The organism is Clostridium saccharoperbutylacetonicum N1-4(HMT), assembly GCF_000340885.1.
Lineage (GTDB): Bacteria > Bacillota > Clostridia > Clostridiales > Clostridiaceae > Clostridium > Clostridium saccharoperbutylacetonicum.
Genome location: NC_020291.1, coordinates 1,497,055 through 1,554,725 on the forward strand (window position 1 = coordinate 1,497,055; position 57,671 = coordinate 1,554,725).

Annotated in this window: 57 protein-coding genes (1 of these 57 running past the window's edge); 50 read left to right on the plus strand and 7 right to left on the minus strand. The window is 30.2% G+C overall.

What is annotated here, in order from left to right; translation table 11 throughout:
- The first annotated feature begins 477 nt into the window (after positions 1 to 477).
- The 5 genes from ribD to CSPA_RS06700 all read left to right on the plus strand — a co-directional run bounded on the left by ribD (position 478) and on the right by CSPA_RS06700 (position 5,928).
- Entirely contained in the window at positions 478 to 1,566 is a 1,089-nt protein-coding gene (ribD, locus tag CSPA_RS06680; protein ID WP_015391456.1) for a bifunctional diaminohydroxyphosphoribosylaminopyrimidine deaminase/5-amino-6-(5-phosphoribosylamino)uracil reductase RibD, read from the plus strand.
- Between the two features lie 14 nt (positions 1,567 to 1,580).
- Complete coding sequence (gene ribE, locus CSPA_RS06685) at positions 1,581 to 2,234, plus strand: riboflavin synthase (protein ID WP_015391457.1); 654 nt, start codon at positions 1,581 to 1,583, stop codon at positions 2,232 to 2,234.
- Between the two features lie 50 nt (positions 2,235 to 2,284).
- Entirely contained in the window at positions 2,285 to 3,478 is a 1,194-nt protein-coding gene (locus tag CSPA_RS06690; RefSeq protein WP_015391458.1) for a bifunctional 3,4-dihydroxy-2-butanone-4-phosphate synthase/GTP cyclohydrolase II, read from the plus strand.
- Positions 3,479 to 3,801: 323 nt separating this feature from the next.
- Positions 3,802 to 4,266 carry a 6,7-dimethyl-8-ribityllumazine synthase gene (gene ribH / locus CSPA_RS06695; RefSeq protein WP_015391459.1) on the plus strand — a complete coding sequence of 155 codons (465 nt, stop codon included), beginning with the start codon at positions 3,802 to 3,804 and terminating at the stop codon, positions 4,264 to 4,266.
- Between the two features lie 366 nt (positions 4,267 to 4,632).
- Complete coding sequence (locus CSPA_RS06700) at positions 4,633 to 5,928, plus strand: C40 family peptidase (RefSeq protein WP_015391460.1); 1,296 nt, start codon at positions 4,633 to 4,635, stop codon at positions 5,926 to 5,928.
- A 77-nt stretch (positions 5,929 to 6,005) separates the two neighbouring features.
- Here the strand turns inward: CSPA_RS06700 and CSPA_RS06705 are convergent, their stop codons facing one another.
- Both CSPA_RS06705 and CSPA_RS06710 read right to left on the minus strand, forming a co-directional pair.
- A complete protein-coding gene (locus CSPA_RS06705; protein WP_015391461.1) occupies positions 6,006 to 7,997 on the minus strand; it encodes a KUP/HAK/KT family potassium transporter in 1,992 nt (663 codons plus the stop codon).
- Positions 7,998 to 8,410: 413 nt separating this feature from the next.
- Positions 8,411 to 10,432: a KUP/HAK/KT family potassium transporter gene (locus CSPA_RS06710; RefSeq protein ID WP_015391462.1), complete on the minus strand. Its 2,022-nt coding sequence runs from the start codon at positions 10,430 to 10,432 to the stop codon at positions 8,411 to 8,413.
- A gap of 414 nt (positions 10,433 to 10,846) precedes the next feature.
- Here CSPA_RS06710 and CSPA_RS29995 point away from each other — a divergent pair, with 414 nt between their 5' ends.
- From CSPA_RS29995 to amrS, 3 genes are all read left to right on the plus strand, one after another.
- Entirely contained in the window at positions 10,847 to 11,002 is a 156-nt protein-coding gene (locus tag CSPA_RS29995) for a hypothetical protein (protein WP_015391463.1), read from the plus strand.
- Positions 11,003 to 11,069: 67 nt separating this feature from the next.
- Positions 11,070 to 12,476: an AmmeMemoRadiSam system protein A gene (gene amrA / locus CSPA_RS06715; RefSeq protein WP_015391464.1), complete on the plus strand. Its 1,407-nt coding sequence runs from the start codon at positions 11,070 to 11,072 to the stop codon at positions 12,474 to 12,476.
- 71 nt (positions 12,477 to 12,547) lie between these two features.
- Positions 12,548 to 13,534: an AmmeMemoRadiSam system radical SAM enzyme gene (amrS, locus tag CSPA_RS06720; RefSeq protein WP_015391465.1), complete on the plus strand. Its 987-nt coding sequence runs from the start codon at positions 12,548 to 12,550 to the stop codon at positions 13,532 to 13,534.
- Positions 13,535 to 13,618: 84 nt separating this feature from the next.
- Here the strand turns inward: amrS and CSPA_RS30000 are convergent, their stop codons facing one another.
- The 3 genes from CSPA_RS30000 to CSPA_RS06725 all read right to left on the minus strand — a co-directional run bounded on the left by CSPA_RS30000 (position 13,619) and on the right by CSPA_RS06725 (position 15,800).
- Positions 13,619 to 13,783, minus strand: coding sequence for a hypothetical protein (locus CSPA_RS30000; protein ID WP_015391466.1), 165 nt, complete (start codon positions 13,781 to 13,783; stop codon positions 13,619 to 13,621).
- 853 nt (positions 13,784 to 14,636) lie between these two features.
- A complete protein-coding gene (locus CSPA_RS30005) occupies positions 14,637 to 14,810 on the minus strand; it encodes a hypothetical protein (RefSeq protein ID WP_015391467.1) in 174 nt (57 codons plus the stop codon).
- Positions 14,811 to 15,101: 291 nt separating this feature from the next.
- Entirely contained in the window at positions 15,102 to 15,800 is a 699-nt protein-coding gene (locus CSPA_RS06725) for a hypothetical protein (RefSeq protein ID WP_015391468.1), read from the minus strand.
- A gap of 227 nt (positions 15,801 to 16,027) precedes the next feature.
- Between CSPA_RS06725 and CSPA_RS06730 the strand changes: the two genes are divergently transcribed.
- The 10 genes from CSPA_RS06730 to CSPA_RS06770 all read left to right on the plus strand — a co-directional run bounded on the left by CSPA_RS06730 (position 16,028) and on the right by CSPA_RS06770 (position 23,365).
- On the plus strand, positions 16,028 to 17,032 hold the full coding sequence (locus CSPA_RS06730; RefSeq protein WP_015391469.1) for an FIST signal transduction protein: 1,005 nt from the start codon (positions 16,028 to 16,030) through the stop codon (positions 17,030 to 17,032).
- Positions 17,033 to 17,413: 381 nt separating this feature from the next.
- The gene (locus tag CSPA_RS06735) at positions 17,414 to 18,241 is read left to right on the plus strand and encodes an alpha/beta fold hydrolase (RefSeq protein WP_015391470.1); all 828 of its coding nucleotides are present in this window, start codon (positions 17,414 to 17,416) and stop codon (positions 18,239 to 18,241) included.
- Positions 18,242 to 18,481: 240 nt separating this feature from the next.
- Positions 18,482 to 19,054: a GNAT family N-acetyltransferase gene (locus CSPA_RS06740; protein ID WP_015391472.1), complete on the plus strand. Its 573-nt coding sequence runs from the start codon at positions 18,482 to 18,484 to the stop codon at positions 19,052 to 19,054.
- A 65-nt stretch (positions 19,055 to 19,119) separates the two neighbouring features.
- Positions 19,120 to 19,542 carry a MarR family winged helix-turn-helix transcriptional regulator gene (locus CSPA_RS06745; RefSeq protein WP_015391473.1) on the plus strand — a complete coding sequence of 141 codons (423 nt, stop codon included), beginning with the start codon at positions 19,120 to 19,122 and terminating at the stop codon, positions 19,540 to 19,542.
- 230 nt (positions 19,543 to 19,772) lie between these two features.
- Positions 19,773 to 20,033, plus strand: coding sequence for a CD3324 family protein (locus CSPA_RS06750; RefSeq protein ID WP_015391474.1), 261 nt, complete (start codon positions 19,773 to 19,775; stop codon positions 20,031 to 20,033).
- Between the two features lie 146 nt (positions 20,034 to 20,179).
- Entirely contained in the window at positions 20,180 to 20,416 is a 237-nt protein-coding gene (locus CSPA_RS30475) for a GNAT family N-acetyltransferase (RefSeq protein ID WP_241425107.1), read from the plus strand.
- On the plus strand, positions 20,362 to 20,727 hold the full coding sequence (locus tag CSPA_RS06755; RefSeq protein ID WP_241393467.1) for a GNAT family N-acetyltransferase: 366 nt from the start codon (positions 20,362 to 20,364) through the stop codon (positions 20,725 to 20,727). Before CSPA_RS30475 ends, CSPA_RS06755 begins: the two co-directional genes overlap by 55 nt.
- Positions 20,702 to 21,289 (plus strand): GNAT family N-acetyltransferase, encoded by a 588-nt coding sequence (locus tag CSPA_RS06760; protein WP_015391475.1) that lies wholly within the window; start codon positions 20,702 to 20,704, stop codon positions 21,287 to 21,289. Before CSPA_RS06755 ends, CSPA_RS06760 begins: the two co-directional genes overlap by 26 nt.
- A gap of 62 nt (positions 21,290 to 21,351) precedes the next feature.
- Entirely contained in the window at positions 21,352 to 22,344 is a 993-nt protein-coding gene (locus CSPA_RS06765; protein WP_015391476.1) for a serine hydrolase domain-containing protein, read from the plus strand.
- A gap of 136 nt (positions 22,345 to 22,480) precedes the next feature.
- On the plus strand, positions 22,481 to 23,365 hold the full coding sequence (locus CSPA_RS06770) for a site-2 protease family protein (protein WP_015391477.1): 885 nt from the start codon (positions 22,481 to 22,483) through the stop codon (positions 23,363 to 23,365).
- 82 nt (positions 23,366 to 23,447) lie between these two features.
- Here the strand turns inward: CSPA_RS06770 and CSPA_RS06775 are convergent, their stop codons facing one another.
- Together CSPA_RS06775 and CSPA_RS06780 are read right to left on the minus strand one after the other, a co-directional pair.
- On the minus strand, positions 23,448 to 24,431 hold the full coding sequence (locus CSPA_RS06775) for a PLP-dependent cysteine synthase family protein (protein ID WP_015391478.1): 984 nt from the start codon (positions 24,429 to 24,431) through the stop codon (positions 23,448 to 23,450).
- Positions 24,432 to 24,602: 171 nt separating this feature from the next.
- Positions 24,603 to 25,580 carry a glutathione S-transferase family protein gene (locus CSPA_RS06780; protein WP_015391479.1) on the minus strand — a complete coding sequence of 326 codons (978 nt, stop codon included), beginning with the start codon at positions 25,578 to 25,580 and terminating at the stop codon, positions 24,603 to 24,605.
- Positions 25,581 to 25,877: 297 nt separating this feature from the next.
- Here CSPA_RS06780 and CSPA_RS06785 point away from each other — a divergent pair, with 297 nt between their 5' ends.
- The 32 genes from CSPA_RS06785 to CSPA_RS06935 form a co-directional block, all read left to right on the plus strand.
- Positions 25,878 to 27,446 (plus strand): ABC transporter substrate-binding protein, encoded by a 1,569-nt coding sequence (locus CSPA_RS06785; protein ID WP_015391480.1) that lies wholly within the window; start codon positions 25,878 to 25,880, stop codon positions 27,444 to 27,446.
- 83 nt (positions 27,447 to 27,529) lie between these two features.
- Positions 27,530 to 28,483, plus strand: coding sequence for an ABC transporter permease (locus tag CSPA_RS06790; RefSeq protein WP_015391481.1), 954 nt, complete (start codon positions 27,530 to 27,532; stop codon positions 28,481 to 28,483).
- A gap of 5 nt (positions 28,484 to 28,488) precedes the next feature.
- Positions 28,489 to 29,340 (plus strand): ABC transporter permease, encoded by an 852-nt coding sequence (locus CSPA_RS06795; RefSeq protein ID WP_015391482.1) that lies wholly within the window; start codon positions 28,489 to 28,491, stop codon positions 29,338 to 29,340.
- A 4-nt stretch (positions 29,341 to 29,344) separates the two neighbouring features.
- Complete coding sequence (locus CSPA_RS06800) at positions 29,345 to 30,313, plus strand: ABC transporter ATP-binding protein (RefSeq protein WP_015391483.1); 969 nt, start codon at positions 29,345 to 29,347, stop codon at positions 30,311 to 30,313.
- Positions 30,314 to 30,339: 26 nt separating this feature from the next.
- Positions 30,340 to 31,308, plus strand: coding sequence for an ABC transporter ATP-binding protein (locus CSPA_RS06805; protein ID WP_015391484.1), 969 nt, complete (start codon positions 30,340 to 30,342; stop codon positions 31,306 to 31,308).
- Between the two features lie 143 nt (positions 31,309 to 31,451).
- Positions 31,452 to 32,570 carry a M20/M25/M40 family metallo-hydrolase gene (locus CSPA_RS06810; RefSeq protein ID WP_015391485.1) on the plus strand — a complete coding sequence of 373 codons (1,119 nt, stop codon included), beginning with the start codon at positions 31,452 to 31,454 and terminating at the stop codon, positions 32,568 to 32,570.
- 256 nt (positions 32,571 to 32,826) lie between these two features.
- On the plus strand, positions 32,827 to 33,258 hold the full coding sequence (locus tag CSPA_RS06815) for a GNAT family N-acetyltransferase (RefSeq protein WP_015391486.1): 432 nt from the start codon (positions 32,827 to 32,829) through the stop codon (positions 33,256 to 33,258).
- Positions 33,259 to 33,321: 63 nt separating this feature from the next.
- The gene (locus CSPA_RS06820) at positions 33,322 to 34,443 is read left to right on the plus strand and encodes a 5-methyltetrahydropteroyltriglutamate--homocysteine S-methyltransferase (RefSeq protein ID WP_015391487.1); all 1,122 of its coding nucleotides are present in this window, start codon (positions 33,322 to 33,324) and stop codon (positions 34,441 to 34,443) included.
- 99 nt (positions 34,444 to 34,542) lie between these two features.
- Positions 34,543 to 35,529: a glutathione S-transferase family protein gene (locus tag CSPA_RS06825; protein WP_015391488.1), complete on the plus strand. Its 987-nt coding sequence runs from the start codon at positions 34,543 to 34,545 to the stop codon at positions 35,527 to 35,529.
- 37 nt (positions 35,530 to 35,566) lie between these two features.
- The gene (locus CSPA_RS06830) at positions 35,567 to 36,580 is read left to right on the plus strand and encodes a glutathione S-transferase C-terminal domain-containing protein (RefSeq protein ID WP_015391489.1); all 1,014 of its coding nucleotides are present in this window, start codon (positions 35,567 to 35,569) and stop codon (positions 36,578 to 36,580) included.
- Between the two features lie 23 nt (positions 36,581 to 36,603).
- Positions 36,604 to 37,464, plus strand: coding sequence for a transporter substrate-binding domain-containing protein (locus CSPA_RS06835; protein ID WP_015391490.1), 861 nt, complete (start codon positions 36,604 to 36,606; stop codon positions 37,462 to 37,464).
- Positions 37,465 to 37,610: 146 nt separating this feature from the next.
- Positions 37,611 to 38,351 carry an amino acid ABC transporter permease gene (locus CSPA_RS06840; RefSeq protein WP_015391491.1) on the plus strand — a complete coding sequence of 247 codons (741 nt, stop codon included), beginning with the start codon at positions 37,611 to 37,613 and terminating at the stop codon, positions 38,349 to 38,351.
- Positions 38,348 to 39,106, plus strand: a complete 759-nt coding sequence (locus CSPA_RS06845) for an amino acid ABC transporter ATP-binding protein (RefSeq protein ID WP_015391492.1) — start codon at positions 38,348 to 38,350, stop codon at positions 39,104 to 39,106. The genes CSPA_RS06840 and CSPA_RS06845 overlap by 4 nt, the downstream gene beginning before the upstream one ends.
- Before the next feature lie 71 nt (positions 39,107 to 39,177).
- Positions 39,178 to 40,140, plus strand: coding sequence for a glutathione S-transferase C-terminal domain-containing protein (locus CSPA_RS06850; protein WP_015391493.1), 963 nt, complete (start codon positions 39,178 to 39,180; stop codon positions 40,138 to 40,140).
- Positions 40,141 to 40,215: 75 nt separating this feature from the next.
- Complete coding sequence (locus CSPA_RS06855; protein WP_015391494.1) at positions 40,216 to 40,641, plus strand: GNAT family N-acetyltransferase; 426 nt, start codon at positions 40,216 to 40,218, stop codon at positions 40,639 to 40,641.
- Between the two features lie 124 nt (positions 40,642 to 40,765).
- Positions 40,766 to 41,650: a transporter substrate-binding domain-containing protein gene (locus CSPA_RS06860; RefSeq protein ID WP_015391495.1), complete on the plus strand. Its 885-nt coding sequence runs from the start codon at positions 40,766 to 40,768 to the stop codon at positions 41,648 to 41,650.
- Positions 41,651 to 41,705: 55 nt separating this feature from the next.
- Positions 41,706 to 42,074, plus strand: a complete 369-nt coding sequence (locus CSPA_RS06865) for a peptidase dimerization domain-containing protein (RefSeq protein WP_015391496.1) — start codon at positions 41,706 to 41,708, stop codon at positions 42,072 to 42,074.
- 47 nt (positions 42,075 to 42,121) lie between these two features.
- Positions 42,122 to 43,300, plus strand: coding sequence for a M20 metallopeptidase family protein (locus tag CSPA_RS06870; protein WP_015391497.1), 1,179 nt, complete (start codon positions 42,122 to 42,124; stop codon positions 43,298 to 43,300).
- 27 nt (positions 43,301 to 43,327) lie between these two features.
- Positions 43,328 to 44,506, plus strand: a complete 1,179-nt coding sequence (locus tag CSPA_RS06875; RefSeq protein WP_015391498.1) for a M20/M25/M40 family metallo-hydrolase — start codon at positions 43,328 to 43,330, stop codon at positions 44,504 to 44,506.
- Positions 44,507 to 44,777: 271 nt separating this feature from the next.
- Complete coding sequence (locus tag CSPA_RS06880) at positions 44,778 to 45,602, plus strand: transporter substrate-binding domain-containing protein (protein ID WP_015391499.1); 825 nt, start codon at positions 44,778 to 44,780, stop codon at positions 45,600 to 45,602.
- An 18-nt stretch (positions 45,603 to 45,620) separates the two neighbouring features.
- Positions 45,621 to 46,307 carry an amino acid ABC transporter permease gene (locus CSPA_RS06885; protein WP_015391500.1) on the plus strand — a complete coding sequence of 229 codons (687 nt, stop codon included), beginning with the start codon at positions 45,621 to 45,623 and terminating at the stop codon, positions 46,305 to 46,307.
- A gap of 16 nt (positions 46,308 to 46,323) precedes the next feature.
- A complete protein-coding gene (locus CSPA_RS06890; protein ID WP_015391501.1) occupies positions 46,324 to 47,034 on the plus strand; it encodes an amino acid ABC transporter permease in 711 nt (236 codons plus the stop codon).
- The gene (locus tag CSPA_RS30010) at positions 47,031 to 47,204 is read left to right on the plus strand and encodes a hypothetical protein (protein WP_015391502.1); all 174 of its coding nucleotides are present in this window, start codon (positions 47,031 to 47,033) and stop codon (positions 47,202 to 47,204) included. Before CSPA_RS06890 ends, CSPA_RS30010 begins: the two co-directional genes overlap by 4 nt.
- Positions 47,205 to 47,227: 23 nt before the next feature.
- Complete coding sequence (locus CSPA_RS06895) at positions 47,228 to 47,980, plus strand: amino acid ABC transporter ATP-binding protein (RefSeq protein ID WP_015391503.1); 753 nt, start codon at positions 47,228 to 47,230, stop codon at positions 47,978 to 47,980.
- 55 nt (positions 47,981 to 48,035) lie between these two features.
- Positions 48,036 to 49,484 carry a nitrogenase component 1 gene (locus tag CSPA_RS06900; protein WP_015391504.1) on the plus strand — a complete coding sequence of 483 codons (1,449 nt, stop codon included), beginning with the start codon at positions 48,036 to 48,038 and terminating at the stop codon, positions 49,482 to 49,484.
- Positions 49,485 to 49,488: 4 nt separating this feature from the next.
- Positions 49,489 to 50,757, plus strand: coding sequence for a nitrogenase component 1 (locus CSPA_RS06905; protein WP_015391505.1), 1,269 nt, complete (start codon positions 49,489 to 49,491; stop codon positions 50,755 to 50,757).
- 106 nt (positions 50,758 to 50,863) lie between these two features.
- Positions 50,864 to 51,310 carry a pyridoxamine 5'-phosphate oxidase family protein gene (locus tag CSPA_RS06910; RefSeq protein WP_015391506.1) on the plus strand — a complete coding sequence of 149 codons (447 nt, stop codon included), beginning with the start codon at positions 50,864 to 50,866 and terminating at the stop codon, positions 51,308 to 51,310.
- A 50-nt stretch (positions 51,311 to 51,360) separates the two neighbouring features.
- Positions 51,361 to 52,833 (plus strand): nitrogenase component 1, encoded by a 1,473-nt coding sequence (locus CSPA_RS06915; protein ID WP_015391507.1) that lies wholly within the window; start codon positions 51,361 to 51,363, stop codon positions 52,831 to 52,833.
- A 2-nt stretch (positions 52,834 to 52,835) separates the two neighbouring features.
- Positions 52,836 to 54,134: a nitrogenase component 1 gene (locus CSPA_RS06920; RefSeq protein WP_015391508.1), complete on the plus strand. Its 1,299-nt coding sequence runs from the start codon at positions 52,836 to 52,838 to the stop codon at positions 54,132 to 54,134.
- 112 nt (positions 54,135 to 54,246) lie between these two features.
- Complete coding sequence (locus CSPA_RS06925) at positions 54,247 to 55,608, plus strand: lanthionine synthetase LanC family protein (protein WP_015391509.1); 1,362 nt, start codon at positions 54,247 to 54,249, stop codon at positions 55,606 to 55,608.
- Between the two features lie 246 nt (positions 55,609 to 55,854).
- The gene (locus CSPA_RS06930) at positions 55,855 to 56,901 is read left to right on the plus strand and encodes an ABC transporter substrate-binding protein (RefSeq protein WP_015391510.1); all 1,047 of its coding nucleotides are present in this window, start codon (positions 55,855 to 55,857) and stop codon (positions 56,899 to 56,901) included.
- Positions 56,902 to 57,019: 118 nt separating this feature from the next.
- Positions 57,020 to 57,671, plus strand: the 5' portion of a protein-coding gene (locus CSPA_RS06935) for an ABC transporter permease subunit (protein ID WP_015391511.1). It continues 128 nt past the right edge of the window; the window shows 652 of its 780 coding nt (coding positions 1–652); its start codon is at positions 57,020 to 57,022; the stop codon falls past the right edge of the window.

The following is a 57,671-nucleotide window of genomic DNA, read 5'->3' on the forward strand; positions in this document are numbered from 1 at the left end:
TTTTAAATATATGTATTGCGATTAGAATTAAAGTTAAGCGTTTATAATTTTATTATTATTGAGCGTATTAAGGCAATACTATAATTTATTTGAGCCCTGAATTTATATTGAATTCAGGGTTTTTGATGTTAGTTTGATATTAATAATACTAGGTAATAAAATAAGTTATTGATAAGGTTATATTACTATCAATAGTGGGTATAGAATTACTAGATTATTTATTTATATTATATTGAACATTAAGCATAAATTGTTTTTTGAAAGATAGTTTAAGCTAATTATAACGTCAACTAATAGAAATAAATTGTTTAAAATTTATTATAAATATTATAACTGCTATATCAGAGCTCTGGAGATTCAAATTTTCAGAGTTTTTTTGCGCGTATAAAAATCTCTAATTATTACAAAATTATATATAGATGAGTTTATGAGAAATACAAAAGATGTAAAGAATGATTTAAATGGGAGATGATGAGTTTGGATGAGAAATATATGGATAGAGCATTAGAATTAGCAAAGAAAGGTATTGGTAGAGTTAATCCTAATCCGTTAGTTGGAGCAGTCATAGTTAAGGATAATGAAATAATAGGAGAAGGATATCATGAATGTTATGGAATGGCTCATGCTGAAAGAAATGCTATAAAGAATGCAGTGAGAGATGTAGTGGGAAGTACCATTTATGTGACACTTGAACCATGTGCTCATTATGGAAAAACTCCACCGTGTGTAGATTTGTTAATTGAAAAAAGATTTAAAAAAGTCGTGATTGGAATGTTAGATCCAAATGAACTAGTTGCAGGAAAAAGCATAGAAAAATTGAAACAGCATGGTATTGAAGTTGTAGTTGGAATTAGAGAAGAGGAATGTAAAAAGTTAAATGAAATCTTTATTAAATACATTACATCAAAATTGCCATTCGTAGTACTAAAAAGTGGAATGTCCATAGATGGTAAAATAGCAACATATAATGGCGAATCTAAATGGATAACCTCTAAAGAATCAAGAGAGGATTCGCAAAAGCTAAGAAATAGGCTACATTCCATTATGGTTGGAATAAATACAATTATTACTGATGATCCAGAGCTTACTTGCAGAATTAATAAAGATAAGAATTTAATTAGGATTATTGTAGATACTAAACTTAGAATCTCTTTAGAGTCTAAAGTGATTTTAAATAGTGATAAAAAAACAATTATTGCAACTACTATAAATGCTGATGGAAATAAAAAACAAAAGCTAAGAGAATTAGGAATGAAAATTATAGAAGTACCAAGTAAAAATAATAAGGTGGACTTAAAAGAGCTTATTAATAAACTTGGGCAGGAAGGCATAGATTCAATACTTATTGAAGGTGGTGGAACACTTAATTTTTCTGCACTTGAAGAAGGTATTGTAGATAAAGTGGTTTTTTATATAGCTCCTAAAATATTGGGGGGAACGAATAGCAAGAGTAGCATATCAGGAAAGGGATTTTCGAAACTAAGTGAAGCAGTCAACTTAATTGATATGAGGTATAGAACTGTAGGAAAAGATTTAGTGGTAGAAGGATATGTAGAAAAGAAGTAATTAGGGAGGGTAGGATGTTTACTGGAATAATTGAAGAAATAGGAATTGTACAAGAATTTAATTTCGTAAACGGCTTTGGGATAATACGAGTAGGATGTGTTAATGTATTGGAAGGTACAAAGATAGGCGATAGTATAGCAACTAATGGAGTTTGTTTAACTGTTAAAGAAATAAGTACTAACTCGTTCAAGGCAGAAGTAATGGGGGAAACTTTAGCTAAAAGCAATTTGGGGAGGTTGAAAACAGGAGATAAGTTAAATCTTGAAAGAGCATTAAAATTAAGCGATAGACTAGGTGGACACATAGTAAGTGGACATATTGATGGAGTTGGAAAAATAATTTCAATAAAGGAAGAAAGTAATGGAACGTGGTTTACTATTTCGGCTCCAAAGGAGGTATTAAAATACATCATATATAAAGGATCTATTGCTATAGATGGAATAAGTTTGACGGTTGCTTATGTGGATGACTTAGTTTTTAAAGTTTCAGTAATACCACATACGTTGGACAATACAATTCTTCCAGGTAAAAAAATGGATTCTAATGTGAATTTAGAATGCGATTTGGTAGGAAAATATATAGAAAAGCTTTTTACAGGGAATAAATCAAATGAAGAAGTAGAAAGTAGTAATATTACTATGGAATTTTTAAAAAATAGTGGTTTCTGAAAAACATGTTATAGAGTTATGAAAATGAATTAGTAGTTAGGAGATTAAAAATGAAATTTAATAGTATAGAAGAAGGAATTAAAGATATACAAGAAGGTAAAATGGTTATAATTGTGGATGATGAAGGAAGAGAAAATGAAGGTGATTTAGTAATTCCTGCTGAAATGGTTACTGGAGAAAATATTAATTTCATGATTAAGTATGCAAGAGGATTAGTATGTGCACCAGTAGATGAAGAAATAGCAGCTAAATTATGCCTAAATCCAATGGTTGAAAAAAATACAGATAATCATGAAACTGCATTTACGGTTGCAGTAGACCATAAAGATACAACTACAGGAATATCAGCCTTCGAAAGAGCTTATACAATTAACAAACTTGTAGATTCAAATGAAAGAGATAGTTTTAGAAGGCCTGGTCATGTATTTCCTTTGATAGCTAAACGTGATGGGGTATTAGAAAGAAGAGGACATACAGAAGCGGCAGTAGATTTAGCAAAACTTGCGGGATTTAAAGGTGCAGCAGCTATCTGTGAAATAATAAATGATAATGGCACAATGGCTAGAAGAGATGATTTGATTGGATTTGCAAAAGAACATAGTTTAAAGATATTAACTATAGAAGATTTGATTAAATATAGAAAACAGGATAATTTTAGTGTCACCAAGGAAGCAGAAGCTTATTTACCAACAGAATATGGTGATTTTAAGATATTGGCTTTTAGTGAGAAGAATTCTTCAAAATGCCATCTAGCCTTAATAAAGGGAGACATTACTACTGATGAACCTGTACTAACAAGAGTTCATTCAGAATGTTTAACTGGAGATGCTTTAGGTTCTAGGAAATGTGATTGCGGTGAACAATATGCTGCAGCAATGGAAATGATAGAAAAGGAAGGTCGGGGGATACTTCTTTACATGAGACAAGAAGGAAGAGGAATAGGTCTTTTAAACAAGATAAAGGCATATCATTTGCAAGATACTGGTTTAGATACAGTAGATGCAAATTTGGCTTTAGGATTTAAAGAGGATATGAGAGACTATAAAGTTAGTGCTGATATGCTAAAAATATTAGGAATAAGCAACATTAGATTAATAACAAATAATCCTGCTAAAATTAAAGATCTTGAAAAAAATCATATTAATGTTGTTGAAAGAATTCCAATAGAAATGCCTATAAATAAAAATGATGAGTTTTATATAAGAACAAAAAAGGAAAGAATGAATCATTTAATAAATTTATAATAATTTAATGTATAGATATCCAAGGCAAGAATTAGACATATGCGGAACTACCGAAATTAAACACATATTTATTACAGCGGACTAATGAAATTTTCGCTGGATGGGTTCTAAGTGGAAGGATGCACCCATTTCTGCATGTTCCTAAAGTAAATTTATGACAAGCAGAAAGTGGAACAACCTTCCACTAATAACCATCACAGCTTAATTTCATATGCCGCTTGCACAAATATGTATCTAATTTCTGGTGCGGTGTCGAGATTATAATTTATCAACAATTGATAATTAGAATATATAATAATATTAAGCAATGGAGGAAAAGTGTAATGAATATTTTTGAAGGAAATTTAGTTTCAGAAGGATTAAAGTTTGGAATAATAGTAGGAAGATTTAATGAGTTTATTGGTGGTAAATTATTAGATGGTGCATTAGATGGATTAAAAAGACATGGAGCTAATGAAGCTGATATTGATATTGCATGGGTTCCGGGTGCTTTTGAAATTCCATTAGTAGCTAAGAAAATGGCCCAAAATAATAAATATGATGCAGTGATTTGCTTAGGAGCAGTAATAAAAGGTGCAACTTCTCATTATGACTATGTTTGTTCAGAAGTATCAAAAGGAATTGCTAGTGTTTCTCTTGAAAGTGAAAAGCCAGTTATATTTGGCGTACTTACAACGAATACCATTGAACAAGCAATTGAAAGAGCAGGAACTAAAGCTGGGAATAAGGGATATGAATGTGCAGTTTCAGCAATAGAAATGGCTAATTTGCTTCGAGCTATAAAGTAAAAATGTAAATTGAAGTAGCAAGTCAATTATTGGAATTAATCATATTTTAGATTAACTCTAATAATTGACTTGTTATTTTATGTTGAATATTGTGCTAATATTAATATCAGTGTAATATAATAATATAATGTACATTTATAGGCTATTTTGTAATTTACGCAACAAAAACAATTATACTATCTTGTTAACTAAAGGAATTTCAACATAATCAAAGAATAAGTTAGAATACTCAATAAGAATCTAGATATAAGCAATGTAATATAAGATCATAATAGATAGGAAGATTGTTGAAGCGTGTTATAAATGATATAATTATGTGGTACAAGGGGAAAATAAAGGGGGAAGGGTTAGTTAAACCGATAAGATATGAAAAATAAAATTTTAGCACTTGTTTTAGCAACAGTAATAATTTCTGGTAACTTAATACCAGTATCAGCAACACCAAGCAATGAACAGCTTGATGCTTCAAGACAAAAATATGCGGATATAGAAAATAAAATAAAAGATATTGAAGCTAAAATTTATGATTTAGATATGAAAATGGAACCATTGCAAGCATCAATTGATAAAAATAAGGCAGAAATAAGAAATATTAATATTGTCACTGAAAATACCAAAAAAGATATTGAACAATGTAAAAAAGATATCAATGATTTGGATTTAGCTTTAGGAAAAAGAGTCAAGATAATGTATTCATCAGGAGATTTAGAGTTTAATTATTTAAATTTCATACTTAATTCAGATTCTACAAGTGAATTTTTTTCAAGGGTACAAGCCGTTGGAACAATTATAGAAAAAGATAAATCGTACATAGATGGTATTAAGAGTAAAAGAATTGAGTTAAATGATAAGGTGAAATCTTTAGACGATAAAAAAACTGAAATAAATAAGTTAAATAAAGAAGTTCAGGACAATTTAAATCAATTAGCAAGTAATAAAAAAGCAGAGCAAGAATTGGCAGCTGAGGCACAGACTGAAAAGAGTAAGTTTGATGTAGAATATTTATCATTACTGGAAAGAGATGCAGTTAAGACCCAATTTGATGTTATAGATAGTTCGAATAGTTCTTCAGCAGATATTGAAGGAGCCGTTAGTCAGTTAGCTAGTATTAGGGACAATCAGATTAAGAGCCCAATTGTTACCAAAGAAATAAATGATAAGATACAAAAAGGAAAAGCAGCAGCTTCTAAAAAGAAAGACCAAGAAGCAAAAGCAGCTGCAGAAAGTCAAAGGCAAGCACAGGCTCAGGTAAGTTCAACTAGTACAAAGTCTACTAGTAGTAGTAATAAGAAGTCAAATTCTTCAGTATCAGCACCAGCAGCTGGAAATGCTCAAGCAATTTTAAATGAAGCCTATAAACATTTAGGAAAGAGTTACGTATGGGGAGCAACAGGTCCGAGTAATTTTGATTGTTCAGGATTCACAGAGTATGTTTATGAACATGCAGCGGGAGTAGATATATCAAGAACAACATATACTCAAATAAATGTTGGACAACCTGTTAGTCAAGACCAACTTAAACCAGGAGATTTAGTATTTCCACATGCAGGCCATGTTGGTATCTATGTTGGAAATGGCCAAATGATTCATGCGCCACAAACTGGAGATGTAGTTAAGGTAGGACCAGTATATAGTTTTTACGCTGGAAGAAGAATTCTTTAATATAGAAAATAAAATGATTATTAGAATAGCTGTCCAAATTTTGTGGACAGCTATTTTTAAATTAAATAAATTGTTAATTATTTTGGAACTCTTTTCAAAACCGCATGATTATGATGTCCTAAAAATAAAGGAACCGTTTCAATATCAACATCGCTATGTTCTAAACCAAACCACCTTTCTGGGGAAACTGTATATCTCTTTATGAATAGTTTCAATTTAAGTATAAGTTCTTCCCAGTAGTTTAAGTCAGATTCATAGGAAAGCTGTTCTAAAATTAGTAGAAAGCGAAAATCACTAACTTTTCTATCAGGCATTATAGAGTAATTTCTGGATTGGACATCTATTTCACCACTTTCAACTAAATCAGTTGATATTTGACGCATAAAGACATTTAATTTTTGTTCTACTCTAAAACCGAGTTTAATTTGTACTTTTACAATATAAGAAGTTCCAAAGGTATCAACAGAATACTCGGCCACATAAGGTTCGTCAGTAACGACAATATTTACAAACCAGTAAACTTCGGCTTTTTTTGGTCTTTTATCTAAGATAGAATACATTATCTTTCTCTCAATTTGCTTAGGTTTACTGCTGCTAGTTAAACATACAAGATTTGTTGTATATTTAGGACGGTCTTTATCTTGACGTAATTGATCTAAGATATCTTTATAATCATCAATAGGAACATGCTCAATCAAACGCATTTTTATATAATATCCTTTTATCCAAATATACATAATAGATAAAATTGAAAAAGCAATTAAAGCAGCAATAAATCCACCATGCATAAATTTAACAATATTTGCAAGGAAGAATGAAATTTCTAAAGCACCGAAGAATAAGAGAATACTAATAGCAATAATTAGGTTAGTTTTTTTCTTTAATAAATAATTAAAGAGAAGAATAGTTGTCATTAGCATTGTTACTGTAATTGCAAGGCCATAAGCAGCTTCCATATGCGCAGAATTTTTAAAGTAAAGGACTATTCCAATACAAACAATCCACAAAACTTTATTTACTGAAGGTAAATATAATTGTCCTTTAGAACTAGATGGATACATTGTATGCAGTCTAGGAAATAAATTTAACTTTATAGCTTCAGAAACAAGTGTAAAAGATCCAGAAATTAAGGCTTGTGAAGCTATTATTGCAGCAAGGGTTGAAATTATTATACTGAAAACTAAGAAACTAGCAGGAACCATTTGGTAAAATGGATTTAATTCTGATAATCCTAAAAATTTAGCATTATTTTTTGCTGATAATATCCAAGCACCTTGTCCAAAATAATTTAGCAGCAAGCATATTTTAACGAATGGCCAAGAACCATAAATGTTTCGTCTACCAACATGACCAAGGTCGGAGTAAAGTGCTTCAGCACCAGTTGAAGATAAAAATATACTGCCAAGAATAAAAAATCCTAATTTATTTTCACTGCTAAAAAGAGTATTAATTGCATAGTATGGTGATAGTGCACGTAGTAATGTCCAATTATGAGAAAGACTTATGATGCCAAATATGGCTAAAGAAGAAAACCAAATGAGCATAATTGGACCAAACATTTTGCCAATTAAATCAGTTCCTAAATGTTGAATAAAAAAGAGTAGGCTTATAATAGCTATTACAATAATTATAATACTATGTTCATAATGACCAAAAAGTTCTTTAAAGCTTGGAATAAGATCTAAACCTTCAACAGCTGAGGTTACAGTTACAGCTGGAGTTAGCATCCCATCTGCTAGTAATGCAGAACCACCAATCATTGCAGGAATTATAAGCCACTTTGCACGATTGCGGACTAGTGTAAATAGAGAAAAAATTCCACCTTCACCGTTATTATCGGCTTTTAAAGTGATGATAACATATTTTATTGTTGTTAAAATAGTTATAGTCCAAAAAACCATAGACAAGACGCCGAGAATAAAATTTTCAGATACGTTTTGTAGGCCGCCATTGCCTTCTAAGATAGATTTCATAACATATAAAGGAGAAGTTCCAATATCTCCATAAACAACTCCTAAGGTTACAACAATTCCAGCTAAAGTAAGTTTGTTAATGTTATTTTGTTTCATAATCAATCTTCCTTTTATAGTATAATTTAGGCACTATCCAATTAATAACAAGTCCACTTGCTAGCCTATTTTTCATCATCAGAGGAGGTTAAATTGCATGCGCAATTTAACTAAGTTGAAGCCAAATACAAGATTTGTGCTCTCACTTATAATAGGCTTGCTATGAGGCCATTTTGTTTCCTTCCCTGATGAAAAATATGCACCTTTAAAAAGGAGTAGCTATGCTGCAACATCGGAACTTATATTGGCAATTTTGGACTTGTTATTTATTATCATGTGCCTTATGCCAAAATAATTCTTATGATAACACTATTTAGAAAAATAAGTCAAATTATTTTGAAAAGGTAAAAATTACATAACTATATAAAATAATAGGAATATATGATTTATTGAAGATAATAAATATAGATTAGCTATTTTGAAATTCTTTTTAATTTAATATTGTTATTTCCACCAATAAATAGTGGAACATTTTCAACATCAACATCACTGTGTTCAAGTCCAAACCATTTTTCAGGGGAAACAGTATAACGCTTTATAAACAGCTTAGCTTTAAGTATAAATTCTTCCCAAAAATTTAATCGTGATTCATATGACAATTGTTCTAAAATTAAAAGAAAGCGGAAATCACCAATTTTTCTATCGGGCATTGTAGTATAAGTTCTAGATTGAATTTGTATTTCTCCACTTTCAACTAATTCAGTTGAAATTTGACGTAAGAAAACATTCAATTTTTGTTCGACTCTGAAACCAAGTTTTATTTGAACTTTTACGATATAGGAAGTGCCAAAAGTATCTGCTGAATATTCTGCTAAATAGGGTTCATCAGTAACAACAATATTAACAAACCAATAAACATCAGCTTTTTTAGGTCTCTTATCCAAAATAGAATACATAAGTTTTCTTTCTATTTTTTTGGGTTTACTGCTATTAGTTAAGCAAACAAGATTTGTTGTGTATTTAGGACGATCAGGATCTTGACGTAAAAGATTTAACTGCCCTTTATAATTTTCAATTGGGACATTTTCTATTAATCTCATTTTAATATAATAGCTCTTTATCCAAACATACATAACAAATAAAATTGCAGAAGCAATTAAAGCAGCAATAAATCCGCCATGCATAAATTTTACTATGTTTGCAATAAAGAAGGAAAACTCTAGTACACCAAAGAATATAAGAATAGATATTGAAATAAAAAATGGTGTTTTTCGTTTTAGTAAATAATTAAACAAAAGAATAGTTGTCATTAACATAGTGACTGTAATTGAAAGACCATAAGCTGCTTCCATTCGTGCAGAATTTTTAAAATAGAGAACTATTCCAACACAAACAATCCACAAAAGAGTATTTACTGAAGGCATATAAAGTTGACCTTTTGAACTTGAAGGATACATAGTATGTAATCTAGGAAATAAATTTAACTTAATAGCTTCAGATACAAGTGTAAAAGAACCAGATATTAATGCTTGAGAAGCAATAATAGCAGCAAGGGTAGAAATTATTATGCCAAATAGTAAAAATTTATATGGAATTAGTTGAAAAAATGGGTTTAAGGCCTCTGAATTGAGAAATGTAGGATTTTTCTTTGCGGATAATATCCACGCTCCTTGCCCAAAGTAATTTAATAATAAACATATTTTAACGAACGGCCAAGAACCATAAATATTATTTTTCCCAACATGACCAAGATCTGAATAAAGCGCTTCAGCACCAGTAGTTGATAAAAATACACTTCCAAGAATAAAGAAGCCGAGTTTGTTTTCATTACTAAAAAGAGTTCTTACTCCATAGTAAGGAGAAAGTGCTCGCAATAATGTCCAATCATGAGAGATTCCTATTAGTCCGAAGATCGCAAGGCAAGAAAACCAAAGGAACATTATAGGTCCAAACATTTTTCCAATCAAATCAGTCCCAAAATGTTGGATAAAAAATAGAAGGCTTATAATAGCTATTACAATTATAATAATGCTATCTTGATTAGCACCTAAGCTCTCCTTAAAACTAGGAATTAAATCTAAGCCTTCAACTGCTGAAGTTACTGTTACAGCAGGAGTTAACATTCCATCAGCAAGTAAAGCAGAACCACCAACCATAGCTGGAACAATAAGCCATTTTGCACGATGACGTACTAAGGTGAATAGAGAAAAGATTCCACCTTCACCGTTATTATCTGCATTTAAGGTTATAAGAACATATTTTATTGTTGTTAAAATGGTGATAGTCCAAAAAATAAGAGATAATGCACCAAGTATAAAAGTTTCAGATACATTTTCTAAGCCACCATTACCCTCAAGTATAGATTTCATAACATAAAGTGGTGAGGTTCCAATATCACCATAAACTACTCCCAAAGCCACAATTATTCCACTGAGAGTGAGATTTGTAATATCATGATTTTTAGTAACATCTTTATGAGTTGAAAGTGTTTTCATAATCAACCTTCCTTTTTAGTATATTTTTGTAAATGCATTTATATTAGTGCTTTTGAAGCAGAAAAAATATGCACAATTAATATTTAAACTATCACAATCATTATGTAAACTATCACAATTATTATTAGTTTAGTCACATTGATTAGTAGACTAGTTTAGTATTTCCACTTAGAAGTTTTAATATGTTTGAAAAATCAATTGACTAAAAAGGCAACTTATAAAATTCTGTATTTTTGTAATACTATATATATTGCAATTATCAATGTTCAATACCCCACAGGGTACTATTTTAGGACATCAATGATCAATCAATGTTGATTTCCTTTGGAAATCCGCATTTCTTTAACAGTTCTTTTTTGCGATATATATTAATTAACTATAAAAATCTTAAAATATAAGAAGGAGAATACTATTATGAGTAGAAATAATGATGGAGATAAATTTAAAAATATAATGAGCATAGGAAATTTTACGAAGCATGCTGTAGAAAATTTCGAAGAAAATATAGTAGAGCAAAAAAATTATTTAGAAAAAGTTAATGCTAGGGAAAAATCTAAGGATGATAACTAAGATATTTTTATTATTAAAATATAGGGGTAATATTTTGCATGACTAAGTTTTATGGAGAGGTGATAAAATGGAAAATATATTAGGTTATTATTTAATGCCACATCCACCAATAGTTATTCCGGATATAGGAAAAGGTGAAGAAAAGAAAATAGAAAGTACAAGTTTAGCTTGCAATAAGATTGGAAAAGAAATAGCAGATCTAAAGCCTGAGACAATAGTAATTATAACACCCCATGCAGCTATGTTTTCTGATGCAATAGCTATATCTGATGAAGAAAGAATTGCTGGGGATTTAAGTCAATTTAGATGTACTAACATAAAAATGGATCTTCAAATTGATAGAAAATTTAATATTGAGCTTGGAACTGCTTGTCATCTAGAAGGAATTCCTTCAGTACTTGTAAACTCAGAATTGTTGAATAAATATGAAGTGAATTATGAACTAGATCATGGAACTATTGTTCCACTATACTTTGTTAACAAATATTATAATGATTATAAGGTAGTGCATATAACTTATTCTATGATTGGTGATATTAATTTGTATAAGTTTGGTATAGAAATAAAGCAAGTAGCAGAAAAGTTAGATAGAAAAATAGTTATAATAGCAAGTGGAGACCTATCACATAAGCTAAAAGAAGAAGGGCCATATTCCTATTCACCTTATGGAGAAAAATTTGATCGTGAACTTTTAAAAAACATTGAAAAAGGTGATGTTAATGCAACGTTCAATATGAATAAAAATATGATAAGTGAAGCAGGGCAGTGTGGATTAAATTCTGTATATATACTTCTAGGAGCAATGGAAGGTAAGGAGATAAAAGGAGAACTTTTATCCTATGAAGGAACCTTTGGGGTAGGATATGGAGTAATGAAACTTGAAAGACATGGAAAGGATAAAAATTATTTAGAGGAATTAATTAAACATAAAGAAGAACAATTTAATACAAAAATAAATAATAGTAATCTATATGTAAAACTTGCTAGAGAAAATTTAAATTACTATTTTTCTCATGGAAAAAGAATAGCTGATATTTCTTATTTGCCGGAAGAACTTTTGAAGGAAAGGCATGGAGTATTTGTATCCTTAAAAAAACATGGTCATCTTAGAGGCTGTATAGGAACAATAATGCCTACCACAGCAAATGTTGGAGAAGAAATTATAAGGAATTCTATAGAGGCAGCTATTCATGATCCAAGATTTCCGAAAGTTTCAGAAGAAGAATTAGCAGATATTGATATATCAGTAGATGTTCTTATGGATGCAGAACCTTGCAAAAAGGAAGAATTAGATCCTAAAAAATATGGCGTTATTGTATCTTCGGGAATGAGAAGAGGATTGTTATTACCAGATCTTGAAGGAGTAGATTTTATAGAAGAACAGCTTCAAATTGCATGTGATAAAGGAAATATAGATTATGATGGGCATTATAATATAGAAAGATTTGAAGTAGTAAGATATAAGGAGGAATAATGCTCCCAAATAGTTTTTCTATTAATAATATATAGATTTAATTTTATTTCAATTTGGGAGGTGGTTAATTTATGGATATAGAAATACCATTTTACGAGGAATATAAAGGGAGGATTAAATGTAAAATATGTCCTCACCAATGTATTATAGCTGAAGATAAATTTGGAATATGCAGAGTTAGAACTGTAAAAGCTAATAAGCCTTTTGCTGTAAATTATGGAGAAGTAACTTCAATAGCTGTTGATCCAATAGAAAAAAAGCCTTTGTACCATTTTAAACCATCTAGAGATATTTTATCAATTGGAAGTTTTGGTTGTAATATGACTTGCAGATTTTGTCAAAATTATGAAATATCTCAAGGAAAGCCTGAAACTCAATATTTAAATATAGAAAAACTGATTGATATTATTAAAAATGTAGAAAATAATGCTGGAGTTGCATTTACTTATAATGAACCATTTATGTGGTATGAATATATGTATGACGCAGCTAAAAGTATTAAAAAAAATAATGAAGATACTAGTGTTGTGGTTGTTACAAATGGGTATATAAATGAAGAACCACTTAAAAAGTTACTTCCTTATATGGATGCCATGAATATAGATTTAAAAGCATATACAAATAGATATTATAATAGTATTTGTGGGGCAAAATTAGAGCCCGTTTTAGAAACAATAAAAAGATGTGATAAGCATTGCCATGTGGAAATAACCACCTTGCTAGTTAGTGATGAAAATGATTCTTTAGAAGAAGCAAGGCAAATAGCAGAATTTATAGCAAGCATTAATGAAAATATTCCGCTTCATTTAAGCAGATATTTTCCAAGGTATAAAATGGAGAATGAAGCTACAAAGATAGAAAATATAATGGAAGCAAAAAGAGTGGCTGAAAAATATTTAAAATATGTATATGTGGGAAATATTGGAGGAGTTGATAATAATACATATTGTCCAAGGTGTAATGAACTCTTAGTAGAGAGGAATGGATATGTTACAAATGTATTTATTAATGAAAATAGATGCAGAAAATGTGGTGAAGAAATAAATATAGTATTATAGAACTTAGAGGAAATAATGAAATTAATAAAAGGTACTAAATATTTCAAACGAAATTTTTAGTACCTTTTGCTTATGTGAATTTTATTACATAAAAGTTCTTCTTGAAGAAATTAATCTTAACTCTGTAGTATCTATTCTATTAAAATTATCATGAAGTCTAGAATATTTTTCATATTCATATTCTGATTTAGAAAATATAGTGCTAGAGATTACGTTCCAAACTTTTGTTAAATAAGATTTATTATTCATAATGATACCTCCATAATAATTTAGTTAGCTGATGTTTTTGAATATCGTTTGCTATACTTATAATATAAAGGAATTTTAGAAAGAATGCATTTCTGGATTATTGCCTATTTATCAAAAAATTAACTTAAAATAAGTAGAAAATTATAGAAATTAATTTATGATTATATATATAATAATAAAAGACTAGAAGAATTTAATAATTGATAAAAATAACACAGAATATAGTGTTTTCAAGGGATTGGAACAGTCATATAATCAAAATCTTAATAAATATTGTTTTTATAGGAAGTAAATTTAATATTCAGTGAGATTATTTGATAAAATTGCTTATAAGATGGGAAAAAATTATGAAATAAATAATAAACTAAAGGATTATATCAGTGTTATTGCCAAATAGATAATATTATTATAATGTTAAATTAATAGAAACGTAGAAAATTAAAGGCTTTTTTAAAAGGTTATAGATACACAATGCAAGAATTATACTTATGCAAAACTTACCGAAATCAGACACATTTATCTTCCACAGGACTAGTGAAATTTTCGCTGTAAGGTTCTAAATGGCGGCTTGTCGTCATTTCAGCGTGTTCCAGATGTAAAATCTGGACAAGCTGTAAAAAAAACAAGCCCCTATTAAGAACCTCATCAGCTCAATTTCACATGCCTGCTTCCAGAAAAATGTATGTGATTTCTAGTGTAGTGTTAAGATTATAATTTCTTAATAATAAATATATATTACATTTATAAGTTGAATTATTAATTTGGATATCTATATCTAATAAATATTATGAATAGTAAAATTCCCTTGAAATCCTATATAAAATTTCAAGGGAATTATTGTATAGTAAACATATTATAAAAAAGTTCTTCTTGAAGAAATTAATCTTATTTCAGTAGTATCTGTTACATCGTAATTATCATGAAGTTTGTTATCAAAAGCATTTCTATCATGTGAGTATCCTGAATTATTAAAAAGTGAAACAGAAATAGCACTCCATACTTTAGAAAAATAAGATTTATTATTCATAATGATCCCTCCATAACAATTTATTAATTATTGCTTTATAAAAAGCAATTACTATACTTATAATGTAATTGAAAATTCTGAAAACTTCATCTTTTTAATATTGCCTATTTTGCAATAAAATATACAGAAATCTAAAAATATTTATGTAATTGATTTATAGATTATTTAAGTAGTAATAAAATATAACAAGAGTTATATAATTCATAAAAATATAACAAAATATAATATTTTATTATATAAAAAGCAGAGAATTACTGCTTTTTATATTTAGATATTAATAAACCTTTGGATTTAATTAAGAGTGAATGGGTTAAATTTAATTGCACCACTATATTGATAAGGATAATACTGCTTTAAGTGAGATAGAAAGCCTATCCATTGGATGGTTAAAGCTTTATATACTCTAATTAGGTCTCCTTCCATATGAATACGGTCCTCTTCAGTTAAATATTCTTTATGCTTAACAAATATAATTTCATCACGTAAATGCATCAAAGCCATCAGTAAATCTGCAAAGGTTTCATGCTCTAAGACACTTTCGTTGCCTATAAGACTAGATATAATATTCTTACTTTCTAAGATGAGTTTTTTGAGTTCTGAATAATTAATATTATCAAAATTAAGATTATGTTCATAATTTCTAAGTTTAATATCAGAAGTTTTTAAGTCAGAAAAGTCTAAGTTTAATGAGTAGATTTTGCTATCTGCAGCAACTATTAATTTTAATAAGCCAAAGCCAATTTCACTGAAAAATAATCCTACTAACATATTTAATTTGCTTAGACGTTCACGCTTTGCTTGTCTTTCTACAAGTTTGTCGAATACAAGTGTTACAGCAAGAGTATTTATAGGAATAAAACATAGACTCATTAGAGAATAATAAATAGTATTTTCTAATTGACCAAATACTAGATAATGAAGGAAAAACATCATAAAAGATAATAATACCAAAATGAATGAGATAAGAAGATAATGTTTAATATTTTTCATAGGGACTCCTTTTAAAATACAATTAATATAATAAATTATGATAGCATGTTCAATGAATTTGAACAAATACTTTTTATGGTAAAAGTTTACACTGAAAGTTCGTAGTGCTATTATTATTGTATGAGGTAAATGAATATGGTATTTATAAGGGGGTCAGGATATGTATTTAAGCACATTAAATGATTTAAAGTACTAATGAGTTGTCCATAGATGGTAATGAACGGTTAATGATTTTTGTGGGGGATGGATGTGAGAAAGAAGTTAATGAAATGATTAATTTCTTGAATTCGAAGAATATCTTATTTTTTGGTGGGATTTATTCACGCTTACTAGTTGGTGATAGAAGTTTATCAAAAGGATATATTGTCCAAAAAGTTGAACCTATTTATTGCTCTATGATTTTACCAAATTTGATGAGATTTGTTGAGAAATTAGATGCGGATGAAGAATATGTTGCTATTGTAATTGCAGATGGTCTTTCAAGTAGTTACAAAGCATTAACTGATACATTATATAGTAAATTAGGAAATAGCATTAAATATATTGGTGGAGGAGCTGGATTTTATAATTTAAACCATAAACCATGTATTTTTGATAATGATGGAGTAACAAAAGATTCCTTATATGTATGTGTGGTGAAAGCGAAAGCACAGATAGCAGTTGAACATGGATGGCGCATAATTAAGGGACCGTTCAGAGTAACAGCCTCAAATTCAAACGTTCTTTTAGAATTAGATGGATTTAATGCGTTCGAAAAATATAAAGAAATTTTAGAAGATGAAACAGGATTAACAATATATAAGTCTGATTTCTTTACTTATGCTAAGGAATATCCATTTGGGATAATGAATGGTATAAGCATGGATGTAATAGTTAGGGATCCTATAACTGTTAATGATGATTTAAATATAGTATGCGTTGCAGATATACCTATGGATAGTAATTTGTGTATTCTTAGTGGTAATGTTAAAACTCTATTAGAAGCATCATTAATTATAGCTGAAAAATGCAGCAAAGAGGCACCTAAAAAATATAAACCTATATTATTTGATTGCATTTCAAGAGCAATGTTTTTAGAAGAAAATTTCTTGGTTGAATTGGCAAATATTCAAAACAGAATGAATTGCACTGTAGAAGGTGTATTATCTATTGGTGAAGTATCCTCAAAAGAGGATGGAAGCATAGTAATACATAATAAATCTACAGTATTAGGGCTACTAGAAAGAAATTAAGTTTTATTAGAAAAGTGAGTAATGATAAAATTATTGTTATAGAAGCCAGCTTTATACTTATTAAATGTATTGTATTAGGCTGGCTTTTGAAATAACTTTGCTAATTAAAAAAGTGAAAAATAATAAAAAGAATTATTTGACAATAGTTTGATATAAAACTATAATTTAAGTTGTAGATAATAATTAAGTAAATATAATTTTTAGATAAAGAATTGTATTTAAGTAATGCTACAGAGACTATTGTCAAAGTGCACAAAGACAATTGATGGAATAAGGAATTTAAAATTCTTTAACAAATTAAGTATTATTATAAGTTAATAGTTTGATATAAAACTATTTAATGATCAATAATTAATGTTATATATGAGAAGAGGTTGTAAAATGGAAAGAGTAAAAATATATAGAAATACTGTTAAGTTAAGCAATATAGAAATGTTTTATTTAGATACTAAAATTGAAGCTCCAGTTATAGTTTGCCTTCATGGAATGTATGGAAGAGGAGAAACTTGGGATGGATTTATTAACCATTATGGAAAGGAAGATAGAATTATTGCTCCAGATCAGAGAGGTCATGGCTTAAGCAGCAAACCTGAATCTGGATATACTTCTGAAGAAATGGCTGCAGATATAATTGAATTGCTGAATTATTTAAAGATAGATTCGGCAATTGTAGTTGGTCATTCTATGGGAGGTTGCGTGGCAGCTCATTTGGCAGCATTGTACCCTGAATATTTGAAAGCTGTAGCAATACTTGATAAATCTGCTGAAGAAACAAATAAACTATCATTAGATGAAGAGCTTAGAGATCCTTTGACAAAAGATTGGCCTATGCCATTTATGACTTTAAATGAAGCAAGGCTCTTTATTAAGCAAGTTTCAGAGTCAGATTTGGAATATGAATATTTTATGAAAAGTTTAGTGGAAACTCAAAAAGGCTATGAAATGAAATTTAGTCCTAAGGCAATAGCTTTAATCCACGCTCATAAAAATGACTGGTTTAATATATTGCCAAAGATAAAGTGTCTAACGATGTTAGTTAGATCTAGTAGTCATGAAGGAGTATCTGATGAAGCATTTAGAAAGATGCAATCTATGCTTTCAAATTGCATTGCTTTTGAAATGTCACATCCAGATCATAATGTCCATTTGGCAAACAAGGAAGAATTCTATGGATATTTTGATAAATTTCTAATAAATATAAATTGGTAAATATTTGTTGATTATGATATACTTGAAAATATTGAAGGGAGTGGTTGCCAATGATTAATATAATAGAATTAATATGTATAACCACTCCTAGTATGTTATTTATTAGTAATAGAAATATATTATTTGCAATAAATAGATAAGTTACTATTACTAATATATTGATTTGCCTTGGAGTAGGTTGTGAACTATTTCAGGGTATTTTTATGCCCAAATTTTTATTTTATGGAGGCATAGCGGAAAATGAATTATAAATTAAGTAGTGAGAATGAAGTTGAAAAATTGAAAAAGTTAATTAACTATAAATTAGAAACAAAGAGATTGAGTTTAGTTCCATTAGAACCAAGATTGCTTCAATTGGCAATAGAGGATTATGGGAAAATGCAAAGGGATTTGGGGTTAAGGGTTACTAATATGTTTATTGATGAGGAATTGGAATATGCTATGAAAATACGATTGAGGAAAGTATTAGAGGATGTGGAGAATTTCTTATGGACTACAAACTGGGCTATAATAAATAAAGATTTGAATGAAATAATTGGTTTTATAATGATTAAAGGATATCCTAATGAAGCAGGAGAAGTAATTATTGGTTATGGCATTGATGAAAAGTATAGGAAAAATGGATATGCTACAGAAGCAGTTGAAAGATTAATTAAATGGATTTTTGAAAACCAAAAAGTAAAATATATAATTGCAGACACAGAAAAAAACAATATACCTTCACATAAGGTATTGGAAAAAGCAGGTGCCAATAAATACAAAGAAACTGATGAATTATTATGGTGGAAGATCAAACGTAAAAGTATAATATGAAGTATATTGAAAGTGATTTATATAATAGTCTTGACAATTGTTTTATAGAAAATTAGTATAAAAGCATGAGTACGAGAGATATAATTTCATTAATTGCAGTAGTTAGAGAAAAAGCTAATAGGTTTATTGTACAAGAAATGAGTACGAAGGAAATGGAAGGACTAGCTCCTTCTCATGGAGATATATTAAGTGCTCTTTTTGAGTATTCAAGCCTTACAATGAAAGATCTTGCCAAAAAAATTAATAAGGACAAATCTACAGTAACTGCATTAGTAAATAAACTATTAAATTTAGGTTATATTGAAAGAACACGAGATATAGCAGATAGTAGAATTGTTTATATTACATTAACAGAAAAAGGTGAGAACTTAAAAGGAGATTTTAAAGAAATATCAGATAAATTGATAGAAAGGGTGTATAAGGATATTTCAAAGAGTGAACAGGAGGTATTAATTAATATTCTAACAAAAATATATAATAATTTTTAATTGTGGCTGGAAAAAGCAAAGTAATTTAAATTAGTATATTGTAATATAATTAATGATATTGAAAGGTGAAATTGAATGTTAATAAGAATTATATTAAGAAATAGTATAGATACGGATTTATCCCATGCAGAGTAAGGTGTAGTAATACTATTTCTGTATGGGACAATAGATTTACTATCTGCTGAACTCTGCACTTTGTTTATAAAATAATAAACAGGGAGTGGAAGTTTATGAAATACTTAAATGCAGCAGAAGTATTACCAAAAGATTTGCTAATCGAAATTCAAAAACATATAAAAGGCGAAATTTTATATATACCAAAGGATGATGTACGTATAAGATGGGGAGAAAAAAATGGTTCTAAGAGTTATTTTGAAAATAGAAATAATGAAATTAAGCAGCTATATAAAAATGGCTGTAGTTTAGAAGAAATCTCCTGCAAATATAGATTAGCACATGATACGGTACGAAAAATTTTATATAAAAAGTAATTAAAAGGACTCTGAATATTTCAAGGTCCTTTTGATATAGGTATAGAATGATTATAAATGATATAGGTGTAGATGATGTGTTGATATAAATGTATAATAATACTAATATTTGTATTATAAATACAGAAGAAGGGGTAATTTGTATAATGAGAAATTTAGAAAGTGATCGATTAATATTAAGAAATTGGAGAATTTCTGATTTAGAGAATTATCATAAAATTGCATCCAATAAAAAAGTTTCTGATTTAACTGGATTTAGACTTAAAACTAATAAAGTAGAAAGTTTAAATACCTTGGAAAAATTTATTGCTGTGTCAGATGATTCAAAATGGGAAATGAAATTAAAGGAATTAAATCAATTAGTTTTTGGGCTATTGAATTAAAAGAAATAAGTAGAGCTATTGGCTGGTTCGAACTATGTGAAGCTACATGGAAAGTAGAAGAGGAAAAGTTTAAATATGCAAAAGAGATAGGTTTTGTTTTAGGAGAAGAGTATTGGGGACAAGGGTTAATGCCAGAAGCAATTAAATTAGTTCTTAACTATCTATTTGAAGAAGGAATTCAAGTTGTTATGTGTTCACATTTTATAAATAATAGTCAATCAGAAAAAGTGATTAAGAAATGTGGATTTAAATTTTATCGAGAAGATGATGAGGAGAAATATTATTATGTCAATGTTGGGAATAGATTATGAAAAGATTATTAGAAAAACCGATAGGCTTATAATAAGGCCGATGCAAAAAGAGGATTTTCTAATTGTTAAGGAAAATTTAGATGAGCAGGGTTCACAAAAAAATAAATACGACGAGGAAGAGATAGAGTTTGTACATAATTATACAGAAGAGGTGTTTGAAAAGCATTTAAAGGCTTCAAGAGAATATTCAACTAACGATAATGCGTATACTTTTAAAGTATTCAAAAAGTCAGATGGAAAATACATTGGAGGAATAATAATAAAGACTATCCAGAGAAAAAATTTTCAGTGGTCAGAAATTGGGTATTGGCTTTTAAATCAGTATTGGGGAAATGGTTATGGAAGTGAACTAATAAAAGCTGGAATTGATATAGCTTTTAAAGAACTTGGATTTCATAGAGTGGAAGCGCAGATAAATTTAGATAATATTGCTTCACAAAGAGCAGCTGAAAATGCTGGAATGGAACTTGAATGTATTAGAAAAGGATTTATTTATGAATTTGGTGAGTGGACAGACAATATGGTATATATGATTAATAATATTGAAGACACTAAGCATTAACAGTTACTGTTCAATAAAGAATTATAAAAATAAGAACAGGATACATATAAAGGGAAATAAGAATGAATATAGAAAAGATAATAGATAGTGATTTTAATGGAGTTGTATTTGTGAAAAATGCTGGACATATAATTTTTGAAAAAGCTTTTGGATATGCTGATTTATATAATTCTATACCAAATGAACTTGAAACAAAATTTGCCACAGCTTCAGGTGGAAAAGCATTTGTAGCTACTGGAATTTTGAAATTAATAGAAGAAGGAAGGTTGTCTTTTGATGATTGTATTGGTGACATTTTGGATATGGATTTGCAGTCAATAGATCCTCAAATTACAATTCACCAATTATTAAACCATACTTCTGGAATTCCAGATTATTTCGATGAGACTGTTATGGAAGAGTATGATGAATTATGGAAGGACTATCCTAATTATAAAATTAGGACTTCATCAGATATAATACCGTTATTTATAAATAAACCTATGATGTATCTCAAAGGCGAAAAATTTCAATATAATAATACAGGATATGTGGTTTTAGGACTTATTATTGAGAAAATTTTAGGATGTCCTTTTGATATATATTTAGAAGAAGCTGTATTTAAATCATGCAATATGTTGAATACTGGATATTATGAACTTGATAGACTTCCAGCAAAATGTGCAAATTCTTATATTTATGATAAGGAGAGAAAAGAATTTTATACTAATATTTATAGTGTAGATGTTAAGGGGACAGGTGCTGGAGGAGTATTTACGACAGCTCTAGATATAGAGGCTTTTTGGAAGAATTTATTGAATGGAAAAATAATATCTAAAAAGATGGTATCTAAAATGATAGAACCTCAAGTAAAAGAACAGTGTTATGGTTATGGGATTTGGTTAAAAAAGGGAGAAGGCAATACTTTTATTCCATATTTTCAAGGAAGTGATTCAGGAGTTAGTTTTTATACATCCTTTGATATACAAAATAATATGTGCATTATATTAATGAGCAATTTCGCTGATAATGTATGGAAAATAAATAGGGAAATAATTAAAGAATTAGACAAATGAAAAAATGTTTTTGAATTAAGCTTCTATTAAGTGTTTTAACTATTTTTTAAGATTAGACTAATTTGAAATGTGATATAATTGGAATAAGATTTAATTATCTACATAAATATATTTTTTGAAGAGAGAGAAGTTGAATATGGAGAATAACAATAACATAAATGAAAAAAAGGATGAAAGTATTGATATTAAATATATTGAAAATCCAGATGTTTCTAAATCTTTAGTCGATAATGTGAAGAAAAAGAAAGGTATTCTTGGAGTATTAGCAGTTATTGGTGCGGTGTTAGTAAAATTTAAATTTGTTGTATTTTTTATATTTGCAAAACTTAAGTTTCTACTAATAGCGCTTAAATTTGGAAAATTTGCATCGACTTTAATATCTATGCTTTTTATGATTGTTATATATGCTCAGATGTATGGCTGGGCTTATGGGTTAGGTTTTGTATTACTTATACTTGCACATGAAATGGGGCATTATTTTGTAGCAAGGAACTTAAATATAGATGTTTCAGGACCAGTATTTATTCCATTCTTTGGCGCATTTATAAGCATGAAAGATCAACCTACTGATGCAGTGGCAGAAGCAAAGACAGCAGCAGGAGGTCCTATTTTAGGAAGTTTAGCAGCTTTGATGTGCGTAGGAATTTACATGATTTCAGGTAACAATTTATTTCTTGCACTTGCTTATACTGGTTTTATGATTAATTTATTTAATTTAATTCCTGTTCATCCATTGGATGGAGGCCGTATTGTTACAGCTATTTCACCTAAAATATGGCTTATAGGTATACCAATGTTGCTATATATATCTTTTAAATTTTTTAATCCAATGATAATATTATTCTTAATTTTGGGATGTGTTCAAGCATATAAGCAATGGAAAAAGCCGGACGCTGATTATTACAATACAAGTATGAGTACTAAAATTATTTTTTCTATAATATATTTTGGATTAATGGCACTTTTAGGGATTGGTATATTTTATATCCACAACATTCATTTTATTTATACTTATAGATAAGAAAGATTTACAGAAAAATATATTCTTCTTATAAAAAATATTAAAAAAATGCAAGGAAGAATAATTTTTCTGTTTTTTTAATCTATTCAAATAAATCTGTAGATAGATAGCGAAGTCCTGTGTCAGGCAAAATTGCAACAATTCTTTTACCTTTGTTTTCAAGGCGCTTCGCAATTTGTGTTGCACCATAAATTGCAGCTCCAGAAGATGTACCGATAAGTATTCCTTCTGATTTCGCAACAGCTCTAGCTGTTTGGTATGCTTCAATAGTTTCGACTTCTAATTTTTCGTCATAAATATTTAAATCCATGGTTAGAGGAATTCTCTCTTCTGGTATTCCTGAAAATGGATGCACACCAGTAATTTCTAATGGTTCTGGATTTACTTCAGTTGGTATAGAATTAGGACCAGGCTGGATAGCAACTACTTTTAAATTGGGGTTTTTTGATTTTAGATATGCTCCTGTACCTGATATGGTACCTCCTGTACCAACGGTAGCAACAAGAATATCTACTTTACCATTTGTATCTTCCCAGATTTCAGGACCAGTTGTTAATTTATGAATTTCAGGATTTGCGGGATTTTCGATTTGATTAATAAAAAATATATCTTTTTCTTTTGATAATACGTGTTCCTCAAGTGCCTTTATTGCAGCAACAAAATCGCCACCTGTTTCTTGGAGTACGTTGGCAACTTCAGGTACTTCAGATAGTTTAATTGTTTCACCGCCAAAAGCATGAATAACTTTAAATCTCTCAACACTTACATTGTCTTGAATGTAAACTCTAAATTTATATCCTTTAGTAGCTGCAATAGCTGCTAATCCTATTCCTGTATTACCGCTAGTTGTCTCTACAATAGTATAGCCAGATTTTAATAATCCTCTTTTTTCAGCATCTTCTATCATAGATAATGCTATTCGGTCCTTCACACTTTGATTGGGATTATAATACTCGAGTTTTACAACAACTTCTGAGTGTAAATTATTTTCTCTATTATAATTTACAAGTTCTAATAAAGGTGTTCTCCCTACTAATTCTGTAATTGATTTATTGATTTTTCCCATAATAATCTGCCTCCCATTAATTAACTATTATTTTTTTGAAGTAATTGAGCTATTCAAGTAATAAATGTTTCTGTGAATTGAATACCTCCTTATTATATAGATTTTTATGTTTAATACTAAAAATTAGAGACCTGTTACGTTTTGTAACAAGCCTCTAGTTTTCTAGTTAGCTTAGATAATAAATTTTTGAGTTGGATTTTTACTTAGAACTTCTCTACCATGAGGGAGGTTCCAAATTTGTAAATCAGGACCTTTTGGTAATATTTTATACGTATTCCCTTTAATTGTTGATAAATGATAGTGTTTTTTTATACTAAGAAAATCTGTAGTATCTCCAAAGCCAGGAGTTTGATATAAATCTCTTGCATATGCCCATAAATGTGGAAATTCAATTAATCTATTACGATTTACTCTAAAACCATTATAATAAGCTGCATCAAATCTAGCTAGAGTTACATATAATCTCACATCTGAATCAGTTATATAATCGCCGAAAAGAAATCTTCTATTTTCTAATCTCGTTTCTAATTCATCCAAAAGCTTAAATACTTCATCATAGGCCTTTTCATAAGCTTCCTGCGATTGAGCAAATCCAGCTTTATATACTCCGTTATTTACACTATGAAAAATAATATTATTTAATTCATCAATATCTTGTCGAAGCTCTTCTGGATATAGATTTGGGGCATTTTCCTTATGAAATTTTATCCAAGCTGTTTCCAAGTAGTTAGTCAATTTAAAATAATCATTATACACTACCTTTTTCGTAGTTATATCTACAACAGCAGGAACTGTAGGACGACCATCATAGTTTGGATCTGCATTGAGATAAACTTCACTTATATACCTAATTTGGAGAACGGGATCTATATTGTCCTTGTCCAAAGTAAAAGACCAATCAGTTCTTGGGATGTCAGGTCTTATAGGATCTGCTGTTCCAACACTTATAACATCTTCTAAGCCAAGTAACTTTCTAACAATAATAGATCTATGAGCCCAAGGGCACACCGGTGACCATAATATTCTATATCTTCCAGCTTCAACTGGTAATTCATTAGGACCATCTCCGAAAGGTGTATCAAATTTGTTAGATTGCCTTTTAAAGCCGCCTTTTTTATCTAATTCAGCTTGTTGTATTGTTAATGACATTTAAATTTCCCCCTTAATTTTTATATTTAAAATAACTATTATTATCTAATTCATAGTAGTATGATATGCTTACTGGTATTATAAATAAAGTATTCCAATTAAGTATTTTTGTCAACAGTTTTCTTAATAAAAGTATAGTAGAAAAAAATACTTGATATATTGACAAAATAATTCTGAGTGATATAATCTGATTACAAACCGAGTAATGTTATAGGATAAATATGAAAAGCATGAGAACAAATAATGCTATATATTTATAAACAGTTGTAATATATGCATAATTAAGGGGGAATACAAATGAAAATAGGAAAATTATCAAAAATTTTAATCGCAGGAATTACATCAGTAGCTTTATTAACTGGATGCGGTAGTGCAGGCAATAACGCTAAAACAGAGGCAAGTGCTTCAAAACCAGATACTTTTACATATGGTATTGATGGAGATCCAGGGAATTCTGTGAATGTAATAACAACGAGTGATCGTTACGGATTAATGGAAATAAAAGCATTATATTCACCGCTATATATGTATAATGCAGATAAAGTGGAGTATTTTCTTGCAGAAAGCATGACACCATCTGAAGATAAATTGACTTATACTGCAAAGCTCCGAAAAGATGTTAAGTGGAGCGATGGTGCTAAATTCACAGCTGATGATGTAGTATTTACATATAATCAAATGTTAAATGAAAAGAATGCTGGATGGGCATATAGTCAATTAATATTTAACGGAAAACCAGTTAAAGTTGAAAAGGTTGATGATTATACTGTTAATTTTATACTTCCAGAAGTAAGTGCTCCGGCAATGGAACTTTTAGGAGACATTTTCATAATGCCTAAGCATATTTACGATGGAGAAACTAATTTTGAAAATAGTGAAAAGAATGCAAAGCCAGTAGGAACTGGACCTTATAAATTAGAAGAATATAAAGCTGGTCAATATGTTAAATTCGTTAAAAATGATGATTACTTTTTAGGTGCGCCAAAAATACAAAATGTTGTATTTAAGATAATACCAGATGCAAATACAGCTAAATTGTCTATTCAAAAGGGAGAAATAAACTCTTTAGTAGTTCAATCTAGTGACTTAAAAGATTTAAAAGATGATAAATTAACTACTTACACTTATGATGAAGGTAGAATAGCTTACATGGTAATGAATTCTAAATCTCCTAAACTTCAAAATGAAGATGTAAGAAAAGCTATATTCTATGCACTTAATAGAAAAGATTTGATTAATGCGGCTTATGGATCAGATGAATATGCTAAAGAAGCTTATACTTTCCTTCCAAATGAAAGCAAATATCATACAACTGATGTTGAAAAATATGATTATAATCAAGATAAAGCAAAAGAGCTTTTAGCAAAAGCAGGAGTATCTGGACTTAAGCTTAAACTTGGGTATGTAGGAAATAATGTGCCTTATCAAAAGGATGCAGCTATAATTCAACAAAACCTCAAAGCAGTAGGAATTGATGTTGAGCTTTCAGGTGGAGAATCTGCAGCTATAACACAAAAAATGAAAGATCCAAGTAGTGATTACGATATGTTCCTTGGTGGATACATCATGGGAATAGATCCAGATACTTTTAATTCATTGTTCATTCCAGGGTCACATAACTACAGCCACTTTGATGATAATAAACTTCTTGATTTATTCAATGCTGGAAGAGTAGAAAAAGATGATGCAAAGAGAAAAGAAATATATAATCAGGTTCAAAAGCAAATTCAAAATGATGGATATTTCTATCCAATTCTTGAAAATAAGAGAATACTTGTTATGAGTTCTAATATAGATGGGGTAAAAGATGCTGCTTTAGTTCCAGTATATACTTTTGAAGATATGTCAAAGTTGTACTATAAATAAAAAATATTATAAGTTGAGCATTTGGGGAATAACAAATAATTATTCCCCATTTGTAATTTATTAATCAAGGAAGTGAAGATTTAATGTCTAGATATATATTAAAGAGAATTCTACAGGCTATCCCATTGCTTTTAATAATATCAATAATATGTTTTACATTTATTAAGTTAGCTCCATATAATGCAATTGATGCTATGGCTACACCTAATATGCCAGAGAAAACTGTAAATCTAATAAAAGCAAAATATGGATTTGATAAACCAGCTTATGTTCAATATTTTTTATGGCTTAAAGGAATATTAAATGGACAATTTGGATATTCAATAGTTACACATGAGAGTATAGCTAATGATTTAGCTGCAAGAATACCAGCTACCATAAAATTGGTTTTACCTTCATATTTATTAGCAGTTGTGATTTCAATAATTCTTGGTTTATTAGCTGGAGCAAATAAAAATAAATTTATTGATAAAATAATTGATGGTTTCTGTTCAATAGGCATAGCAATACCAACTTTTTGGTTTGCTATGATAATTATATTTATTTTCGGATATAAGCTTTCAATATTTCCTATATTGGGGATGAATACTATTGGTGGACAGCAATCTTTTTCAGATTTTCTAGTTCATTTTATAATGCCTTGTGTTGTTTTAACTATGGCCTTTTTGCCACAACTCACAAGGTATGTAAGATCCTCAACCATTGGCCAGATATCTCAAAATTATGTAACAGTTCAAAATGCCTTTGGCGGAAGTACTCATGAAATACTATTTAAGCATGTATGTAAAAATGTATTACTTCCTATAATCACAAAGATAGGAATGGCATTACCGATGCTTGTAACAGGAGGAATGATAACTGAAACTATTTTTGGATGGCCTGGTGTTGGTCCATATTTCATAACAGCTATTAAGGGAATGGATTATCCTGTTGTTATGGCAATTTTAGTGCTATCATCAACATTAGTTATACTAGGAAATTTATTATCGGATATACTATATAGCTTGGTTGATCCAAGAATAAGGGGTGTGAGATAAATTATATGGAAAATAGACGAATAAAGAATTTTATAAATGAACTTCAAAATAGTAAGAGTACTATTTTTTCAATAATTTTTCTGATTTTTATAGTATTTATTTCAGTGTTTGTATTTTTAATACCTATAAACCCTGATGCAACAGATACAGCTAATATGCTGCAATCTCCAAGTTTAAGTCATCTATTTGGTACAGATGAACTTGGACGAGACTATTTAACTAGAACTATATATGGGGGCAGAGTATCACTTATAGTTGGAGTTCTTGCAATGATAATATCTACTTCAATAGGAGTCTTGGTTGGTACAATAAGTGGATATTTTGGAGGAAAAACAGATAATATTTTAATGCGTTTTGTTGATATAATATCATCTATTCCTTGGCTGATACTTGTAACTGTAATCAGTATATTTTTAAAGCCGGGATTACAAGCTATAATTATAGTAATAGGTTTATTTACCTGGATGGAGATTGCAAGACTTGTGCGTGCAGAAACACTTTCAATAAAAGAAAGGGAATATGTATTATATGCGATTTCTATTGGACAATCTTCAAAAAAGATAATATTTAAGCACATTATCCCAAGTGTATTTCCAACTATTATAATAGCTTCAACAACAAGTATAGCTGACGCTATAATGACAGAATCTTCATTAAGTTTTTTGGGACTTGGAATTCAGCAGCCAATGTCTTCATGGGGAAACTTACTTCAAAATGCACAGGCTAATTTACAAAGTGCTGCTTATATGGCAATATTACCTGGAGTATTGATCATTCTTACAATATATTCTTTTAATAAACTTGGAAATACACTAAGAGTAATTGTAGAACCTAAGACAGCTGGAGGTGAAAGATAGGATTATGAGTAATGAAGTGCTTCTTAAAGTAGAAGATTTAAAAACCAACTTTTACAGTAAAAATAATAAAATAGAAGCTGTAAGGGGGGTAAATATTGAAGTGAAATCAGGAGAGATTTTAGGTGTTGTTGGGGAATCAGGAAGTGGAAAAAGTGTTCTTATGAAATCTATAATGGGAATATTGCCTCAAAATGCTAAAATAGATTCTGGTGAAGTTTTATTTGAGGATAATAATATATTAAATTTATCCTTAAAAGAAATGAGAAAAATTAAGGGAAAAGAAATAGCAATGATATTTCAGGATCCTATGACAGCATTAAATCCTTTAAAGAAAATAGGAGATCATATTATAGAGGTTTTAGTCAGACATAAAGGTGTTAAGAAAAGGGAAGCTAAAAAAATGGCAATTGAAGTCTTAAATGATGTAGGAATACCAATGCCTGAAAAAATAATTGAGCAGTATCCTCATGAATTCAGTGGAGGTATGAGGCAAAGAGTATTAATAGCAATGGCACTTGCATGTAATCCTAAACTGTTAATTGCGGATGAGCCTACAACAGCTCTTGATGTTACCATTCAAGCTCAGATATTAGCACTTTTAAAGTCCCTTAAAGATAAGAATAATATGTCAGTAATACTTATAACCCATGACTTAGGAGTAGTAGCAAGTCTATGTAATAGAATTGCGGTTATGTATGGAGGTTTAATAATGGAAGAAGGAACTATTGAAGAAATTTTCTATTCCTCAAAACATCCTTATACAAAGGCATTGTTAAATTCAATACCAAAGGTTCAAGGTGATGAAAAAGTTAGACTTGAACCAATAAAGGGATCAGCACCTTCTCTTTTGAATCCCCCAGCAGGGTGTCCATTTGCAGAGAGATGCAGTGTTGCAAGGCCAGAGTGCTTTAATAAAATGCCTGAATATAAGAATCTTAGTGAAACACATAAGAGTAGGTGTTTTTTTGCCTAACTTGCTGGAAAGGAGAAGAAATAGATATGACTAATGATATATTGATAAAAGTAAAAGATTTAAAAAAATACTTTCCAGTTAAAAATGGAATTATTAAGAATACTGTAATAAAAGCTGTAGATGGGGTTTCCTTTGACATTAAAAGAGGAGAAACCTTTGGGTTAGTTGGAGAATCAGGATGTGGAAAATCTACATTAGGCAGAACAATAACAAGACTTTATGATGTGACTGATGGGGATATATTTTTTGATGGAACTAATATTGCAAAATTAAATAAAAAGCAAATGAGAGAATATTATAAAAAAATGCAGATTATCTTTCAAGATCCATATTCATCACTTAACCCTTACATGAATGTTAAAGAACTGATTGATGAACCTATAGCTTTACATACAAGCTTAGGTAAAGCAGAAAGAGCAGAGAAAATTGAAAAGTTGCTTGAGATGGTTGGTTTGAAAAAAAATGATATGGAAAAATTTCCACATGAATTTAGTGGAGGGCAATGTCAAAGAATTGGAATTGCAAGGGCAGTATCAACAAATCCGGACTTTGTATTATGCGATGAACCTATATCGGCATTAGATGTATCAATACAAGCCCAAGTGGTTAATATGCTTGAGGATCTGCAAAAGGAAATGGGATTAACTTATCTTTTTGTTGCACATGATTTATCTATGGTAAGGCATATTTCAGATAGGATAGGAGTGATGTATTTAGGAAGTATTGTTGAAATAGGAATAAGTAATGATTTATATAAGAAGCCACTTCATCCGTATACTAAAGGACTTTTATCATCTATACCAATAGCTGACCCTATAAAGGCAAAAGAATCTACTAGAGATGTTATTGAAGGAGATATTCCAAGCCCTATTAATATTCCATCAGGCTGCAGATTTCACACTAGATGTCCATATGCAAAACCAATATGTGCTGAAGTTCCACCAATTGCAAAAGAGGTGGAAAATGGTCATTTTGTAACATGTCATTTATACTAATAAATGCTTAAAGAAACAATAGGCAAGTATATGAAAAGACATATTTACACATGCAATAATACCAATAAATAGTGTAAATTTTAAATAATTAAATTATATTAATATTTATGGTAAATTCCATGTAAATATAAGGAGGTTTTTTAATGCGAATCAATAAAGAGAGGATTATTTCAGAATTTACTAAACTAGTATCGATAGACAGCCCATCATATTCCGAAAAAAATATGGGAGAATATATTAAAAAACGCTTGATTTCACTTGGGTTTTATATATCTGAAGATGATTCAGGAAAGTTTTTTAATGGAAATTGTGGGAATATATATGGCTTTAAAGAAGGGGATATTTCACTAGAACCATTATTATTTTGTGCACATATGGATACAGTTGAACCTTGTACTGGAAAAGTAGCTATAGTTGATAAAGATGGTACAATTAGAAGCAATGGGGAGACTATATTGGGGGCTGACGATTATTCAGGAATAGCTGCAATATTAGAGGCTTTACAGACTATAGAAGATAAAAATATTTCACATAGGCCAATAGAAGTTTTATTTACAATTGCAGAAGAAGTATATTGCAGAGGGGTTAAGAAGTTTGATTTTTCCAAAATAAAATCAAAGGAAGCATATATTCTTGATCTATCTGGAGCCGTTGGATCAGCAGCATTTAAAGCACCAACAATTTTATCATTTACTATTAATATAAATGGGAAATCATCACATGCTGGTTTTGCTCCTGAAAATGGAATACACTCGATTTTAGCTGCTGCAAATTCCATCAACAGTATAAAGCTTGGACGAATAGATGAAGAAACAACTGTGAATATAGGAATAATAGAGGGTGGGATTGCAACCAATATAGTGCCTAATCAATGTGTGGTTAAGGGAGAAATACGAAGTTATTCCCACAAAAAAGCTATTGATGTATCAGAAAATATAAAACAAAAGTTCATTGATTCGGCTGAAAAAATTGGAGCTACAATAGATTTCCAGGTTGAAATTCATTGTGAAGCATATGAAACATCTAGTAATCATCAAGTTATAAGAAGGTTTGAAAAGGCTTCAAATGAATTAAAACTTCCAACAAATTTAGTGGAAACTTTTGGAGGAAGTGATAATAATATATTAAATAAGCAAGGCCTCACTGGTCTAGTAATAGCAAATGCTATGAATAGCTGCCATTCCTGTGAGGAATATACTACTATAAATGAATTATGTAATATTGGAGAATTAACAGTTTCATTAATGATTTCACAAGAGTAAATAAAATTAATAGAAAACTTTTAATATTTACACATTTGTGTATTGACAAATTTATTTTAATGTTTTAATATTAAAACAATATAATTCATACAAAACAAGTCGGAATACTTGTTTTAATAGGTTGACCAGTAAACTGGAGACCAAAATTATCTTCTGAAATTTTTAGGGGATAGTTTTGTCTCCTTTTTTTTATAAGCTTTATGGACAGATTAATTAAAGTAAAGGAAAATTAAGAAAAATTTGGGGAGGAAAATTCATGGAATTAATTAGGACTACAGAGAACTGGCAAAGGGCGGCCGCTTATAATGTGCGGATAGAAGCTATGGTTAAGGGGTTTGGAATAAGACTTGATCAAGAAATTGATGATCATGATACAGAAAATACAAAGTACATAGTTGCTTTTAATGGTAGATATCCAGTAGGAACTTGTAGATTAAACTGGATAGATGAAAAAACAGGAAAAATTGAACGAGTATGTGTTCTTGAAGATTACAGAAAAACAGGTGTAGGAAAGCAAGTTATACTAGAAGCAGAAGCTTGGATTAAGGAACAAGGTGGAAATAAGATAATAATTTCAAGTCGAATAGAGGCTATAGGCTTTTATGAAAAGTTAGGATATAAAGTAGATTGGTCTACGAGAGAAGTAAATGGTGTTTTTGAATGTGTAAATACAGAAAAAATATTCTAAACAATAATAAATAAACTCTCAAATAATAATTAATTTTTAAGTAAGAATAGGGGCGAAAATAAAATGAGTGAAACAAATAAAGTACCATTTAGATTTGATATAGTAGGAAGTTTTTTAAGACCAGCTGAATTAAAAGAAGCTAGAGAGAAATTCTCTAGAGGAGAAATTATAAAAGAAGAATTAAAAGCAGTTGAAGATGAAAAAATAAAAGAATTGGTTGAGAAACAAAAAAGTATTGGGTTAAAGGTAGCAACAGATGGGGAATTTAGGAGGAGCTGGTGGAACCTTGATTTTTATTGGGGGCTTAAAGGAGTGAAAAAAATAACAACTGATGAAAAGAATGTGTTTAAAGGGGAAATGCTAAGAGGAGAATCTGCTGTTTTAAATGGAAAAATTAGCGGAGAAAATCATCCGTTTATAGAACATTTCAAATTTGTAAAAAGCATTGCAGATAAAGATATTGTAGTACGTCAAACAATTCCATCACCAACTCAATTTTTATTGCAATTGGTATCGGCAGGTAATCTAGAAAATACAAAGGAATTTTATCCAGAAAAAGAAGAATTAATTCAAGATATAGTAAGAGCTTATAAAACAGTGATTAAAGATTTGTATAATGCGGGATGCAGAAACATACAACTTGACGATTGTTCGTGGGGACAATTTTTTGAAGGACGATCTAATTCCTTTGATCAAGACAGGAGTCATGATGAAGAAAGAAAGGAAGAGAAAGTTAGAGTAAATAATCTTGTTTTAGCTGACAAGCCTGAAGATTTAGTAATAACTACACATGTATGCCGTGGAAATTATAGATCGGCTTGGGCAACTTATGGTGGATATGAGCCAGTAGCAGAAGTATTATTTGGAAGAGAAAATGTAGATGCATATTATTTAGAATTTGATTCAGACAGAGCTGGAGGCTTTGAACCATTAAGGTATGTAAGCAAAAATAAGAAAGTTGTTCTAGGGCTAATTACATCTAAGACACCAGAATTAGAGAATAAATCAGAAATTATTAAAAAAATTCATGAAGCAGCTAAATATGTAGACTTGGACAGGCTTTATCTAAGTCCTCAATGTGGATTTGCTTCAACAGAAGAAGGAAATATATTAACAGAAGAAGAGCAATGGGCGAAGCTTAAATTGATAAAAGAGATTTCAGAAGAAGTATGGGCAGATAAATAATCATTTAGTTTAATTTCATAGTAAAGGCATGATTTAAAACCTATTAAATCGATAAGAAAAATAGAAATATATAAACTTTAAAAAAGGAAGGTTATTAATATGAGTAAAAGTGAACAAACAGTTTTAAATAGTGAATCTAAAATAGCGACTTCAGAATCAGCACATGAAATCAGTAAAGATGGAGCATTTGTAAGACAAAAAAATCGTTTTACAACACCTTTTGGGGATGGAGAAAATGAACTTCCTGTAGAAGCAAATAGATATAGATTATTATGGGCAGGAATTTGCCCCTGGGCACATCGTCAAATTATTGCTCTCAATTTATTAGGTCTTACGGATGTAATAAGTATAGGAGAAGCTAACCCTGTTAGAACAGAGAAAGGCTGGGAATTCTCATTAGATGAAGGTGGAGTAGATCCAGTGCTTGGAATTCGTTATTTACCAGAAATTTATGAAAAAACAGATCCTGAGTATGATGGACGAGCTACTGTCCCAACAGTAGTAGATGTGAAAGCTGGAAAGGTCGTTAATAATGATTATTTTAAATTGACTAACTACTGGGAAACAGCATGGAAGCCATTTCATAAGAAAGGTGCTCCAGATTTATATCCAGTAGAGTTAAGAGATGAAATTGATAAACTTAATGATATTATTTTCCATGAAGTAAATAACGGAGTTTATAAAGCAGGCTTTGCACAATCACAAGAAGCTTATGAAAAAGCATATGATACACTTTTTGCAAGATTAGATGATTTAGAAGAAAGATTATCAAAGCAGCGTTACTTATTTGGAGATAAAATAACTGATTCTGATATTAGATTATATGTTACCTTAGCTAGATTTGACATAGCATATTATCTAGTATTTCGTGTAAATAGAAATAGAATTATTGATTTTCCTAATCTATGGGCTTATGCTAGAGATTTATATCAAACACCTGGATTTGGAAACACTACAAATTTTGATGCAATAAAAAGGGGATATAATTTAGGAAATCACGCAGAAAACCCTTATCAGATTTTGCCAAAGGGACCGGATGTATCTATATGGAATACACCACATGATAGAGAAAAATTTATAAAATAGATAGTTAAAATTTTAAAATAGAATTGGAGTTGAAATTATGTCAGATAAAAATATAGTAAGACCTCGTCCTAAGGAAACAGAAAATGAAATTGACGAAAGAGGTGCTTTTGTAAGACAAAAGAATCATTTTGATAGAGCTTTCGGTGATGGAGAAAATCAAAATCCAGTTGAAGCTGATAGATATTGTTTGATTTGGGCAAAAGGATGTAATTGGTCAAATAGGGCTGCAATAGTAAGGGAATTGTTAGGTATAGATGCCATAAGTGTTAACTTGGTAGGAAGGGATAAACAAGAAGTCGATTTAGGCTGGGAATTTGTATATGACGAAAATAATACTGATCCAATTTTAGGGGTTCAATTTCTAAGTGAATTGTATGAAAATGGTGATCCTGAGTATAAAGGACGTTCAACAGTGCCAGCACTAGTAGATATTAAAACAAAAAAGGTTGTTAATAATGACTATCATAGATTGACTAATTATTTTGAAGTGGATTTTGCAGCATTTCATAAAAAAGATGCACCGGATTTATATCCAGAAGATTTAAGAGAAGAAATAGATAAATTTAATGAATGGTTATTTCATAATGTGAATAATGGTGTTTATAAAGCAGCTTTTGCTCAATCTATTGAAGCTTATACAGAAGCCTATGATAATTTTTATAAAGGTTTGGATGAACTTGAAAAGCGTCTTGAGAGTAATAGATTTCTATTTGGAGATTATGTAACAGATAGTGATGTACGCTTTTTTGTAACTTTAGCAAGGTTTGATATAGCTTATTATAGAAGGCTTGGGCCAACACGTGGACGTATAGTTGATTTTAAAAATATATGGGGGTATGCTCGTGATTTATATGCCATACCAGCCTTTAAAAATAATACGTATCTTAGAGATTTAGCAGAAAGTCACGGGGATACAAATACAATTTTTGTGGACTATAATACGCGTTTTTGGGATAAGATTGATTTTGAAGGTCTTTGGGGAGAGACTCATTATAGAGAAAAATTAAGTAAAGATCCTAAAAATAAACTTTTAATAAATAAAAAAAACTAACATAACGAAAAGGGGAAATTTTAATGAAAAAAAGGATAAATAAAAAATTAGGAATATTAATAACTGTTTTATTAACATTAGCTTTTACAATGGTAAGTTGTGGCCAAAAAAATGATGCGAGTACTTCAAAAAGCAGTAATGGAGAAGCAAAAAAGAAAATTACAATAGCAACAGGTGGAATGCCAAAACCATTCTCTTATGTTGATAGCAGTAATAATGTGGCTGGTTATGATATTGATGTGGTAAAAGCAATTTTTGAAAAATTACCGCAATATGATATTTCATTTGAAAAGACAGAATTTACCTCAATATTTGCAGGTTTGGATTCAGGACGTTATCAAATTGGTGCAAACAATTTTGCTATGAATGAGCAACGTAAACAGAAATATATATATTCAGATCCAATATTTCAAAATCAATACGTTATTGCTGTAGCAAGTGATAATAAGGATATTAATTCATTTAAAGACCTTCTAGGAAAGAAAACGGAAGTCAATACAGGAACTAATTATGCAACTGCACTTGAAAATTATAATAAAAACCATTCCGATAAACCAGTTGTAATTAATTATACAGATGCAGATATACTGCCAACTTTGCAACATATAGAAAGTGGGCAATTTGATTTTCAATTAATTGATGCAGCAATGCTAAAGCAATACATTGACCAATATGGCTTGAAAATAAAAACTATAAAATTGACTAAAGAAGATTCGGACTTAATAGGAACTCCATACAGCTATTTATTAATAGGAAAAGGAGCAGAGGGAGAAGAGTTAACAAAAGATGTTAATAAGGCTTTAGCTGAAGTGGTTAAAGATGGAAAAATTAAAGAAATAAGTGAAAAGTATTTTAAAGATGATTTTAGTCCAAAGTCAAATTAATATGTAATCAAAATAATAGAGCAGTATGATTATATACCTTTGGTTAATTGATACCTTGAAATAAATAAATCGGTTAATCATATGATTAATAAAATGTAAATCATACTGTAAAGCTATTATTTTTCATTAACTGGGGAGGTTTAAAAATGCCTAATATTTTTGATTTTAAACTTGTGTTTACTGAAATTCCAGAATTATTGAAATATCTACCTATGACTTTGGAAATTACAATATTATCAATGATTTTTGGATTAATAATAGGTCTTATGGTGGCAATTGTTAAGATAAAACAAATACCTGTATTAAAAAGAGTTGTTGCTGTATTTGTATCATTTACAAGAGGAACACCTATTATAGTGCAGTTATACCTTACTTATTATGGAATACCAATTCTTCTAAAATATTATAACTATTACAATGGAACAAATTACAATTTAAATAATATTCCCTCATTACTTTTTGTATTAGTTGCATTTTCATTAAATGAGGCAGCATATAATTCAGAAAGCATTCGTGCAGCTATTCAATCTATTGATAAAGGACAGACTGAAGCAGCGCATTCTCTTGGAATGACTTCTTTGCAGGTGTTAAGAAGAATAACAATTCCAGAAGCATTTGTTGTAGCACTTCCAACTTTGGGGAATGCATTGATAGGTTTGCTTAAAGGAACTTCATTAGCCTTTGTATGCTCAGTTGTTGAGATGACAGCACAAGGAAAGATTTTAGCTGGATCTAATTACAGATATTTTGAAGTATATGTTTCATTAGCAATTATTTATTGGGTATTAACAATTATCATAGAACAAATTATAAGATTTGTTGAGAAAAGGATGAGTATTCCAGATAGTATACAAAATCAAATTGCTAAGGAAGGTGTTCTTTCATGATAGAAATTAATGGATTATCAAAAAAATTTAATAATAATATTGTTCTTGATAATATTGATTTAAAAATAAAAAAAGGTGATGTCGTGGCTGTCATTGGACCATCTGGAACAGGCAAATCAACACTATTAAGATGTTTAAATTTATTAGAACAACCTGAAAAAGGAGTTATAAAAATAGAGGACTTAGAGGTTGATGTTACAAAAAAATCTAAAAAAGATACAATAAATATCAGAGAGAATACTGCAATGGTATTTCAACAATTCAATTTGTTTAGAAGAAAGACAGCTTTAGAAAATGTTATGGAAGGTTTAGTAATAGTAAAAAAAATTTCTAAACCAGAAGCTGAGAAGATTGCTATAGAGCAATTAAAGAAAGTGGGCTTAGCTGACCGTATTAATTATTATCCAAAGCAATTATCAGGAGGTCAACAGCAACGTGTTGCTATTGCAAGAGCATTAGCAATGAATCCTAAAATACTATTGTTTGATGAACCAACGTCGGCTTTAGATCCAGAACTTGTAGGTGAGGTTTTAGAAACTATTAAAGCAACAGCATTGGAAGGTAATACAATGATTATTGTATCTCATGAAATGAACTTTGTTAGGAATGTAGCAAATCGCGTGCTATTTTTTGATAAGGGAAAAATAATAGAAGATGGAACACCAGAAGAGGTATTCCAAAATCCTAAGAGTGATAGAGCCAAAGAATTTATTTCAAAGATATATTATTCAAAAGTTCCAGAATATGAAATTTAATGTATAAACCGAAATCGAGGCTATAAAGCATTGAATAGAAAATTATATATAAATATTAGGAAGTGATAATAATGAGTGAATTTGAGAAGTTTAAAACTTTTTCAAAGGAAATACAAAAAGATGGATCCTTTATTCAACAAGATAATATTTTTACAAAGAAATTTGGAGATAAACTAGATGAATGGCCAATTGAACCAAATCGTTATCGTTTGATTTGGATGCCTGCTTGCCCTCATTCTCATAAAGTGGTGATTGTTCTCAAACTTTTAGGTTTAGATAAAGTAATTAGCATAGGAGCAGCAGGACCATATCGCACAGAAAAAGGCTGGGTTTTCAGTTTGGATAAGGATGAAAGAGATCCAATACTTGGAATTCATTATTTAAGTGATATATATGAAAAAGAAAATCCTAATTATCCAGGGCGTCCTACGGTTCCAATTATAGTAGATACGATTACAGGCAAAGGTGTTAATAATGATAATTTTAATTTAACTACTATTTTAGAAACAGCTTGGGCATCTTACCATAAAGAAGATGCGCCAGATTTGTATCCTGTAGAATTAAGAGAAGAAATAGATAAGCTAAATAAAATTATATACAGTGATATAAACACAGGTGTATATAAGGTTGGATTTGCACACACCCAAGGAGCATATGAAAGAGCATATGATAAGTTATTTGAAACTCTAGATAAATTTGAGGAAAGATTAGAAAATCAAAGATATCTCTTTGGAGATAGAATAACAGATTCAGATATTCGCTTATACACAACTCTTGTGAGATTTGATTCAGTATATTATCAAATATTTAGAGCTAATCGAAATAGAATTGTTGATTATAAAAACTTGTGGGATTATGCAAGGGATTTACATCAAACTCCTGGTATAGGTGATACAACAGATTTTGATTTTATTAAAAATAGCTATCATTTATCACCTCATTTAAAAGCTTTGTTTGGAAATATACACAGCTTATTGCCAAAGGGTCCGGATCTATCTGTATGGAATAAACCTCATGGCAGAGATAGATTTTAGTATAAAATAAATTTTGGGCACAAGTAAAGTAATTTTACTTTACTAAGTTTCAAATGCTATATGGAGAGTATAAAAATGGGCTATAAAATACAGAAAACTACAGAGAATATTAATTGGTTAAAAGTTTCAGAATTACTATCTTATTTTGGCTTAAGTGACCTTGATGCTGAAACTCAGCAAAAGGTGTTTGAAAGGAGTTATGCAGTTGTATTTCTCTTTGAGGATGAAGAACTGATAGGATTTGGACGAGCTATTTCAGATGGAATATGTCAAGCTGCAATTTATAATATTGCACTAGATGAAAGATATCAAGGAAAAGGATTAGGGAAAAAAATAATTGATGAGCTTATTGAACAGGTAAAGCAATGTAATATTATTTTATATACACATCCTAAAACAATTGAATTTTATGAAAAATTAGGTTTTTCGAAGATGAAAACTGGAATGGCTATGTATAATAAAGATCATCTTGAAGAACTTAAGAATATGGGATTTATTTGATTGTATCTTTAGTAGAATCAAAGAATTAAAACTGACTAGATAACTGGAGGTTTTGACGTTGCATATTGCAAAGTTCAAAACCTCCAGTTTTTTTATAAAAATAATATGAGGAAGGAAAAGGGCTATGACCATAAAAAAATTAAAGAAATTGATATTATTGTTATTAACTTGCGTGACTACTATTGGGGTATTAGTAGCTTGTGGCAATTCATCAGTACAAAAAAGTAGTACCGAGATAGTAAAAGAAAAACAAAAGATTGTAGCGGCTACCAGTGCATCGCCAGCTCCTTTTATAACCACTGATAGTAATGGTAAGGTGATTGGATATGATACTGAAGTATTGGAAGAAATATTTAGGAGACTTCCTCAATATGAATTAGAAATTCAAAAAACTGAGTTTGCGTCAATTTTTGCTGGACTTGATTCAGGGCGTTTTCAGGTTGGCTTTAATCATTTGGGTTTCAATGCTGAGAGAGCAAAAAAGTATATATATACGGATGAAATGAATTTTGCTAAAAGAGCTATTTTAGTAAGAAGTGATAATTATAATATTAAGTCAATTAAGGATTTAGGAGGACATTCAACAGAAGAGAATGCATCTTCTTTTAACGCAGGCTGGTATAAAAAATACAATGAAAGTCATCCAGATAAACAGGTGACAGTGCAATATGTAGATACAGATAATACAGTGCAGGATGTATCAGATGGTAAAATTGATTTTGATTTTTTTACAAAAATTTCTTTAGAACAACAAATAAAGGATAGAGGTTTAAAAAATTTAAAGTTAATAGATATTCCTAAAGAAGAATTTTCAGAAGGTGGAGCAACTTTCTTCGTGGTTCCAAAAGGACAGGAAGAATTGGCAAAGCAAATGGATGATGCTTTTGAAGCTGCATTGACTGATGGAACAATATTAAAAATTAGTAAGAAGTATTTCAATGGTGAAGATTACACTCCTACATTAGAAGATATTAAGGTAGAGAAGGAAAATCAAAAGACTGCCAAGTAATTACTAAATTTATATGTGAAATGAATTATAGATGATGGTAGGAAAGGAATAGATAATGAATGAAATAGCAAGCAAAAATAAGTTGGGATTTCATGTGGAAATTGATATCAAAGGGAAAGGTGGTCATAGTTCAACACCACATAAAACTCGAAATCCAATTATAATAGGATTTGAGATTATAAATGCGATAAATGCAAAATTGGCTTATCAATTTGATAGCTTTGATGAGTTTACATTAGTTCCAACAGCATTTGAAGCAGGAACAAAGGAAAATATAATTCCAGAAGAAGCTAAGATTATTTATAGAGGTACTTTTGTAAAATCCTCACATTCGAAAATATTATATGATTTGATATCTAGAACTTCAGAGGCTATTAGTTCATTATATGATGCTAATGCTCTGATATCATTTAAAAATTCCTAGTCATAAAAGTTGAATTATATGGAAAAGAATAAGGAGATGAAATATGGTTGAGTAGAAATATTAGAGAAAAAGTACTAGATAATTATGAATATCTAATTGAGGTAAGAAAGCATTTCCATATGTATCCTGAATTGAGTTGTCGAGAATATGGAACAGCAGCATTTATAAAAAAAGAATTAGAGAAGTTTCAGGTATCCTATGAAGTTGCTGGAGAAAATAGTATTGTAGCAATAATAAAAGGAAATGGAGAAGGAAAGACTTTAGCACTTAGAGGAGATATTGATGCTTTACCAATACAGGAAGATACAGGGGCTGAATTTGCATCTAAGAATAAAGGTGTAATGCATGCGTGTGGACATGATTGTCATGCAGCATTTATGTTAGGTACAGCAAAAATATTAAATGAATTGAAAGAATATATTAATGGAACTGTTAAAATTATTTTTCAAGAAGGTGAAGAAATAGGAGTTGGTGCAAGAAACATAATGTCATCTGGACTTCTAAATGATGTTGATAACATAGTGGGATTACATGTGAGTCAGGAATTAGATTTAGGAAAATTTACACTTGGGTATGGGATACAAACATCGTATGGAGCTGGTGCAAAAATAAAGGTTTTAGGAAAGGGTGGGGATATTATAAGTAGTGGAAAATCAGTAAATGCACTAATAGTGATGGGACAAATAGTAACAGCTATTAATGCAGCAGTAGCATATGAATTTCCTAGTAATCAGCAGGTTGTATTAGTGCCTACCATTATAAAAGCTAGAGCAGAAACTAACGTAGTTCCAGATGCGGCAGAAATATCATATAATTTTAGAACTTTAAATATGATAAATTTTGATACCTTAAAAAGGATTTTTGCGAATATTCCTCAAAATATTGCAAGAGCATATGGGGCAGAGGTAGGTATAGAATTATGGGGTCCAGGAGAGGCTGTAAATAATGAAAAAGAAAGTACTGATAGGGCTATCAAAATAATAAAAGATAGTTTTGGAGAAGACTCTATTTTTAGCAGCAAGCCATTTATGGGTGGTGAAGACTTTTCAATTTATCAAAAAACCATACCAGGTGTCTTCGCACATGTAGGTGGGGCAGTAGATGGAGTTTATAGAAATCTACATACTGATAAAACTTTAATTAATGAGGAAGTATTAAAGTATGGGGTTGAGTTTTTAATTAACTATGCATTTGAGTATTTAAGTGAACATGATAAAATAAGTTAAATAAATACAGATTAAGAGGTGATGGTAATGAGTGAACTTCAAAAGGCTTTTTCATATATAGACGCTAAGTCAGAAGAGATGAAGAAATTATGGATTGATATTTCTAAAATAGAGAGTCCATCTGAATATAAGCCTGGTATTGATAAAGTTTCAGAATTACTTGCAGATATTTGTAAGAGAAGTGGGTTAGCTACTAAGATCATAACTTTTGAAAATTCAGGAAATAGTTTAGTGGCAGAAACAGAACATTTTACAGAAAAAAATAATGGTGTGGTTTTAATGGGACATATGGATACTGTCCATAAACTAGGAACCTTTAAAGAACCTATTGTCACGGAAAAGGATGGATTTTTATATGGTCCTGGTGTATTTGATTGTAAAGGTGGATTGATTATAGCAATATTAGTTGTAAATGCATTAAACGCGAGTGGGTACAATAAGAGGCCTATTAAATTGTTTTTTACAGGTGATGAAGAGATAGGACACAGATTTTCAGATAATGGAGAAGTAATAATAAATGAACTAAAAGGTGCTGCTGCTGTTTTTAATTGTGAAAGTGGGCCAATTGATGGAAGATTGGCTGTTGGTAGAAAATCATCGTATGTTTTTGAAATTAATATTAAGGGGATAGCAGCTCATTCTGGTAATGATCCAGATAAGGGTAGAAGTGCAATATTAGAAGCATCGCATAAAATTATTGAATTAGAGAAATTAACGGATATTGATGGAACAGGAACTACAGTTAATTGTGGTGTAATATCAGGTGGGACTGTTTCTAATGCAATACCAGGTAATTGTAAGATAGGTGTTAATATAAGATTTAAAAGTGAAAGCCAAATAGCGACTACAATAAATGCTGTTAAAAAAATTGTAGAGAAATCATATGTTCAAGGAACGCATTCAACAATATCTTCATATAATCAGCCAGAAGCTCCAATGACTCCTAATGATAAAAATATGAAATTATTCAATCATTATGCAGAGGTTTCGGCTTCTTTAGGATACGAAAGAAATGAACCTTATTTTGCAGGTGGTGGATCAGATGCTGTCTTTGCATATAGATTAGGGATACCTGTATTGTGCCAAACTGGAGTTCGTGGAGAAAATCATCATACATTAAGAGAAAAAGCGGAAATTATATCATTAGTACAACGTGCAAAAATATTAACTAAATCAATTATAGAACTTTCAGAGGAATTTAGTTAATTTACAATATAGTAAAATTAACTATCATAGATAAGTTTTAATTAAGAGTGTACATTTCTATTCAAGAAATATTGAAAGGATTTCGATGTTAATTGATAATTGAGAATGGAACATCGATGATATCTCTATAAAAATTATAAGAAGACTTTGAATTAAGCTGACTAGTAAACTAGAGGCATTAGATAAAATTAGTAATAATTTTGTCTGATGTCTCTTTTTTATCATATAAAACCAAGTAAACATATCGTAATAAAAAAAGGGGGATTATAAAATGAAAAAATCAAAATTTATTAAAGCAATTGTAGGAATATTATTATCAACCACGGTATTAGTTGGATGTGGGGGGAATGCTAATGAAAAAGAAACTGACAAATCTGGAGGAGAGCCTAAAACAATAGTAATAGGGACAGGAAATGCTTTCAAGCCTTATTGCTACTTGGATGATAGTGGAAATCTTTCAGGGTATGAAATCGAAGTGCTTAAGGAAATCAATAAAAAGCTACCACAATATAAATTTGAATTTAATCAACTTGAGTTCAAAAACATATTGCTCAGTTTAGAATCAAATAAGGTAGATGTAGGAGCACATCAATTTGAAAAAAATCCAGAGCGTGAATCTAAATATTTATTTGGTACTGAAAGTTATACAAATTTTATTTTAAGAATTACTGTTGGAAAAGATAGAACAGATATAAAGTCAATTAAGGATTTAGAAGGTAAAAAAGTACAAACAAGTGCAGGAAGTAATGATGCGTATATGTTAGAACAATATAACAAAGAACATAACAATGCTATAAATCTTGTTTATACATCAGGACTTGATGCAGCTACTACTATAAAAAATATTGAAGATGGAAGAATAGATGCATTCGTATCAATTAAAAGGATAGTAGATTCTTACAACCAAACCTATGGAGAAAAGCTAAAAACTGTTGGTGATCCTATAGCTACCTCAAATACTTACTATGTATTTAGAAAAGAGGATACAAAATTACAAGGTGAGTTTGATAAAGCGTTAAAAGAATTAAAAGCTGATGGAACTTTGGCAAAAATATCAATCAAAATTTTGGGTGGAGACTATACAACTAATGAATAGAGAAAAAGGAGAGATAAAATGGGAAATTACTTTAATATTAATCTAATATTTCAATATTTGCCTCAATTATTATCTCGCCTTCACATTACATTATTGATTGTACTAAGTGCAACTGCTATTGGATTAATTTTTGGGATTATATTAGCCTTATTTCGAGTATATAACGTACCTGTACTAAATCAAATTTCTATTATTTATATATCATTTATGCGTGGAACACCAATACTTGTACAGATGTTCATAGTATATTATGGATTACCAATGCTATTAATGAAGATAGGGATAAACATAAATAGATGGGATAAATTATATTTCGTTATAATTACTTATGGTCTTAATGCAGCTGCCTTTAAAGCAGAAATGATAAGAGCAGCAATAGTAAATATTCCAATAGGACAAGTTGAAGCGGCATATTCAGTTGGAATGACAAAATTGCAGGCTTTCGCAAGAATAGTTGCACCTCAATCAGTTATTATTATATTGCCAACTCTTGGAATTACATTAGTAGGACTTCTTCAAGATACATCATTGGCTTTTACACTTGGAATAATAGATGTAATGGGAAAGGTTAATGCTATAGCAGCTAATACTTATCGTTCTTTAGAAGGATATGTTTCAGCAGCAATTATTTTCTTTATATTATCTATTTTACTAGAGCAGCTTTTTTCTGGAATAGAGAAAAAGCTGCATATTCAAAAAATATAGTTTGGCAGGTGGAAATATGAGTTTTGATATAAGTTTTATGATTACAGCTTTAAGGGAAGCAATAAAATATATACCTATTACTTTGGTGCTTGCTGCTATACCTCTTATTATAGGAAGTATTATAGGAACATTAATTGCAGTAATTAGAATATATGAGGTTAAAGTTTTGAGTAAGTTAGTGCAGATTTTCGTTGTTATTATAAGAGGAATTCCTCTTGTATTAATACTATATATAGTTTATTTTGAAGTGCCAAAATTGGTTGATATTTTTTCAGCTAAATTTGGTTGGAACTTTCAATCTAAGGATATAAATAGTATTTATATAGCAATTGTAGCAATATCAATTTCTGCTATTGCAAATATCTCAGAAACAATAAGGGCAGGTTTAATCTCAGTAGGCACAGGACAATTTGAAGCAGCTTACTCTGTTGGTTTAAAAAGAAGTCAAACTTTAAGAAGGATTATAATTCCACAAGCATTACCAGTAATAATTCCATCCTTATGTAGTAATTTTATAGGGCTGATTAAAGGGTCCTCTATAGCTTATTTAGTAGCCATAGTGGATATAATGAATGGGGCTTTAATAACAGCGACCGCAAACTATAAGTTTTTAGAGGCTTATATAGCAGCAGCAATTGTATATTGGACATTATGTGTATGTATAGAAAAAGCTTCATTTATTATAGAAAAATATTTGAGAGGTTTTACAATAGGTGAATGTTTATGAAAAAAATAAATATAATAGAATTCTTAAAAACTTATTTATTGACTTTAATATTAATAATTGCTGCATTTATATGTTCATATAGTACATTTTACAGAGAGCATAATGATTCCGAAATAGAAAAAAAGACAGTTAGTAATAAAGCAGTGGATGATTTTGAAAAATATCACTAGTTAAAGAGAGAAGGGATGAAATTTTGATTGAAATAAAGGGGATTCATAAGAAGTTTGGGAAAAATGAAGTCTTAAAGGGGGTTGATATTAAAGTTAATAAAGGGGAAGTAGTAGTAATATTAGGTCCAAGTGGATCAGGGAAAACTACTTTATTAAGGTGTATAAATTTTCTTGAAAAAGCAGATGACGGGCAGCTGGTAGTAGGAAGGAAAATTGTTAATTTTAAAAGTGCAAATAAAAAAGACATCCTAGAAATCAGAAGGCAAACAGCAATGGTTTTTCAATGCTACAACCTCTTTAGTAATAAAACAGCCCTTGAAAATGTAATGGAAGGATTAGTTACTGCAAGGAAAATACCAAAAAAGGAAGCAGAGGAAATAAGCAAGAAGACTTTAGATAAGGTTGGATTAAATGATAAATATAATTTTTATCCATCTCAACTTTCAGGTGGGCAACAGCAGAGAGTTGGAATAGCACGTGCTGTTGCACTTAATCCAGAAGTGATTTTATTTGATGAACCAACCTCAGCATTAGATCCAGAACTTGTAGGAGAAGTACTTTCTGTAATGAAAAATGTTGCAAAAGAAGGAATTACTATGATTGTAGTTACTCATGAGATGTCTTTTGCATCTGATATAGCTAGCAGGGTTATTTTTATGGATGGAGGAGTAATAGTTGAGGAAGGTTCGCCAAATGATATATTTACAAATCCTAAAGAAGAAAGAACTAAACAATTTTTAAAGAGAATACTTCCAGAGTGGAATTACACAATTTAGCTTATTTAAAGTGGTACGTTAGGATGTATATGCAATAATTTTAGGAGTGATTAAAATGACTAGGATAATTGAAAGAAATAGAGAAGAAAGAAAATATTCACTTACTGGAGGAGGTGGGTGCAGTCATAATCTTTCGGGAAGTTTTAAGAAGAGGTGTTTAAAAAATGCAGAAAGAAGTTTTGCACAAACCACTCAATGCCAAGAAATTAATAGTATTCAAGCACTGTTGTCTATGGAAGATGCGGTATTTGTGGTTCATTCTCCAAATGGTTGTGTAGGGTGTGTATCATTTATGAATGATGGATTTAAAGTGGGACAATATCATCGGGGTATTCAGAATATTAGAAACGCTAGATATATTGTCACTAGTTTAGATGAAAAAGATATTGTTTTTGGAGGTGAAGAAAAGCTAACTAAAGCAGTTCTCGATTTAAATTCAAGGTATAATCCCAATATAATATTCATATTTGCTTCATGTGCATCAGGAATAATTGGTGATGATATTGATTCAGTAGCAACAAATTTACAAAATGAAATAGATGCTATTATAGTTCCAATACATTGCGAAGGATTTAAATCAAAAGTTCCTGCAACAGGCTTTGATACAGTATTTAATTCAATAATCAAATATGTATTGAAGGATGATAAACCAGAAAAAGAAAAAGGGTTAATTAATGTTTTTGCAACTACATCTATAGGATATAAGGATCAGCTTGAAATAGAAAAATTATTACATGTATTAGGACTACATGTAAATTACATTCCTTTTTATTCAAGTGTTGAAAAACTTAGAAAAATAGTTAAAGCTGAATATTCAGTAGCTATATGCCAAGTATTTGCAGATGAATTTATGGAATATTTAAAGAATGAATATGATATTCCTTATTCTGTAACTGGCATGCCAATAGGTATAAGAAGTACTGATGACTGGTTTTTATCAGTAGCAAAATTAGTTGGGAAAGAAGATATAGCTCTAAAATATATAGAAGAGCAGCATAAAAAAGTTATTCCAGAAATTACTGAAATTAGAAAGCTTACTGAGGGAAAAAAAGTATTTATATGTGCAGGAACAGGAAGAGGGATTGCAGCGGCAAGTCTAATAGAAGATTTTGGGATGAAGCTTGTTGGTATACAAACACCTACCTATGAGGAAGCTTTTATTGAAAGCTTTGATGAATTAGAAAAAATTCATGGAGGGGATTTTATTATTGATATAGCTAATATGCAGCCTTTTGAGCAGGTTAATCTTGTTAATAAATTAAAACCTGACTTTTTCCTGGGAATGTCTAATTGGGTATCAAAACTCGGAATTCCATCAACACACATCCTTGAAGCTAAGAGACCGACTTTTGGTTATAATGGTTTAATTTATTTAGGAAGAAAAATTCAAAATTCAATTGAAAATCCAGGCTTTAATATTAAGCTTGCAAAACATAAAAAACTTCCTTATAAAGAAACTTGGTATCAAGAAAATGCATTTAAGTATTTAAAGGAGGGGGTGTAAACTAATGCAAAATTACGTGGAAAATCCAAGATCTTTATGTGCGTTAAATGGTGCTATTGGTGTTTTTTCAGCATTAGGTAAAACAATACCTATTCTTCATGCAGGACCAGGTTGTGGGCTTCAAGCTTCAATAGGTGTAAAATCAGGATATGTTGGTGGGGGAACTGGGTGTCCAAGCTCTAATATGTTTGAGAAAGAAGTTGTTTTTGGGGGTATTAATAGATTAAGAGAAACAATAGAAGGAACATTAGAAGTAATGGATGGAGATCTATATGCAGTACTTACAGGTTGTACTTCAGGGATTATAGGTGATGATGTAGAAAATTTGGTAGAAGAATTTAAAAAGAAAGATATTCCAATAGCTTATATTGAGACCTCTGGCTTTAAAGGAGATTCTTATTTTGGATATGAAGTTTCTTTAACTGAACTTGTGAAGCAATTTGTAGAAAAAAGTTCTGAAAAAGAAGCAAAAACAGTAAACATTTTTGGAATAGTGCCAACTCAAGATATAACCTGGAAAGGGAATATTGAAGAAATTACAAGAATATTAAAAAGACTCGGATTAAAAGTAAATACGTTTTTTACTGAAAATCAAGGTATAGAAAATATAAAAGCATCTTCAAAAGCTAGTTTAAATATAGTGTTTTCTCCTTGGCTTTTAAAAGAGTTATCAGATATTTATAAAAATGAATTTGATATAGATACTTTTAGATATGAAGGGCTTCCAATTGGGCCGACAGCTACATCAGATTTTATAAAGAGATTAGCTAAGCATATTCCAATAGATGAAGAACTTGTTTTAAGTGTTATAAAAGAAGAAGAGGACTATGTTTATAGTTATTATGAGTATATTAATGTAATGCTAAAAACATATCGGTTTATAATTGTGGGTGATTCAAATGTGGTATTAGGGTTAAATAGATTTTTGGTTAACGACTATGGACAAATTCCTTTAATTTCAATAATTACTGATGATGTGCCAAAAGAAAATAGAGAAGAAATAGAAAATGAATTAAATAATTTAGAATATGCACGAAAACCTCAAATAATTTTTGAAAATGATAAATGGAAAATAGGTGAGATTATACGAGAGGCTCAAGATGAAGCAACTTTAATTTTAGGAAGTAGCTTTGAAAAAGAAATAGGAATCGAACTTGATATTTTTACAGTAACAGTATCTAATCCATCGACAGAAGCACTTATTCTTAATAAGGGCTATGCAGGATATAAAGGATGTTTAACTTTTCTTGAAGATCTGTATAACAATAATTAGGCATATTCAAAAAATAATAGACCAGTATGCTCGTCTATTTTGCGTCTTTGACTATTATTTTCTTTTATGTGCCTTAACAATAAAATAATATGAAAGAAGGATAAATATGAGTGAAGCAATTGAAAAATCAATAAAGTATGTAGAAGAATCAAAATTAGGGTTATTAATAACAGTAGATGAAAATAGAGTGCCTTTTATTAGAACTATTGGAGCCTTTTCAAATGAAGGAGCAAATATATATTTTTTAACAGGAAAAGAAGCTGACAAAGTGAAGCATATAAATTCAAATCCAATAGTAACTTTTTATTTTGAGCAGGAAGGGCAACCTTATGAAAGCTTTAAAAGTGTCTCAATAATTGGAGATGCATCGAAAGTAACTGAAAAAGATGAATTAGATAAAGCTATTGAAGCAATAAGTGTGCGTTATCCTGTAATAAAAGATAAGGTATCAAATGGAGAATTTCAAGAGTCAGCAATTTATGTGGTTAAGGCAAAAGCTATAAAGTTAGCTGATTATACGCAATCACCTAGAGAACAGCTAATTAAATTATAAGTTGATTAATAAAATAAATATAAATAATTTAAGATATGGAGGAATTATAAGTGGCTATAGATTTAAAAATATCTGCAGTTGGGACAAGAGAAAGTCGTTTGGGCTCTATTACAGGATATAATGGTGATCTCCATGATATCGTAAATAAATCCCAATGTGGAACGTTAAAAAATAAGGAGAGATGTTTTAGTCAATCAAGCTCGTGCAATGCAATGTGTGCCTTAGGGCAATTATCAGGAATAAGAGATGTAGCAATAATAAATCATGCACCATCAGGATGTACAGCAGTTGCATCAGGTGTAAATGTAAATAATAATCAGTTGGCAACCAAAAGAGGTATTTCAAATAATACTGTATTTTTGGGAACAGATATGGATGAAAATGATACTGTATTTGGGGCTACTGGAAGCCTCAAAGAAATAATATTAGAAACTTACAATAGATATAAACCAAAAGCTATATTCATAGGTACATCGTGTGTATCAGGAATAATTGGTGAAGATGTTGACAGTGTAGTTGAAGAAGTTAAAAAAGAACTTCCAGAAGATATTCCGGTGGCAGCTGTTCATTGTGAAGGTTTTAGATCAAGAATATGGGCAACAGGATTTGATGCATCAGACCATGCAGTTTTAAGCAGTATAGTAAAACCACCAAAAGAGAAAACTAATAAAATTAATTTTAAGAATTTCTATGAAAGTGAAAGAAAACAAATTATTGATATATTTAGTAATTTTGGAGTTGAACCAGTATTTTTTTATCAAAATTCTACAGTAGAAGAATTGGAACACCTTTCAGAAGCACTTGCAACAGTAAGTATATGTGGAGTTCTTGGCTCATATTTAGGGAATGGATTAGAGCAGCAATATGGAGTTCCATATGTAAAAACCATTAATCCATTAGGAGTAGCTGGTTTTGAAACTTGGCTCAGAGGAATAGGAGTAGCAATTGGTAAAGAAAAAGAAGTAGAAGCTTATATTGAAAGGGAAAGAGCAATTTACATTCCTAAAATAGAAGAAGTTAAAAAAGAGCTTAAGGGATTAAAAGCTGTACTAGGAATGGGACCAGGATACACATATGAAGTATCACGGGTTCTCCAAGAATTAGGAATGGAAGTTGTATGGGCTGCTTCATGGCATCATGATAAACTTCATGATAATGATGAGATGCCAGCACCGCTTAAATATTTAAGTGAAAATTCCACATCTAACTTTAAAGTTAGTGTAGCAGACCAACAAAATTTTGAAATATTAAATATAATAAACCATTATAAACCAGATATATATTTTTCTCGTCATCCAGGGACTACAGTTTGGGCAATTAAGCAGGGCGCAGCAGCGTTATGTGTTAATGATGAATATATGATTTTTGGATATAAGGGTACTCTTGATTTTGCTTATACAGTTTTAGATACAATTAAAAACAGAAGTTTTGAAAAAAATTTAGCAGCTAGAGTTAAACTTCCTTATACAGAATGGTGGTACAAACAAGAAAATTCAACGTTCTTACTAGAGGAGGCAAAATAAAAATGGCTAAAATATTAGATCAACCAAGATATAAATGCGCTTTGGCAGCAATGCAGACTGTGCAATCAATAGACGGTGCTATACCAATATTACATGCAGGCCCAGGATGTGGTGCTAAACTTGGAGGAGGTGCAGGAAACTCAGGACATTTTTCTCACAATATCTTTCCATGTACAAATATAAGTGAAAAAGAAGTAGTTTTTGGTGGAGAAAAAAAATTAAGAGAAATAGTAGAGAACTCGCTAAAGGTAATAGATGCTGAACTTTATGTAGTATTAACAAGCTGTACATCAGAGGTTATTGGTGATGATGCAGAAGAAATTGCACGTTCTTTTAGAGAAAAGGGAAAGCCAGTAATATTTTCATCTACACCTGGATTTAAAGGAAATAATTATTTAGGTCATGAATGGGTAATTGACGCTATTATAGATCAATACTTAGAGTCAAGTGATGAAAAGATAAAAGGACTTGTTAATATTTGGGCAGGAATTCCTTTGCACGATCCATTTTGGTTAGGAAATTTGAGAGAATTAGAAAAGCTAATAGAACAATTAGGCTTAATACCAAATACTATATTTGGACATGATAGAGGAATTAAAAATTTAAAAAGAGTTCCTAAAGCTGAATTTAATCTCTTAGTTTCACCTTGGCTTGGATTAAATAATGTTAAAAAACTTGAAAGTAAATTTGGAACTCCTTATCTTCATTATCCAGTACTACCAATAGGGGCAGCAGAGACAAGTAAGTTTTTACGAGCAGTTGGAGAGTTTGCTAAAATTGATAAGAAAAAAGTAGAGGAAATTATAGAGAAGCAGGAAAAAGAATACTATTACTATATAGAAAGATTTGCAGATGTATTCCTAGAAACTCGTGTAATGGCAAAACGTTTTGTTGTGGTTTCAGATTCTCAATATTCTCTTGCAATAACAAAATTTTTAGTTAATGATTTAGGATTATTTCCGGCTAAACAATATATTATTGATGATGCTCCAGAAAAATATAGGAAATCTATAGAAGGTTATTTTAAAGAATTAAATTATGATATAGAAGCGGAAGTTGAATTCTCTGTTGATGGGTATAAAATTCATGATGAAATAAGAAATACAGATTATCATGGGTATCCCTTAATATTAGGCAGTTCCTGGGAAAAGAAAGTGGCAAAACAAACAGATGCTCATTATTTGTCTATTTCATGGCCAATAAATGAAAGATTGGTTATAAATAGCTCATATGTAGGATATGCAGGAGGACTTAAACTTTTAGAAGATATTTATTCTGTGGTTCTTACTAGATTTAATTAAAGAATCAAAATTTAGATAGAGAATATGTTTCTAATAAAACAGAGGCATATTCTTTTTTCATAAGAGAATCATAGAATTTATTAAAATTATTTGATAAGAAAGGAAGGATATTATGAGTTATGAAAAAAGCATTTTTGAAAAGACCAAAAAGGAAGATTACTTGAGAGAAGCAATTGCTATAGCTGCATTTATTGAAACAAGAAGGGTAACTACTTCTAATGGGATTTATTGGTCTCTTGAGGATGCAAGTAAAGGAAAAGATATATATTATGATGAAATATGTTTATATGCTGGAAGCTCAGGAATAATTCACTATTTACTTCAATTGTGGAAGGTAACAAGTGATAAGAAATATTTAGAGGCATGTAAGGAAGCAGCAAGCTATATTTTATATCGTTGGAAAAATAATCAAGAGTTGGGGAAGAATTTTTCAAAGTGGGCATTTTCTACTGGTTATTCAGGAGTAGGCTACGTAATTCTAGAATTGTACAATGTAACAAAAGATATAAATTATATGAATTTAGTAGTAGAAATAATAGAAAAAATAATAAAAGAAGCAAAACCAGCTGTAAATGGAAATGGATTTTATTGGTCAACTGCATATAAAGGTATTGTAGGAGATTCAGGAACTTTATTATTTTTACTATATGCAGCAGATAAACTTAATCAAAGTAAGTGGAAAGAGTTTGCTATAATAGCAGGCAAGTCCTTTTTATCGGAAAGTAAAAAATATGATAAAGGTGGTAGATATTATATAGGGATTGATCCTGCTTATTTTGGCTTTACAGAGGATTATATTGATCCGAATTTTCCTATGGGAACAGCTGGAATAGGCTATACTCTTTTAAGATTATATGAAGAAAGCGGAGATAAAAGTTTTCTTCAAGCTGTAGAAGGTCTTCAAGAATTTTATGAAGCTATCGCTTTAGAAGATGGAGATGGAGCATTAATGCCATACTCACTTCCAAATGTACGGAATCTGTTCTATTTAGGATATTGTCATGGACCAGTTGGTACTGCTCGCTTTTTTTATAAATTATATAAGATAACAAATGACCCTAAAAGTATCCAATGGCACGATAAACTAATTAATGGGATAATTAAAACTGGAGCACCAGAAAAGCACTCGCCAGGTTATTGGTATACTCACAATCAATGTTGTGGTACATCAGGAATGACGAATCTCTTTTTAGGTGTTTGGGCTGAAAATGGAGAAAAGAAATATTTGGAATATGCTATACGTACTGGGGAACAACTTCTTGGATATGCATATCATTCTTATGAAAACAATGAATTGCAAACAAAATGGTATCAGGCAATAGATAGAGTAAGTCCTGATAGAGTAAGCACAGCTATTGGGTTATATAATGGAGCAGCAGGTATAGGTTGGGCATTACTTCAGCTATATTTAGCTGAAGAAGGTAAATTTCAGGTAGCACGAGCTTTAGATGATCCGTATCCATTATATAGGTAGAAATATATATGAGAAAATTTGAATAATAACTTTGAAAATAATATTGACAAACCTTAAAAAAGTATATATACTTTAATTCATAGTAAACTTATATGAATAATCTAGATAAAAATAAATCTGACTGGATAACCAGAGGATATACTTCTAAAATGCATTAGAAGTATGTCTTCTTTTTTTTATATAAATTAATATTTTTTAGGTTTGTTTGTTGAATTAATTAAAAAATATAAAAAGGGGCTATGTAAAATGAAGAAAAGAAAGTTTGTAAAATTATTAAGTATCATTATGGTAGTTACGCTTGGAATAACAGGGTGCTCAACGAGTAGCAATTCTGGAAAAATTGATGACAAGCAAAAAACAGCAGGGACTGGCGATTCAGTGGATTTAAGTAAAGTCACACTGAGATTTGGGGAAGTTGGATGGTCTCAATATCAATCGGAATTAAAAGCAGCAGGACTTGATAATACGCCATATAAGGTTGAGTATAATACCTTCCAAGGTGGAAATTTATGTCTTCAAGCAATGGCAGCAGATCAAATAGATTTAACTGGATCAAGTGAGACTCCTCCTGTTTTTGCAGCAGAATCTCAAAATCAAGGTAATTTCAAGATAGTTGCAGTTAATCATGGAAGTACTTTGCTACAAGAATTAGTTGTACCAAAGGATTCACCAATAAAAACCGTTGCAGATTTAAAAGGTAAAAAAGTAGGATATATAAATGCTACAACAGCACAATATTTTTTAATAAAGATGTTGGAAAAAGTTGGACTTAAATGGTCAGATGTTGATGCTAAACAAATGTCAACAGCAGATGGTGTTACGGCTTTAGCTGGAGGGCAGATAGATGCTTTTGCAAGTTATGGAAATTCTATAATTGCAGCTCATAAAAATGGTGCAATTACGCTTCAAAGTGCACAAGATATTTTATCAGGATATTTTCCTTATGAGGCTTCTGTTACAGCTTTAAAGGATTCAGGAAAAAAAGCTGCAATTATTGATTATTTAGCGAGAGTAGAAAAAGCAAATCAATGGAAAAGAGATAATGCTGAAGCATGGGCAAAAATATCAGCAAAACCACAAGGCTTTTCAGAAGAAGATGGCTTAGACGTATTTAAAAAACAAGAGGCACAAACTAAGAGTCAAGTGATTTTGGTTGATGATAAAGTTATAGCATCCCAGCAGGACTTATCAAATGTATTTAATTCAGTAGGTCTTATAAAAAATAAACAAGATGTTAAAAATTTTTATACTAATGAGCTTAATGACGAGCTAAAGAAAGCTTTGAGTAAATAAAGCATTATTTCTAAGTAAAATCATTTTATGTGCAAGGCTTTTTATAAATACAATAAGATATTTATAAAAAACTTGCACATTATTTAAAATTATAATTATCTTCAATGAGGTGAAATAAATGGAGAAAGACAAAAAAACGTATATTTTTTCTAAGACCTTAGGATTGATTATTCCAATATTAATTTTAATAGCATGGTATGTATTTTCAAACAATGGATTAATAAAATCCAGTATACTACCGACTCCAATTAGCGTATATGATGCATTTGTTGAAACAGTTAAAAATGGGGAGCTGCAAAAGAATATGATAATAAGTTCTAAAAGAGCATTTATAGGCCTTTTAATTGGAGGAGGAATCGGATTCTTTTTAGGATTAGCTACAGGCCTATCTAAAATAGCTAAATTATTTCTAAATGATAGTATTCAAATGATAAGAAACATTCCAATTCTAGCTTTACTTCCATTAATAATATTATGGTTTGGTATAGGAGAAGAAGCAAAAGTTGTTATGGTTGCATTAGCCGTATTTTTCCCAATGTACTTAAATACGTACAATGGAATAATTTCAATAGATCAGGGGCTTATTGAAATGGGAAAGATTTATGGTTTAAAAGGTTTTACTTTATTTAAGAATATTATTTTTCCAGGAGCCTTACAATCAATTCTTGTGGGGTTAAGACATTCTTTAGGAATTATGTGGCTTATTTTAATTGCCGCTGAAACTCTTGCAAGTGATACTGGGATAGGTTATATGGCAATGACAGCCAGAG

Excerpts from the sequence above, each read along its gene's own strand:
- CSPA_RS06745 (WP_015391473.1), top strand. The coding sequence starts at position 19,120 with ATGAGTACGAGAGATATAATTTCATTAATTGCAGTAGTTAGAGAAAAA.
- CSPA_RS06790 (WP_015391481.1), top strand. The coding sequence starts at position 27,530 with ATGTCTAGATATATATTAAAGAGAATTCTACAGGCTATCCCATTGCTT.
- CSPA_RS06825 (WP_015391488.1), top strand. The coding sequence starts at position 34,543 with ATGAGTAAAAGTGAACAAACAGTTTTAAATAGTGAATCTAAAATAGCG.
- CSPA_RS06725 (WP_015391468.1), bottom strand. The coding sequence starts at position 15,800 with ATGAAAAATATTAAACATTATCTTCTTATCTCATTCATTTTGGTATTA.
- CSPA_RS06765 (WP_015391476.1), top strand. The coding sequence starts at position 21,352 with ATGAATATAGAAAAGATAATAGATAGTGATTTTAATGGAGTTGTATTT.
- CSPA_RS06910 (WP_015391506.1), top strand. The coding sequence starts at position 50,864 with ATGAGTGAAGCAATTGAAAAATCAATAAAGTATGTAGAAGAATCAAAA.
- CSPA_RS30000 (WP_015391466.1), bottom strand. The coding sequence starts at position 13,783 with ATGAATAATAAATCTTATTTAACAAAAGTTTGGAACGTAATCTCTAGC.
- CSPA_RS06925 (WP_015391509.1), top strand. The coding sequence starts at position 54,247 with ATGAGTTATGAAAAAAGCATTTTTGAAAAGACCAAAAAGGAAGATTAC.
- amrA (WP_015391464.1), top strand. The coding sequence starts at position 11,070 with ATGGAAAATATATTAGGTTATTATTTAATGCCACATCCACCAATAGTT.
- CSPA_RS06755 (WP_241393467.1), top strand. The coding sequence starts at position 20,362 with ATGGGAAATGAAATTAAAGGAATTAAATCAATTAGTTTTTGGGCTATT.
- CSPA_RS06840 (WP_015391491.1), top strand. The coding sequence starts at position 37,611 with ATGCCTAATATTTTTGATTTTAAACTTGTGTTTACTGAAATTCCAGAA.
- CSPA_RS06805 (WP_015391484.1), top strand. The coding sequence starts at position 30,340 with ATGACTAATGATATATTGATAAAAGTAAAAGATTTAAAAAAATACTTT.
- CSPA_RS06815 (WP_015391486.1), top strand. The coding sequence starts at position 32,827 with ATGGAATTAATTAGGACTACAGAGAACTGGCAAAGGGCGGCCGCTTAT.
- CSPA_RS30010 (WP_015391502.1), top strand. The coding sequence starts at position 47,031 with ATGAAAAAAATAAATATAATAGAATTCTTAAAAACTTATTTATTGACT.
- CSPA_RS29995 (WP_015391463.1), top strand. The coding sequence starts at position 10,847 with ATGAGTAGAAATAATGATGGAGATAAATTTAAAAATATAATGAGCATA.
- CSPA_RS06920 (WP_015391508.1), top strand. The coding sequence starts at position 52,836 with ATGGCTAAAATATTAGATCAACCAAGATATAAATGCGCTTTGGCAGCA.
- CSPA_RS06900 (WP_015391504.1), top strand. The coding sequence starts at position 48,036 with ATGACTAGGATAATTGAAAGAAATAGAGAAGAAAGAAAATATTCACTT.
- CSPA_RS30005 (WP_015391467.1), bottom strand. The coding sequence starts at position 14,810 with ATGAATAATAAATCTTATTTTTCTAAAGTATGGAGTGCTATTTCTGTT.
- CSPA_RS06735 (WP_015391470.1), top strand. The coding sequence starts at position 17,414 with ATGGAAAGAGTAAAAATATATAGAAATACTGTTAAGTTAAGCAATATA.
- CSPA_RS06885 (WP_015391500.1), top strand. The coding sequence starts at position 45,621 with ATGGGAAATTACTTTAATATTAATCTAATATTTCAATATTTGCCTCAA.
- CSPA_RS06800 (WP_015391483.1), top strand. The coding sequence starts at position 29,345 with ATGAGTAATGAAGTGCTTCTTAAAGTAGAAGATTTAAAAACCAACTTT.
- CSPA_RS06880 (WP_015391499.1), top strand. The coding sequence starts at position 44,778 with ATGAAAAAATCAAAATTTATTAAAGCAATTGTAGGAATATTATTATCA.
- CSPA_RS06780 (WP_015391479.1), bottom strand. The coding sequence starts at position 25,580 with ATGTCATTAACAATACAACAAGCTGAATTAGATAAAAAAGGCGGCTTT.
- CSPA_RS06690 (WP_015391458.1), top strand. The coding sequence starts at position 2,285 with ATGAAATTTAATAGTATAGAAGAAGGAATTAAAGATATACAAGAAGGT.
- CSPA_RS06750 (WP_015391474.1), top strand. The coding sequence starts at position 19,773 with ATGAAATACTTAAATGCAGCAGAAGTATTACCAAAAGATTTGCTAATC.
- CSPA_RS06905 (WP_015391505.1), top strand. The coding sequence starts at position 49,489 with ATGCAAAATTACGTGGAAAATCCAAGATCTTTATGTGCGTTAAATGGT.
- CSPA_RS06730 (WP_015391469.1), top strand. The coding sequence starts at position 16,028 with ATGATTTTTGTGGGGGATGGATGTGAGAAAGAAGTTAATGAAATGATT.
- CSPA_RS06855 (WP_015391494.1), top strand. The coding sequence starts at position 40,216 with ATGGGCTATAAAATACAGAAAACTACAGAGAATATTAATTGGTTAAAA.
- CSPA_RS06875 (WP_015391498.1), top strand. The coding sequence starts at position 43,328 with ATGAGTGAACTTCAAAAGGCTTTTTCATATATAGACGCTAAGTCAGAA.
- CSPA_RS06890 (WP_015391501.1), top strand. The coding sequence starts at position 46,324 with ATGAGTTTTGATATAAGTTTTATGATTACAGCTTTAAGGGAAGCAATA.
- CSPA_RS06930 (WP_015391510.1), top strand. The coding sequence starts at position 55,855 with ATGAAGAAAAGAAAGTTTGTAAAATTATTAAGTATCATTATGGTAGTT.
- CSPA_RS06770 (WP_015391477.1), top strand. The coding sequence starts at position 22,481 with ATGGAGAATAACAATAACATAAATGAAAAAAAGGATGAAAGTATTGAT.
- CSPA_RS06775 (WP_015391478.1), bottom strand. The coding sequence starts at position 24,431 with ATGGGAAAAATCAATAAATCAATTACAGAATTAGTAGGGAGAACACCT.
- amrS (WP_015391465.1), top strand. The coding sequence starts at position 12,548 with ATGGATATAGAAATACCATTTTACGAGGAATATAAAGGGAGGATTAAA.
- CSPA_RS30475 (WP_241425107.1), top strand. The coding sequence starts at position 20,180 with ATGAGAAATTTAGAAAGTGATCGATTAATATTAAGAAATTGGAGAATT.
- CSPA_RS06810 (WP_015391485.1), top strand. The coding sequence starts at position 31,452 with ATGCGAATCAATAAAGAGAGGATTATTTCAGAATTTACTAAACTAGTA.
- CSPA_RS06830 (WP_015391489.1), top strand. The coding sequence starts at position 35,567 with ATGTCAGATAAAAATATAGTAAGACCTCGTCCTAAGGAAACAGAAAAT.
- CSPA_RS06705 (WP_015391461.1), bottom strand. The coding sequence starts at position 7,997 with ATGAAACAAAATAACATTAACAAACTTACTTTAGCTGGAATTGTTGTA.
- CSPA_RS06760 (WP_015391475.1), top strand. The coding sequence starts at position 20,702 with ATGTCAATGTTGGGAATAGATTATGAAAAGATTATTAGAAAAACCGAT.
- CSPA_RS06845 (WP_015391492.1), top strand. The coding sequence starts at position 38,348 with ATGATAGAAATTAATGGATTATCAAAAAAATTTAATAATAATATTGTT.
- CSPA_RS06865 (WP_015391496.1), top strand. The coding sequence starts at position 41,706 with ATGAATGAAATAGCAAGCAAAAATAAGTTGGGATTTCATGTGGAAATT.
- ribE (WP_015391457.1), top strand. The coding sequence starts at position 1,581 with ATGTTTACTGGAATAATTGAAGAAATAGGAATTGTACAAGAATTTAAT.
- CSPA_RS06740 (WP_015391472.1), top strand. The coding sequence starts at position 18,482 with ATGAATTATAAATTAAGTAGTGAGAATGAAGTTGAAAAATTGAAAAAG.
- CSPA_RS06700 (WP_015391460.1), top strand. The coding sequence starts at position 4,633 with ATGAAAAATAAAATTTTAGCACTTGTTTTAGCAACAGTAATAATTTCT.
- CSPA_RS06795 (WP_015391482.1), top strand. The coding sequence starts at position 28,489 with ATGGAAAATAGACGAATAAAGAATTTTATAAATGAACTTCAAAATAGT.
- CSPA_RS06820 (WP_015391487.1), top strand. The coding sequence starts at position 33,322 with ATGAGTGAAACAAATAAAGTACCATTTAGATTTGATATAGTAGGAAGT.
- CSPA_RS06710 (WP_015391462.1), bottom strand. The coding sequence starts at position 10,432 with ATGAAAACACTTTCAACTCATAAAGATGTTACTAAAAATCATGATATT.
- CSPA_RS06850 (WP_015391493.1), top strand. The coding sequence starts at position 39,178 with ATGAGTGAATTTGAGAAGTTTAAAACTTTTTCAAAGGAAATACAAAAA.
- CSPA_RS06785 (WP_015391480.1), top strand. The coding sequence starts at position 25,878 with ATGAAAATAGGAAAATTATCAAAAATTTTAATCGCAGGAATTACATCA.
- CSPA_RS06860 (WP_015391495.1), top strand. The coding sequence starts at position 40,766 with ATGACCATAAAAAAATTAAAGAAATTGATATTATTGTTATTAACTTGC.
- ribH (WP_015391459.1), top strand. The coding sequence starts at position 3,802 with ATGAATATTTTTGAAGGAAATTTAGTTTCAGAAGGATTAAAGTTTGGA.
- CSPA_RS06835 (WP_015391490.1), top strand. The coding sequence starts at position 36,604 with ATGAAAAAAAGGATAAATAAAAAATTAGGAATATTAATAACTGTTTTA.